General features: G+C 66.1%; 50 protein-coding genes and 1 pseudogene (1 of these 51 running past the window's edge). 38 read left to right on the forward strand and 13 right to left on the reverse strand.

Translation table 11 applies throughout. The annotated features are described in order from the left end of the window. Nucleotides 1-449, forward strand: the 3' portion of a protein-coding gene (locus tag AB0H56_RS17100) for an MFS transporter (RefSeq protein WP_357163648.1). Its footprint begins 1,009 nt before the window's first position; the window shows 449 of its 1,458 coding nt (coding positions 1,010-1,458); its start codon lies beyond the left edge, outside the window; the stop codon is at nucleotides 447-449. Nucleotides 450-472: 23 nt separating this feature from the next. On the opposite strand, the gene AB0H56_RS17105 is transcribed toward AB0H56_RS17100, so the two are convergent. Then, nucleotides 473-889 carry a helix-turn-helix transcriptional regulator gene (locus tag AB0H56_RS17105; protein WP_357163651.1) on the reverse strand — a complete coding sequence of 139 codons (417 nt, stop codon included), beginning with the start codon at nucleotides 887-889 and terminating at the stop codon, nucleotides 473-475. 493 nt (nucleotides 890-1,382) lie between these two features. Further along, on the reverse strand, nucleotides 1,383-2,486 hold the full coding sequence (locus AB0H56_RS17110; protein ID WP_357163654.1) for a hypothetical protein: 1,104 nt from the start codon (nucleotides 2,484-2,486) through the stop codon (nucleotides 1,383-1,385). A 109-nt stretch (nucleotides 2,487-2,595) separates the two neighbouring features. Between AB0H56_RS17110 and AB0H56_RS17115 the strand changes: the two genes are divergently transcribed. Next, complete coding sequence (locus tag AB0H56_RS17115) at nucleotides 2,596-3,459, forward strand: DUF2637 domain-containing protein (RefSeq protein ID WP_357163657.1); 864 nt, start codon at nucleotides 2,596-2,598, stop codon at nucleotides 3,457-3,459. A gap of 502 nt (nucleotides 3,460-3,961) precedes the next feature. Continuing rightward, nucleotides 3,962-4,309 carry a hypothetical protein gene (locus AB0H56_RS17120; protein ID WP_357163660.1) on the forward strand — a complete coding sequence of 116 codons (348 nt, stop codon included), beginning with the start codon at nucleotides 3,962-3,964 and terminating at the stop codon, nucleotides 4,307-4,309. Here the strand turns inward: AB0H56_RS17120 and AB0H56_RS17125 are convergent. Next, nucleotides 4,294-4,824, reverse strand: a complete 531-nt coding sequence (locus tag AB0H56_RS17125) for a hypothetical protein (protein WP_357163663.1) — start codon at nucleotides 4,822-4,824, stop codon at nucleotides 4,294-4,296. The genes AB0H56_RS17120 and AB0H56_RS17125 overlap by 16 nt on opposite strands. 231 nt (nucleotides 4,825-5,055) lie before the next feature. On the opposite strand from AB0H56_RS17125, the gene AB0H56_RS17130 reads away from it, so the two are divergent. The 9 genes from AB0H56_RS17130 (at nucleotide 5,056) to AB0H56_RS17170 (ending at nucleotide 11,636) form a co-directional block, all read left to right on the forward strand. After that, a complete protein-coding gene (locus AB0H56_RS17130) occupies nucleotides 5,056-5,631 on the forward strand; it encodes a hypothetical protein (protein ID WP_357163666.1) in 576 nt (191 codons plus the stop codon). A 326-nt stretch (nucleotides 5,632-5,957) separates the two neighbouring features. Then, a complete protein-coding gene (locus tag AB0H56_RS17135) occupies nucleotides 5,958-6,956 on the forward strand; it encodes a hypothetical protein (protein ID WP_357163668.1) in 999 nt (332 codons plus the stop codon). 38 nt (nucleotides 6,957-6,994) lie between these two features. Next, entirely contained in the window at nucleotides 6,995-7,735 is a 741-nt protein-coding gene (locus AB0H56_RS17140; RefSeq protein ID WP_357163671.1) for a hypothetical protein, read from the forward strand. Nucleotides 7,736-7,825: 90 nt separating this feature from the next. After that, nucleotides 7,826-9,076: a hypothetical protein gene (locus AB0H56_RS17145; RefSeq protein ID WP_357163674.1), complete on the forward strand. Its 1,251-nt coding sequence runs from the start codon at nucleotides 7,826-7,828 to the stop codon at nucleotides 9,074-9,076. Continuing rightward, complete coding sequence (locus AB0H56_RS17150) at nucleotides 9,064-9,834, forward strand: class II glutamine amidotransferase (RefSeq protein WP_357163677.1); 771 nt, start codon at nucleotides 9,064-9,066, stop codon at nucleotides 9,832-9,834. Before AB0H56_RS17145 ends, AB0H56_RS17150 begins: the two co-directional genes overlap by 13 nt. Before the next feature lie 47 nt (nucleotides 9,835-9,881). Next, complete coding sequence (locus AB0H56_RS17155; RefSeq protein WP_357163680.1) at nucleotides 9,882-10,217, forward strand: hypothetical protein; 336 nt, start codon at nucleotides 9,882-9,884, stop codon at nucleotides 10,215-10,217. Continuing rightward, complete coding sequence (locus AB0H56_RS17160) at nucleotides 10,214-10,693, forward strand: hypothetical protein (protein WP_357163683.1); 480 nt, start codon at nucleotides 10,214-10,216, stop codon at nucleotides 10,691-10,693. Before AB0H56_RS17155 ends, AB0H56_RS17160 begins: the two co-directional genes overlap by 4 nt. Beyond that, nucleotides 10,690-11,025, forward strand: coding sequence for a hypothetical protein (locus AB0H56_RS17165; RefSeq protein WP_357163686.1), 336 nt, complete (start codon nucleotides 10,690-10,692; stop codon nucleotides 11,023-11,025). Before AB0H56_RS17160 ends, AB0H56_RS17165 begins: the two co-directional genes overlap by 4 nt. Nucleotides 11,026-11,126: 101 nt before the next feature. Next, complete coding sequence (locus tag AB0H56_RS17170; protein ID WP_357163689.1) at nucleotides 11,127-11,636, forward strand: hypothetical protein; 510 nt, start codon at nucleotides 11,127-11,129, stop codon at nucleotides 11,634-11,636. Nucleotides 11,637-11,968: 332 nt separating this feature from the next. On the opposite strand, the gene AB0H56_RS17175 is transcribed toward AB0H56_RS17170, so the two are convergent. The 3 genes from AB0H56_RS17175 to AB0H56_RS17185 form a co-directional block, all read right to left on the reverse strand. After that, entirely contained in the window at nucleotides 11,969-13,195 is a 1,227-nt protein-coding gene (locus AB0H56_RS17175) for an SMI1/KNR4 family protein (RefSeq protein WP_357163691.1), read from the reverse strand. Between the two features lie 242 nt (nucleotides 13,196-13,437). Then, nucleotides 13,438-13,629 carry a DUF1508 domain-containing protein gene (locus AB0H56_RS17180; protein ID WP_357163694.1) on the reverse strand — a complete coding sequence of 64 codons (192 nt, stop codon included), beginning with the start codon at nucleotides 13,627-13,629 and terminating at the stop codon, nucleotides 13,438-13,440. A 381-nt stretch (nucleotides 13,630-14,010) separates the two neighbouring features. Beyond that, nucleotides 14,011-14,241 (reverse strand): hypothetical protein, encoded by a 231-nt coding sequence (locus tag AB0H56_RS17185; protein WP_357163697.1) that lies wholly within the window; start codon nucleotides 14,239-14,241, stop codon nucleotides 14,011-14,013. A gap of 534 nt (nucleotides 14,242-14,775) precedes the next feature. Between AB0H56_RS17185 and AB0H56_RS17190 the strand changes: the two genes are divergently transcribed. Together AB0H56_RS17190 and AB0H56_RS17195 are read left to right on the forward strand one after the other, a co-directional pair. Then, on the forward strand, nucleotides 14,776-15,885 hold the full coding sequence (locus tag AB0H56_RS17190) for a hypothetical protein (protein ID WP_357163700.1): 1,110 nt from the start codon (nucleotides 14,776-14,778) through the stop codon (nucleotides 15,883-15,885). Then, on the forward strand, nucleotides 15,882-16,289 hold the full coding sequence (locus AB0H56_RS17195; protein WP_357163703.1) for a hypothetical protein: 408 nt from the start codon (nucleotides 15,882-15,884) through the stop codon (nucleotides 16,287-16,289). Before AB0H56_RS17190 ends, AB0H56_RS17195 begins: the two co-directional genes overlap by 4 nt. A gap of 168 nt (nucleotides 16,290-16,457) precedes the next feature. Here the strand turns inward: AB0H56_RS17195 and ligD are convergent, their stop codons facing one another. Then, nucleotides 16,458-17,417 carry a non-homologous end-joining DNA ligase gene (gene ligD / locus AB0H56_RS17200; RefSeq protein ID WP_357163706.1) on the reverse strand — a complete coding sequence of 320 codons (960 nt, stop codon included), beginning with the start codon at nucleotides 17,415-17,417 and terminating at the stop codon, nucleotides 16,458-16,460. Nucleotides 17,418-17,548: 131 nt separating this feature from the next. Here ligD and AB0H56_RS17205 point away from each other — a divergent pair, with 131 nt between their 5' ends. The 8 genes from AB0H56_RS17205 to AB0H56_RS17240 all read left to right on the forward strand — a co-directional run bounded on the left by AB0H56_RS17205 (nucleotide 17,549) and on the right by AB0H56_RS17240 (nucleotide 32,040). Continuing rightward, nucleotides 17,549-17,797 carry a hypothetical protein gene (locus AB0H56_RS17205; protein ID WP_357163708.1) on the forward strand — a complete coding sequence of 83 codons (249 nt, stop codon included), beginning with the start codon at nucleotides 17,549-17,551 and terminating at the stop codon, nucleotides 17,795-17,797. 80 nt (nucleotides 17,798-17,877) lie between these two features. After that, complete coding sequence (locus tag AB0H56_RS17210; RefSeq protein WP_357163711.1) at nucleotides 17,878-19,644, forward strand: ParB N-terminal domain-containing protein; 1,767 nt, start codon at nucleotides 17,878-17,880, stop codon at nucleotides 19,642-19,644. A gap of 136 nt (nucleotides 19,645-19,780) precedes the next feature. Then, nucleotides 19,781-20,890, forward strand: a complete 1,110-nt coding sequence (locus tag AB0H56_RS17215; RefSeq protein WP_357163714.1) for a DUF4192 domain-containing protein — start codon at nucleotides 19,781-19,783, stop codon at nucleotides 20,888-20,890. A 78-nt stretch (nucleotides 20,891-20,968) separates the two neighbouring features. After that, nucleotides 20,969-21,541 (forward strand): single-stranded DNA-binding protein, encoded by a 573-nt coding sequence (locus AB0H56_RS17220; RefSeq protein WP_357163717.1) that lies wholly within the window; start codon nucleotides 20,969-20,971, stop codon nucleotides 21,539-21,541. A 712-nt stretch (nucleotides 21,542-22,253) separates the two neighbouring features. Further along, entirely contained in the window at nucleotides 22,254-23,885 is a 1,632-nt protein-coding gene (locus AB0H56_RS17225; protein ID WP_357163720.1) for a hypothetical protein, read from the forward strand. A 194-nt stretch (nucleotides 23,886-24,079) separates the two neighbouring features. Continuing rightward, entirely contained in the window at nucleotides 24,080-24,343 is a 264-nt protein-coding gene (locus tag AB0H56_RS17230; protein WP_357163723.1) for a hypothetical protein, read from the forward strand. A 328-nt stretch (nucleotides 24,344-24,671) separates the two neighbouring features. Continuing rightward, a complete protein-coding gene (mobF, locus tag AB0H56_RS17235) occupies nucleotides 24,672-30,545 on the forward strand; it encodes a MobF family relaxase (protein ID WP_357163726.1) in 5,874 nt (1,957 codons plus the stop codon). Between the two features lie 301 nt (nucleotides 30,546-30,846). Continuing rightward, nucleotides 30,847-32,040, forward strand: coding sequence for a PIN domain-containing protein (locus AB0H56_RS17240; RefSeq protein WP_357163728.1), 1,194 nt, complete (start codon nucleotides 30,847-30,849; stop codon nucleotides 32,038-32,040). Between the two features lie 44 nt (nucleotides 32,041-32,084). Here the strand turns inward: AB0H56_RS17240 and AB0H56_RS17245 are convergent, their stop codons facing one another. The 4 genes and pseudogenes from AB0H56_RS17245 to AB0H56_RS17260 form a co-directional block, all read right to left on the reverse strand. Then, nucleotides 32,085-32,909, reverse strand: coding sequence for a hypothetical protein (locus tag AB0H56_RS17245; RefSeq protein WP_357163731.1), 825 nt, complete (start codon nucleotides 32,907-32,909; stop codon nucleotides 32,085-32,087). 190 nt (nucleotides 32,910-33,099) lie between these two features. Beyond that, nucleotides 33,100-33,246: pseudogene (locus tag AB0H56_RS17250) on the reverse strand (ribonucleotide-diphosphate reductase subunit beta); the annotation flags it as partial. Nucleotides 33,247-33,426: 180 nt separating this feature from the next. Beyond that, nucleotides 33,427-33,957, reverse strand: a complete 531-nt coding sequence (locus tag AB0H56_RS17255) for a flavoprotein (RefSeq protein WP_357163734.1) — start codon at nucleotides 33,955-33,957, stop codon at nucleotides 33,427-33,429. Between the two features lie 38 nt (nucleotides 33,958-33,995). Beyond that, complete coding sequence (locus tag AB0H56_RS17260) at nucleotides 33,996-35,336, reverse strand: hypothetical protein (protein ID WP_357163737.1); 1,341 nt, start codon at nucleotides 35,334-35,336, stop codon at nucleotides 33,996-33,998. A gap of 248 nt (nucleotides 35,337-35,584) precedes the next feature. Between AB0H56_RS17260 and AB0H56_RS17265 the strand changes: the two genes are divergently transcribed. From AB0H56_RS17265 to AB0H56_RS17340, 16 genes are all read left to right on the forward strand, one after another. Continuing rightward, nucleotides 35,585-35,785 (forward strand): hypothetical protein, encoded by a 201-nt coding sequence (locus AB0H56_RS17265; protein WP_357163740.1) that lies wholly within the window; start codon nucleotides 35,585-35,587, stop codon nucleotides 35,783-35,785. A gap of 86 nt (nucleotides 35,786-35,871) precedes the next feature. Next, the gene (locus AB0H56_RS17270; protein ID WP_357163743.1) at nucleotides 35,872-36,258 is read left to right on the forward strand and encodes a DNA-directed RNA polymerase subunit beta; all 387 of its coding nucleotides are present in this window, start codon (nucleotides 35,872-35,874) and stop codon (nucleotides 36,256-36,258) included. A 65-nt stretch (nucleotides 36,259-36,323) separates the two neighbouring features. Next, nucleotides 36,324-36,473, forward strand: coding sequence for a hypothetical protein (locus AB0H56_RS17275; protein WP_357163746.1), 150 nt, complete (start codon nucleotides 36,324-36,326; stop codon nucleotides 36,471-36,473). A 166-nt stretch (nucleotides 36,474-36,639) separates the two neighbouring features. Further along, on the forward strand, nucleotides 36,640-37,161 hold the full coding sequence (locus AB0H56_RS17280) for a hypothetical protein (protein WP_357163749.1): 522 nt from the start codon (nucleotides 36,640-36,642) through the stop codon (nucleotides 37,159-37,161). 201 nt (nucleotides 37,162-37,362) lie between these two features. Then, the gene (locus tag AB0H56_RS17285; protein ID WP_357163752.1) at nucleotides 37,363-37,971 is read left to right on the forward strand and encodes a DUF5753 domain-containing protein; all 609 of its coding nucleotides are present in this window, start codon (nucleotides 37,363-37,365) and stop codon (nucleotides 37,969-37,971) included. A 56-nt stretch (nucleotides 37,972-38,027) separates the two neighbouring features. Further along, nucleotides 38,028-38,819: an SAM-dependent methyltransferase gene (locus tag AB0H56_RS17290; protein ID WP_357163755.1), complete on the forward strand. Its 792-nt coding sequence runs from the start codon at nucleotides 38,028-38,030 to the stop codon at nucleotides 38,817-38,819. Between the two features lie 33 nt (nucleotides 38,820-38,852). Beyond that, nucleotides 38,853-39,098, forward strand: coding sequence for a hypothetical protein (locus AB0H56_RS17295; RefSeq protein ID WP_357163758.1), 246 nt, complete (start codon nucleotides 38,853-38,855; stop codon nucleotides 39,096-39,098). 13 nt (nucleotides 39,099-39,111) lie between these two features. Beyond that, on the forward strand, nucleotides 39,112-40,125 hold the full coding sequence (locus AB0H56_RS17300; protein ID WP_357163761.1) for an NAD-dependent epimerase/dehydratase family protein: 1,014 nt from the start codon (nucleotides 39,112-39,114) through the stop codon (nucleotides 40,123-40,125). Then, nucleotides 40,122-41,069, forward strand: a complete 948-nt coding sequence (locus AB0H56_RS17305) for a thymidylate synthase (RefSeq protein WP_357163764.1) — start codon at nucleotides 40,122-40,124, stop codon at nucleotides 41,067-41,069. The genes AB0H56_RS17300 and AB0H56_RS17305 overlap by 4 nt, the downstream gene beginning before the upstream one ends. Next, nucleotides 41,066-41,257, forward strand: a complete 192-nt coding sequence (locus AB0H56_RS17310; RefSeq protein WP_357163767.1) for a hypothetical protein — start codon at nucleotides 41,066-41,068, stop codon at nucleotides 41,255-41,257. The genes AB0H56_RS17305 and AB0H56_RS17310 overlap by 4 nt, the downstream gene beginning before the upstream one ends. Nucleotides 41,258-41,325: 68 nt before the next feature. After that, nucleotides 41,326-42,780: a carbamoyltransferase C-terminal domain-containing protein gene (locus tag AB0H56_RS17315; RefSeq protein ID WP_357163770.1), complete on the forward strand. Its 1,455-nt coding sequence runs from the start codon at nucleotides 41,326-41,328 to the stop codon at nucleotides 42,778-42,780. Then, nucleotides 42,777-43,811: a hypothetical protein gene (locus tag AB0H56_RS17320; RefSeq protein ID WP_357163773.1), complete on the forward strand. Its 1,035-nt coding sequence runs from the start codon at nucleotides 42,777-42,779 to the stop codon at nucleotides 43,809-43,811. The genes AB0H56_RS17315 and AB0H56_RS17320 overlap by 4 nt, the downstream gene beginning before the upstream one ends. After that, a complete protein-coding gene (locus tag AB0H56_RS17325; protein ID WP_357163776.1) occupies nucleotides 43,808-44,383 on the forward strand; it encodes a hypothetical protein in 576 nt (191 codons plus the stop codon). The genes AB0H56_RS17320 and AB0H56_RS17325 overlap by 4 nt, the downstream gene beginning before the upstream one ends. 29 nt (nucleotides 44,384-44,412) lie before the next feature. Beyond that, entirely contained in the window at nucleotides 44,413-45,234 is an 822-nt protein-coding gene (locus AB0H56_RS17330) for a class I SAM-dependent methyltransferase (protein WP_357163779.1), read from the forward strand. After that, complete coding sequence (locus AB0H56_RS17335) at nucleotides 45,231-45,947, forward strand: phosphotransferase (protein WP_357163782.1); 717 nt, start codon at nucleotides 45,231-45,233, stop codon at nucleotides 45,945-45,947. The genes AB0H56_RS17330 and AB0H56_RS17335 overlap by 4 nt, the downstream gene beginning before the upstream one ends. A 163-nt stretch (nucleotides 45,948-46,110) precedes the next feature. Next, entirely contained in the window at nucleotides 46,111-47,436 is a 1,326-nt protein-coding gene (locus AB0H56_RS17340) for a hypothetical protein (RefSeq protein ID WP_357163785.1), read from the forward strand. Here AB0H56_RS17340 and AB0H56_RS17345 read toward each other — a convergent pair. After that, on the reverse strand, nucleotides 47,420-48,118 hold the full coding sequence (locus tag AB0H56_RS17345; RefSeq protein ID WP_357163788.1) for a 2'-5' RNA ligase family protein: 699 nt from the start codon (nucleotides 48,116-48,118) through the stop codon (nucleotides 47,420-47,422). The two genes, AB0H56_RS17340 and AB0H56_RS17345, sit on opposite strands and share 17 nt — an antisense overlap. A 197-nt stretch (nucleotides 48,119-48,315) precedes the next feature. After that, a complete protein-coding gene (locus AB0H56_RS17350; RefSeq protein WP_357163790.1) occupies nucleotides 48,316-48,507 on the reverse strand; it encodes a hypothetical protein in 192 nt (63 codons plus the stop codon). Nucleotides 48,508-48,980: the final 473 nt, after the last annotated feature.

Genomic DNA, 48,980 nt, shown 5'->3' on the forward strand with positions numbered 1-48,980 from the left:
AGCTGATCGCCCGCTTCGGCCGCAAACCGGTCCTGCTCACCGGTGTGGTGCTGATGATGCTGGAAGCGATCTGGCTGACCACCACCAACGAGTCGACCAACTACGTCACCGGCGTCCTCGGCCCGTTCATCCTGCTCGGCGCCGGCCTGAGCCTGGCCTTCGTCACGTTGAACCTGACGGTGCTCGGCGGACTCGCCCCGCGGGACATGGGCGCCGCGTCCGGCCTGCTCCAGGCGACCCAGCAGATCGGACTCTCGCTCGGCGTCGCGATTCTGACCACCCTGTATCAGGCGGCGAGCACCGACCGCGCGCGGCAGCACGCCGGCACGCACGACGTCCTCGCGCACGGCCTGTCCAGTGCCGTGACCGCCGCGGTGATCTTCACCGCCGCGGCGCTGCTGGTCAGCCTGTTCGTGATCAAGGTGCCCAAGCAGCCGGCCCCGGCCTGACGGGCGAACCCGCGGCGCGGTCCTCAGGCCGCGCCGCGGTGCCCGACATCGTTGCCGCGCAGGGAGTGTGCGAGCTCGGCGCCGTTGATCCGGTCGCCCAGGCCGGTGAGATGGGCGGCGAGATCCCCGCGCCCCTTGACCTGCAACTTCCGATAGACCCGGGTCAGATGCTGCTCGACCGTACTGACCGTGATGAACAGCTCGGCGGCGATCTCCCGATTGGTGTGACCGCCCGCCGCGAGCATCACCACGCGGCGCTCGGCGACACTGAGCGCGTCGCTCTCGCTCTCGGCCGCACCCGCTTGCGGCGCGAACGGGACCGAGGCGGGCGGCGTCGGCGAGGGGCGCCGGGATCGGGTCCGCGCGCATCGAACTACTTTGAAGGTCAGCCCTGTTGGGGCTAACGTGCGTGTCCGGAGGGGGACTCGACCACTACGCACACCAGCTTTCGCGGAAGACTTCGATCACCGCTGGCTAGCCATGAGCGTTCGTCGCTCATCGGTGAGCAAGGGAATTCGATCCCTTGTTCACCTAATAGGGTTCGTAGTACTCGCGATTGACCTCGATACATCCCAAAACTGCCCGCTACCTGCAGGATTGGCGACAGCTGACATCCCAACCTATCCCGACAATTCCGATCGTTTCCTGCTGAACTCGTGTCGATCCCGTGTCGGACGTCAAGTTTCAGCCGGTTGACTCTCGCCAGCGTTGTCTGGACCGTTCTTGTCTGCCGCTCTGTGTTACCGGTCGGTGTGTTCAACCGGTTTCGTGCGATACCGATCGCCTTCTGGTCGGCCCCGGCCAGCGGCGCGCTCGCCACCGGCGTGCGTCGAGCAGGCCGGTGCGCCCGAACTACAGGACCTTGACGAGGTTCTGCTGGGGAGGCGATGAAGCATGATTCCCCGACCCTGTTGTTCCGGTTGGCAGGAATTCTCACAGCGTGGCGAGGAACTCTCGGCGGATTCGGGAGATCAGGCCGGGGTAGTCCTGACCGAAGGCGAAAGAGGTCCAACGGAACGCTTCAAACGCCTTGGTAGCCGGCTCGATGTCCTCGTCGGCTCCGACGCTGTACATATATGCCCTGGTCGCGTCGAGCTGGGGGATCGAATCACCGTAACCGCCGAAGCGGGCGGTGACCGTGAGCGGGATGGCAGGGTTGTTCTTCACCAGCTCGCCGAGCTGCGATGGGACCGCGAATGGCGCGGGAGGCGCGGTCCCGTTGTCCATGGCGTCGAGTGCGGCGCGAAAGTCGGCGAACTCGGTCAGCCCTGCCCGTTCAAAGGCGCGGCGGGTGCACCACCGGGCGAGCGCCTGTTGTTGTTCCGCGGTGAGGGCAGCGATCTCGTCGACCAGGTCGCGGTCAAGGTCCGCGACGAAAGAACCTGTGTGCAGTCGCCGGGGATCTGCACACAGGTAGTCGGACGGAGGTCGGCCGCCCCATTTGCCGCGTGCGGCGTAGGTGGCGTGGGCTTCAGGGCTGTCGGCTTGGACTTTGATCCAGCCGCTGTCGGGATCGCCGACGTAGACCAGATCGTCGAGACGCGGAACTGTTCTTTCTGCCGCGGCCTCGGTGATGGAGGGCTCGTGGACGCTGTCGGTCTTGCAGAGTCGGGTCAGTCCGCCAACGACCTCACTCGTGGTGGTGAGCTGGACCAGGTATTCCTCACGTGGCTCGGTGACGACGAGGTCGTAGTGGGTGTCGCGGCCGCGAGCGTGGACTCGAACCCGGTACCGCCCTGCGGCGATGGCACCGAACGTGTCGACGAGGTCACCACCGATCGTCATAACCTGCAGTGATGCGTCGGCCTCGATGACAGTCTCTTCCACGGCCTCCCACCCGCCGAGTTCGACTACGGACTCCGCAGCCGGGTCGAGAATTAGGGTGGCAGGGCCACAGGCAATGCCGGTCAATATGGAAACGAATCCGGGGCCGGTCCAGATCAGTGTTCCTTCCGCGGCGACGTCGGTGGGGTCGGCGTCGGTGGTGGAGATCAGGAACTGGTGGTGTTCGACCTGGACGGTCCCGTATTCGGTCATCGTCTACTCCTTGCCGGACGTCTGATACCAACCCCCAGAGCAAGGGGATCAGCCCATGCTGCCTATGTCACCACCATCGGCCCGAAACCAGGCCCCTTCGAGCGAAGACATGCGCACCGACCGTGCGCAGGTCTTCTTCTGGACCGAGCTCTGCATCGCAGCCGGGGTCAGCGTGATCGGCAACGCCACCCAAGCCGTACTGCACACGACAGCCCTGCCCGTGGTCGCCGCGACCGTCGCGGTCATTCCGCCCCTGGCGTTGCTGGCCGCAGTTCACGGCGTTGCGCTGCTCGCACATGCCGACACCGTCTCCCCGGCTGCACGTCGCGCCGCGACCGCGCTGACCGTGGTGATCGCCGGCGGGGCCTTCTGGCTGTCGTTCACCGCGCTACGTGCCCTGGCCATCACCGCGGGCGTGCCCGCCGGCGAAGCGTGGCTGTGGCCGCTCATCGTGGAGGGAAGCATGACGCAAAGTTCACTAGCCCTCCTGGTTCTGGCGCACGCACATCAACCCACCACCGACATCGAGCCGCCCTCTCAGTCGCAAACACGACTACCCACACTCGAACAACACCAGGCTGGCGATGTACCCACGGCACTTGACGCCCCGCGGTCTGATCCAGCCGAACTCATCGAGGAATCCCTCGACGACCGGATCAGCTCAGACATCGACCTGAAGACGCTGGCGACGTCGATCTGCGAACAAGACCCTGGCGGACGTCGCGATCGTGCGACCGTCCTCGCGGTGCTGACACATCGCTACCACGACGATTGGAGCGCCGCACGCATCGCACGCGAACTCGGACGCAGTCGGTCCGCGGTCAGCCGGATCCTGCGAGATGCCGAACGGCTGCATGCAAGAGCTGCCACAGATCGTGCGCACATCTTCAATGACCCATCGGCCGAGCGTGCGCACACCGACAACGACCTACCTGCCGACCGTGCGCACACCGGTCCAACCGTGCGCACGTAGTGCCCGACTGCCTGGCAGGGTGAGCGCACGCTACGTTCGACCGTGCGCACGCCCAATACCTATGACCGGTTGGGGCAGACACTGTTTCGACCTGTGCGCACGGGGGCTGAACATTTGCCGGATGTGGTTCACACCACATCGACAGTGGCTGCGGTCCAGTGTTTGATCGATGCACGGTTCGTTGCCAAGTACCACACTTCTCGTGCTCTTCTCCAGCGAAACCATGTCCTTGGGGGACCTGTGAACTTCGATATGTCCTGTCCGCAGTGCGATCGCGTCGACTGGGTCCAGAACGTGCCCGCTGTCATGTCCGACGGCACCTACGGCGGCTACAGCACCGGTGCGTACGCCGGAGTCGGAATCGCGCCCGGCGGTTTGTTCCCGGTCGCTGGCACATCCACACTCGAGTACAACCACAGCTCCGTGCTCGCGAGAAGCCTGGCCTGGCAGCCGATTCTGCCGTCCGCGAGTCGCCTCTTCGCCGTGGCCGTAGGTTTTGGTCTTGCTCCTCTACGTCTTGTGCATTGACTCGCTGCGGATCCATCCGCCGAGCGGTAGTCCCGGTCAGGTCACCGTGTACCTGATCGGGCTGTTCATCGTTCCGGTTGGGCTGTCCGTGCCGCTCGTCGCGATCCTGATCGCCGCTGTCAAGCGTTCCAACCGAAGCGGCAAGGTTCTGGCAGGGCGTAACAGGGCACGTGGTGTGTGGAGTCACGCCTACTACTGCCACCGATGTGGTGTCGCCTACTGGCCGTATCCGACCGAGCCCGGTGTCCCGCACCGTGTTCCACTCGCTCCGAGCCAATTCCGTTGGCATGTCTGGAACACCGGGGGCTACGCCAAGCTCTGACCTGGCACGTCAATCTTCAGTGAGCCCTGCGGACCAGCGGGACCCACCTCGACGTCACTTCGGGCGACCAGCCCTCCACCTGGCACCCCACTCGGATCATCCTGTCCGCGGGGACCGGCGGCGGGTTTTCCGGCCGCTCGGGCCAGGGCCGTGAGTTGCCGAAGTTGTTTGCTGGTGAGTTCGAGTAGTGCACCGATACTCGCCTCCGTCTCGCCCAGCTCGCGCATCGTCGTCACCGCGCCCGCTTGCTGGCCGCGCCATCGCGTGACTTCCGCGTCGTACTCGCGGTCCAACTGTTCGATCCGCTTGCGGAGCTCGCCGACGCGCTGCTCGTGTATGCCGGTGCGCTGTCGGATCGCTGCTGCCGCGTGGAGATAGGTCTGGACCGCGTCCATCGTCGCGGTCTCACGGCGCCTGGCTGCCTCACGCCGAGCTTTCATCAATTTCTGAGCTTCGTCCAAACGGCGACTCGATTCGGGATCGCGCTTGGACCGTCGTTGTTTGCCAGCAGGCATCTCGATCTCCTGAGAATGGCCCGACCAGCAGCTCTTCCGCCTGCCAGCCTACGCCGCAGACTCGGGCCCTCGCCAGCATCGTGACGGCACATGTCAGCGCTGCACCGTCTTTCACAAACGACGACGGTTCCACTTCCGCGCGCCGCCCCGGCCCTCCGCAATACCTGGCGGTCCGCGCTTTGTGTTCCGCCCCAACCGTTCTCGCCCGCACAGTTTCGAAGAAGGAGACCGATGACCGCCGAGCTCACCAAATTCGAACCGATTCTCCGTGAGATCGCTGGATCGGAGTTCACCACGACCCTCCTCGCGACGCTCAGGCAGCAGGATTGGGCCGAGGACGAGATCGGTCGCGCGCAGCAGGCTCACCCCGACGTCGCTGACGTGTTGCATCACAGCTTTTCGCTGTTGACCGCGACCGAGGAACGCATGGCCACCGAGTTCGTCTATCGGGCACACGCCCGAGAGCTGCTGGAGCGGGTCGCGACCGGTGTGTCGACCAAGCCGGGGACCTCGGTCGAGGTCGTGCTGTCACTGCTGCGCGCGAGCTTGGTGACGCCGTTGAATACCACTGCGTTCGGCCTGTACGCGCGGATGTGGCGTCTCGCCGGACTCCCTGACGTCGACGGTTTGGACGAGGATGTGGGCGAGCACTACGGGGCGATCGACGCCAGCCGGATCGATGAGTTCGAGGCGATCGCCCGGCGCAAGCTCGCCCAGTCTTCCCCTGTGCTGACGCTGGTTACCTGCGAGGGCCGTCATCTCGGCGAACTGGTCGACTGTCGTCTGGCGACTGCACGCGCCGCCTGACCTCTCGGCTGTTCGCCCGGCCACGTTTTCGTCCTGTCTTACACGCCGCATCCCGGTTATCGGGTGCGGCGTTCGTCGTTTTTCGGAAGGGGTTGTTCGCTGTGCCCGATCTCGATCTTCCTGACCCGTGCGGGGTCTGCCGATCCCGCGAACCCGGTATACGCCTGCCGATCGACGCCGGAATCGTCTGCCACGAATGCGCCCAAACCTGCGCGCAGTGCTACCGCTGCGGGACACGCTCGCTCGCCCTCACCGACACCGCCATCGGGCGGCGCCTGTGTTCGGACTGTGCGACCGGACTGCACCCGTGTGTGTCCTGCACGGAAGTGACCTTCACCGGCCTACGGACCGATGCCGGTGGTTTCGTCTGCGGGATCTGCGCGCACCAGTTGTTCGATCAATGCTTCCGGTGCGAGCGGTTCACCCGCCACAGCCGCTACGTCGTCGGCAACCACCGCGCCTGCCCGGCGTGCGCCCAGGAGCTGCACTCGTGCCCGGACTGCGGCACGCTGTTGGCGGGACGTCGCGGGTGTGATCGGTGCGCTGACCGGCACACGTTGTGGAACTACAGCTACCGGCCCGACCCGATCTTCCATGGCACCGGCCGGTTGTTCCTCGGATTGGAACTGGAAGTCGTTGTGCCCGAAGACTGTTTGGGGGTAGCGATAGATACTGCCACCGACGCACTCGGGTCGCTCGGGTATCTCAAGCGTGATTCCTCGATCCGGCCCATGGGTTTCGAGATCGTGTGCCACCCGATGACCTACCAGTACGCCCTGACCGGGTTCCCGTGGCAGGTCCTGCACCAGCTCTCCCGGATGGGATGTCAGACCGGCGCCGGAGTCGGGTTGCACGTGCATGCCTCCCGGGCCGGGTTCACCGGGCCCGCCCACATTTTCCGGTGGATGAAACTGATCTACCGCAACTCCGACCAGGTCTCGCGGTTGGCGCGACGTACCAGCCGCTACGCCCCGTTCGAGCTCGATACCCGCTCTCGGGTCAAGGACCTGGCCAAAGGCGCTCGCCACGCGGTCGGGTTGCCGCGGTACCAGGCGATCAACCCCCACCCGCGCGACACCTTGGAATTGCGGGTATTCGCCAGCACTCTCGACCCCGGCCAGGTGCAGGCGGCGTTGGCGTTCACCGAGTCCTCCATCGCCTACACCTCCGACCTCACCGTCGCCCAGATCCGCGCCGGCGGCTGGGACTGGGAGCAGTTCACCGACTGGCTGACCCACCGCCTCGAATACGCGCCCCTGGTGGCCGAACTGGCTCGTCTGACCGACCTCATCGATGAACAGGAGGACGTGCTGTGTGCCTCTTGACCTTCATCCCCGCCTCCGTCGCCCCGGATCCAGCCGCATTGAGGCATGGCGCCGAGGCGAATCCACACGGGCACGGGTTCGCCGTCATCGCCGGGCCCACGATCGTGACCGGGCACGGCATGAATGCCGAGGAAGTGATCGATCTGTTCGCCCGGGTTCGTGCCCAGCATCCGCGGGGTCCGGCGTTGTTTCATTCCCGCTACGCCACCCACGGCATCCGCACCATCGACAACTGCCACCCCTTCCTCCTCGGCCACGACAAACGAACCGTGTTGGCGCACAACGGTGTCCTACCCAAACGCGTGCACCCGGGCCCGTATGACTGGCGATCCGACACCCGCATCGCCGCCGAGGACTACCTCCCCGGCCAGCCGTTCGGGTCGATCGACACCCACCAGGGGTTTCGTGGACTCGAATCCTGGCTGGCGTCATCCAAGCTGCTCATCCTCACCGTCGACCCGGGCTTCGACCAGCAGGTGTATCTGCTCAACGAGTCGAAAGGCCACTGGGACAACGGGATCTGGTATTCGAACTTGAGTCACCTGCCCTGGTCGCAGCGGTACACCACGTATCGCCGGTCGGTGTGCCGTAGTTGTGAGGCCGTCGACGTGCACCGGGTGAGCCGGTACTGCACCACCTGCGGGTGGTGCTTCGCGTGTGAGAACCGGTTCCCGCACTGCGAATGCCGCCGACCGCGACCCCGCTCGACGCGCCACCGTGCCTCCAGCCGGCCGGTGCCGCTGCCCGCGGCCAAACCGCCGCCCGCCCCGAGTCCCTGACGAGTCGGCCTCGCCCGCAACTCGCCACCGCCTGCCACTGAGCCTGCACCCGTCGGTGCGGGCTTTCGTCGTTTCCAGGGAAGGAATTCCATGCCCACCGCTGTCCTGGTCGACCTCGCCGAATGCGAAACCTGTTCAGCCCACCGCCCTACGGCGGAACTCGTCGAGACCGCCGAGAACGAACACCTCTGCTCCGGCTGTGTCGCCGCCCTCGACCTGTGCGAGAGGTGCGAACTCCCCGCCCGCGACACCGCGCTGACCACCGCGGACGACTACTGGTGCGCTGGTTGCCGAGCCCACCGCACCCTGTGTGCCGACTGCGACCGCTACGCGCCCTACATCGTGGCGGTCCTCTCCGGCGGTGACGTGTGCGAGTCCTGCGCCGAGGCCTACACCGCCTGCGACGACTGCGACGCGCGCACCACCGATTCCTACACCGTCGACGGTTTCCGGGCGGTGTGTGAGGACTGTCGCGAGGACTACACGCGATGCCGCGGGTGCCGCACTCTGATCCGCGGCCGCGAGGACTACTGCGAGGACTGCGCCCAGCCCGACGATTCACGCGTCCACGACTCCGACTACACCCCACGCCCGATCTTCCACGGGCACGGCCCGCTGTTCCTGGGCCTGGAACTCGAACTCCGCACCACCATCCACGGCTACAACGACTCGGTCACGACCGCGAACAACGAACTCGACGGCGTGGGCTATCTCAAACACGACGGGTCGATCAGCTGCGGATTCGAAGTCGTCACCCACCCGATGAGCTTCGACTACGCGATCAACGAGTTCCCCTGGTCTGTGCTCGGCAGGTTGCGGCTGCTCGGTTGCTACACCGATGACGAGGTCGGCATCCACGTCCATGTGTCGCGGGCCGGGTTCGACTCCCCCGCCCACATCTACCGGTGGCTCAAACTCGTCTACCGCAACGAAACCCACGTCACCGCACTGGCGCGGCGCCGCGACTCGCAATGGGCCAGCTTCGACCCCGACATCCGCGACATAGCCAAACACCTCGCGCACGGCGGCCACGGGTGGGGTCGCTATCACGCCATCAACCCGCGACCCGCGCACACCTTCGAGCTACGGGTCTTCGCTAGCTCACTGCAGCGTCAACAGGTGCAAGCCGCGCTCGGCTTCGCCCACGCCACCGTCGAATACACCCGCACCCTGCGCGCCCACGACGTCGTCGCCGGCCACGGCTGGGAATGGGCCACCTTCACCGACTGGGTCGCCGAACACCCGGAATACGCGGCGCTCACTGCAGAACTCGCCGCGCTGACACCGACCGACACGCGTGAGCCCAGCAGCAACCTGGAGGACCTCGCATGTGCATCCTGACCGTCATCAAACCCGGCATCCTCGCCGACTACGAAGCCCTCGCTGCCGGCGCCGTCGCGAACCCGCACGGGCACGGGTGGGCCGTGCACGCAGGGGACCGGCTCATCGTCGGCCACGGCCTAGACCCACAGACCACGATCACCGAATTCGCCCACGCCCGAACATCGTTCCCGGACGGGCCGGCGCTGTTCCATTCCCGCTTCGCCACCCACGGTGACCACACCACCGCCAACTGTCACCCCTTCGCCATCGGGGGCGACAAGCGAAGCGTGCTGGCCCACAACGGGATCCTGCCCGAGCACGTCCACCCCCTCCCAGGTGACGACCGATCCGATACCCGCATCGCGGCCGAGGACTTCCTACCCCGAAGCCCGTTCGGGTCGCTGGATTCCTGGGCCGGACGCGAGCGGTTCGAACGGTGGCTGGGCACCGACAAAGCCGCCATCCTCACCGTCGACCCCGCCTACAAACACCCCGCCTACATCTTCAATGAACACCGCGGGCACTGGCGCGACGGCTCGTGGTACTCAAACCACACCTACGAGCTGGGCCGATACCCGGCCGGCGCCAGCTACGACTACGAGTTCTACGACGGGTTCTGCGACAACTGCGGGGCAGAGTACGACAACCCCGCCGGCCCCCACTGCCCGAGTTGCGGCTTCTGCGAAGCGTGCCTGAATCCCTACCCGCGCTGCCGCTGCGCCTGCCCTGACGAGGCCGACCGCTACGCCGACCTCCTCCAACTCGAAACCGCCTGAGCGCCTTTCGTACTCCGGCTGGAAGCCTTCCTGAGAGGACACCCTCGATGACCTATCCGCTGACCGTTCCCCCCTTGCGCCACAGGGTGCGCGCCGCCCTGAACCAGTTGCGTGGCATCGGCCCTGTCGCCGACCCGGTGACCGGTTCGGTCGCCTCGACCATGGTGGTGGCCGCGCTCCACGAGGCCCGCCACAACAACCTGACCGTCACCGTCCGCACCCGCGGCGGGCACCTGCTGGCCCGGTTGAGCGTGGACACTGTCGGCGCCCGTCATGCCAGCCTGAGCACTGATGCCGGCGAGCAGGTGATCATGCCGCTGCGGTTCATCGAATCCGTCCAACACCTGCGCCCCACCAGCAACGGCGACCGGGGGTTGCTGTGAACGCCACCGTGGTCGGGGCGGCCGAGCCGTCGCGCTGGACCGCGCGCCTGCTCCCGATCCCCCGGCCCGCGCGTGAGGTGTTGGTCATCGGCTGGCACGCCGCATTCGCCGACACGCCCGCCGCGGGGACACCGATCGCGGTGTTCCCCCACACCGAGATCATCGCCGATCACCTGCCGGTGATGGCGTTGGTGCGGATCGAACACGCCACCGCGATCGACACCATCACACCCGACGGCACCCGCGAAACCCGCTGGGGCACCGACCCGTTCGGGATCGCCAAGTCCGAGATCAGCTGGCGGCTGGTCCCCGCCCGCCTCGCCGAGGACCGGTGGGTGATCGCGCCCGGGTGGTGGGCCGCGGGCGGGGAGGAAGCCGTGCTGCCGACCTCGGTCACCGAACACGCCCTCGGCGCACCGACCGTGGTGCCTGTCTACGACCACGACCCCCACACCGGCACACGCTGGACATCGTGATCACCCACGTCGGAGAACTCACCGCCTGGCTGCAAGCCCAGATCCCCGACCTCGACGAAAACCACTACGAGCCGTGGAACACCGGCACCCCGACCACCACCAGCCTGGTCTCGCTGATCCACCTGCGCGTGCAAGCACCCTTCGCCCCCGACCAGGCCGCCACCGTCGTCCTCGTGGCCCACCGTTGCGCGGCCGAGGCCACCAGGCCCAACACTGAACCTCCAGATTCGAGGCCCCCATGTCCGCCGCCCCCGGCTCCCGACCGCCCGCGGCCGAGCGTGTTCCGATCCCCGCGCGCCTGGCGACTGCACCGATCTCGTCAGGACTCGTAGTCCCCCACATCACCCTCGCCCACCGCGACCGCACTCGCCCGGCATGGGGAAACATCGACCCACACCGGCTCGCAGAAGTGTTGCACCACAAACGATGTCAGGTGTGCGGGGAAGGACTCGACGACACCCTGGTGCTGATGATCCGCCCCTCCGACTACCTCCGCGGCGTCGCCGTCGAACCTGGCTTGCACCCGGAGTGCGCCTGGTACAGCCGCCGCGCCTGTGTGATGCTGGCCGGGCACGTCGACCGCTACAACCCCGTCGGCAACGCCCCGCTCAACCGGTGCGACGACCCCCTGTGCCGCTGCCGATACTGGGCTCCCGACGAGAACACCACGCCGGGGCGGGAGGGCAAACCGGCCGAAGCCTGGTACGAGGCCTGGATCCGGCTCCACGACTACGACGTCTTCACCGTCCCCGCCGACGAATCCGGGCCCGCAGCGACCGGTATCGCGCTGCGCGGGTTGCGATTCCTTCGGTTGCGTAAGGTCCGTGACCCGGCACCGAACTCCGGCGATTCCCAGCCGGTGGACTTGCTCGCAGCGCACATCGCCGCCCGCACACTCTGGGAAACCCTCAGCCTCGCCGATGAACCCGAGACGCCCGAGTAGCCAGTGACGCGGCGTACTCGTCGTGCGCCGGACTCGCGGGCCGACCGCTCGCCGGTCCGGGAGATGATCGGCGCTCACCATATCCACATGTTGTGGATACCTCTGTGGACAACCACAACAGGAGCCGTCCTCCACCCTTCGCCGACAGAAGCGGAGCATGACGCCGCCACCGCACGCGATGCTCACGAGCACGCCTCGGTGCAGGGTCTCAAAATTCGCGACATGCGGCAGCGCTGTGACCAGCTGTTCTTCTGGTTGTCTCACACCATGGCCAGCTCTGGTTATCTCCGTTCGATGGCATTTCTTCGCCTGTCCGCATCAGCTGCCCGAGTTCAGGGGTGCGGCGGCGCCGCAGAGAACGTCCAGTGCAGTCCGGTGTGGTCGAGTGTGGGTTGGTACTGGGCGTTGAAGGGGACACCGGTGGCGATGCTGTTGGTGAGGTCGGCGAGCATGGCGCTCAGCGAGGCCCAGGTGGGTGGGTAGCCGTCGGCGGTATCTTTGCCGAATTCGGTGATACAGCCTTGTAGCGGGCCGGGCCGGGTGTCGCAGATGAGCATGGTGCCGTCGCGTTCGGCGATCGGAATGAAATGGGGTATGAACTGCCCGACTTCGGAACTGGCTGGTGCTTGTGCGTTGTCGTTGGATGTTCGACCGTTCCCGAACTCAGGGTCCTCGGCGGCGAGATCGGCCCAGATTTCGCACTGCATGGCATGGACGTCGACCACCTGGTCGAGACCGAGCAGCGTCATGCCTGGCAGCAGGTCGGCGGACCCGCCGCCGTCGTGCAAGGAGAACCATTCACGCAGTTCGGCGGGCCACTCGACACCTGTGCGTTGCTCGGCGTCGTCCGCGGCCTGCGGGCGCGCGGCGGGGTGGACCAAATGCACCCACGCGTCGGGGCTGCTGCCCGCCACGATCGTGTCGTGCAACCGCGCCCACTGCTCTGCCACCGAGGTGGCGGCGGTGGCCGAGGCCGGCGGTCGGATCGTGGGCAATTCGGGCACGGCGGGCGTTGTGGTCAGCGCAAAGTCCGGGTCGGGGTGCCGACCGCGATTGGACAGGCGGCGCTCATACTCATCCACACCGAAGGCGTCGTCGTGCTTGATCCTGGTAAGGGGGATTCGCTCAGTGGTGGGCCACAACTGGATCGCGATCGCCACATCGTTTCGGTCACGGTCCCGGCCGCGAGCACTGACCCTGATCCGGTGCAACCCGCTGGGTAACGGCAGGAGTTGATCGAGTTCGGGTGGCCGGATGGGTGACAACGTGGTCCGGGTCAGCATTGGCGAGGCGCCGAGTTCAATCACCCCTTCCTCGACCGTCTCCCACTCGTCGAGCTCGAGCATGTCCGGCTCGACAGCACTCGACCCGAACCCGAGCCGGATGAATCCGTGCGTCCAGCCCACCCATATCTGGGCGTTCTCGTTGCCTTTGAAATCCCGCGTGATTCCAAGCAACGCCCCCGCTGCCGCAGGATCGGTCATCGGTGGCCGCCCGTACTCGGCGGGCTCGATGTAGAGCGCGGCCTCGCTGAGTTCGATGGTCTGCCACTGCAACACGGTAGTTCCGTTCTCGACGTTACGGTTGGTCGTTTGCGGTCCATGCTGCGGACCACTGGCTCGGCTCCATCCCTTTGTGTAGCCCACGGCTAAAGGGCACATCGTCCGATCCCGGCTTTTCGACGGCGCTGACGTCGTAGCCGTAGCCGTGCTCGGACACTCTCGAAGTTCGACTGTGCCCTGTCCCCCGGCAACGACTGAGCCCTTACCGGCATCCAGTCAGGGCTCAGTGCTTCGGATAGTTACCCCGCGCCCTCGGTGAGGTCGACGATCGTGGCCCCGGCCGCATTGCTCTGCACCGAGGCGATCCCCTTCTTGGCCGCGTCTTTGCTCGCGTAGCTCTGACTCTGGGCGATTACTTCGCCATTGCCCGCCTTGAGCCTCCACCGGACTTTGTCCGCGGCATCGGTGAACAGTTCGAACTTGCCTGCCATGACTCCCTCGTTCCACCTCGAGAACGTGCCTGACAACTCCCGAGGGTAAACCTCCATATGCCACCGACCCGCAAGAACACGCAGCACAACCGCAACCGGCCCCACCGAGGCGAACGGGTTCACAAGCCGCGATACCACAGCGCAGCACCACCGACCGGACACCAGCGGACACCCCCATCGCCGCGGGAACCACGCACCGGCCTGTCGCGTCGATGCTGAGAAGGCGGAGACAGTCGAGGGAGTGGAAGTGGTTGACGATGTGATTGCCGATGTGGTTGCCGAAGTCGACGGTGACCCACGGCGGCGCGCCCCAGGAGACGGTTTCGGGGTCGGTACGTTGCCAGGTGTCGCAGCCGTGGCGGTCGCAGTGCACGGCCATGCTTATGCGGGCCGCCATTCGCTGTCGCTGCGCTGCCACAGGCGCCGGATTTCCCGCATGCGTTTTTTGATGGGCAGCGGGTGGAAGTCCGCGTCGCACCACCAATGCGGGCAACGGGCCTGGTTGACGTTGCGGTCGTAGACCGAAGGCTCTTTGCTGAGCTGCCAGTCAACAAGTTCGTCGATGACGTCCACAATGTCGCAGTCCGGGGTCACATACTCATTCTCGAGCACCCGTCAAACCGGTCTTAAGGGTTGGCCGCGCGGACCCGCGCGCCCGTGGAGAGGCCCTACTTACGGCGCGGCTTCACACCACGCTTGGCCGGTTCGACCCCATTCTCACGCGCCAGCTTCCGCAAATACCCGGACGTGAACGGGGACGATTCCGCCACATCGTTCGGATTCTCACCGTCACGCAATTCGGTTAATGCGGCGTCGAGAACATCCTGTTTCCCCTTTTCGGTTTGGTCATTTAGGCGCAGGTATTTTCGGGTTGCCTTTTCAGCAAGCCCAGTGCTTCCGTCACGGGAGGAATCGTATCCGTCCGCGCTTCTACCAGATCGCACCTCAAACGACAATTCGACACTCTATATCGAATTATGAATTCGATATAGAGTGTCGAAATATCGAGGCGTGGTTGCCGCCCTGAACTGCAGTTGGACAGGACTGCCGTCGCTCCGACACGTAGGTCGGCACACACTTACTGCACCCTAGCCGCCCTTGGAAATCTCGGCGCGCCGCGCACGCAGGCCCGGTACCTTTGTGGTTGTGAACAAGGTCCAGCTCGAGATCCGAGTGAACGAGCTCGTCAACCACGTTGTCGCTGGCGGCAAGATTGAAGACGACCATGTCGAAGCCAAACGTGAGTGGCCCAAAGAGGACAAGGCCGGCCAACTTGGCGGCATGGCGAACAAGGCTGGCGGTCAGCCCATCCTGTGGATCGTGGGGCTGTGCGAGGGTTCCCACCGCGTTGTCGACCTGGGCGACACGGATCCAGCCAGCTGGTGGCAGGGCATGCGCGGCGGTTTCGCATTCGACGTCGCCCCGGCACTCTCCCACTTCGGGTTCATGACCCAACACGGGTGGGTTGTGGCACTTCTATTCGAGACGGACCAGGCACCGTACTTGGTGAAGCTGCCCAAGGTCCCGAAGGATCCGAACAACCCCGCCGTAGGATTTCGATGGGCTACCAACGCTGTGCCGTGGAGGGAGGGAACAAGCGTCCGAGCTGCGACCCGAGCGGAGTTGCTGTCGATCCTCGCCCCGGCCGCAACCGTCCCGAAGCTGGATCTTGTACGCGGGCATGCCGACTTATATGAGCGCAAGGAGGCCACTGTAGGGGGCGACCCCACAGCAAAGGTCGCTGTCAATGTTGAGATGCTGATCGATACCGCGCCGGGTGACCACGTCCTGTTCCCGAATCACCGACACAGCGTCACAGTGGTTGCCCCCGGCGGCCAGCGATTCGACTGTGGCGAGATCACCTTCAGGACGTCTGCGCAATCCGTTCCGCAACAGATTTCGCCCCCAGGGGTGAGGACTGTTTTTCGCCCTCAGATGATCAAAGCGATCAATGAGTACGGAGCGACGGATCAGCCGTATGGGTTGATTGTCCGCGCCCCCGATGTCGTGATGTTGCACGCGGAACTGAGTTTCCAGACCACTGACTGGTTGCCGCTTCTCACCGCGCCATGGATAGACTTGGTTGTCCGGCTTCCAATCGGATCTTCGACGCGAGCCTCAGTGCTGAATACTCGGCTAACCAGCTACGTCAAACTCCGCGCAGGTGCCCCGTCTGGTATGAAGCACACGAACGCTTGGAGTGCTGCCGTACGGGAGAACGAGGTACGTGTCGACACTGGAGAGTCCGAGCAGTGAAGTCGTTGACGTGGACGCCCACTCATCTGGTGTTCGAGCATTTCGATCAGAATCCACGGTGGAAGGCCAAACAGTCACCGGTCAGTGTCCCAATCGGCGACATCGAGCGGGTCGACCTCTTACCGATGGCCACGTCGAGATCGCGGCACTGGTGCCGGATCATCATTCGCGGCAGGCAGACACCGCCTGATCCGATCGACGACCTGTGCTCGTTCACCTACGACGGGCGAAGGGACGCACAGAAGATTGCCGACATGCAGACCCGCATCGCCCGCGGCGTCGTGCAGGCTCCCCTGGGATTCCCTGGGGCTGCTCCGATGACTGCGGAGCAAGCGCTGCGGGTGTCGGCCGAGCTGGGGCGGCGTCCGGGATGGGTCTCGAACCTCCTGTTTCCCCGCGAATAGGTGGCTGCCGTCACCTTGGCCAGGATTTGGTGGGCGACCAAGAACGAGGGACCAGCCGCTTACACTAGCCGGACCAGTACCGCCGTGAGCAGGACCGGAAGCAACCGCGAATTGCCGGCGGAATGCAAGCCCTGACCGGCAATCACCGATCGTCGCTACGTCGTTCTGTCACGGTCTTCCTTCGGGCGTTTCGACGTCATCGAGGTCTTTGTCCAGCCGAAGCCCCCGCCAGGACGGGTGGCGTAGCCGGCCGTCGCCGGTCCATTCGGTGAACGCCACTTCCCCGACCACGTGCGGTTCGAGCCACACCACACCGGCAGGGGGCGATCCGAATCCGGAGAACGGTGGATCAGCGCGTCGCAACGGCGCCAGCCGTTCGTGGAGGTCTGCGAGCATCCCGGCGGTGAACCCGGTTCCTACGCTGCCCGCGTATTCGAGGTTGCCGCGGTCGTCGGGGACCGCGACCAGCAGCGACCCAATCTTCCCGGCCCGTCGGCCCGTCCCAGTTTTCCAGCCGATGACCACCACCTCCTCATGAGTCACGTTCTTGACCTTCGTCCAGGCGGGACTGCGTTGCCCGGACAGATACCAGCTGTCACGCCGTTTACAAACGATTCCCTCGGCCCCGAGCGCCTGCGACGCGGCCAGGGCCTCGGCGCCCGGGCCGGGCAGTAGGCCAGGGATTCGCCAATGCGGTCCGGCCAGCCCGGTGAGTTCGAGCAGTTCGCGCCGTTGGGTGTAGGGCAGCCCGGCCAGGTACCGGTCGCCGATGTGAAGCAGGTCGAAGATCATGAACGTCGCCGGTGAGGTCTGGGCCAGGGTTGCGATGGTGACCGGGTTGCGCTGATGCATCCGCGGGGCCAACGCCCGGAACGAGGACCGGCCCGCGATTTCGACGACGATCTCACCGTCGACGACGAAACCGGGTTCGGCCGGAGCGAGCCCCACCAGTTCGGGCCAGGCCGCGGTGATGTCGTTGCCGTTGCGCGATTCCAACCGCAACCGCTCATCGACGTAGGCCAGTGCCCGGATCCCATCGTGGCTGAGCTCGAACGCCCACCGGTCCTCATCAACCGGCAGCGCCCCCGCGGCGGCCAGCATCGGCCCGTACCTCGGCAACCCACTCACCGGCTCCTCGCCATCACCGCACCCCTTCCAACCACCCGACGCCAGCAAACATCCAGCGTAACCCTGAGCTGGGCAGTCGTCGGGCACCGCGCACACCACACCAAGAACACCGCCACTGACAGGAGCCCCGAATGAGCACAACCTCCCCCACGATCGACGCGCCCGCCGTGGAGTCGATCTCACGGTCCGAGTTCGCCGGACGCGAGCACCTCGGAACCGCCGGACCCGTCACCGTCCTCGTCAACAATCCGGTGATCGAGTCCTGGCGTGAGCAGTTCCGGGGCTGGCGAGGCCGGTACTGGACCTACCGCCCCGATGAGTCCGGGGCGCTGGGGCTGTACCCGCTCAACGTCGCCCGCCGCTCCCGCACCACCCGCTGACCCTCGTTCACTGTCACGGCACGCGCCACCGGCTTCAGCTGGTGGTCTCGCCATTGCCGTCCTCTACGTAAGGAGTTTTCGTGCCCGCCACCACTCTCGAGCCCGACACTTCGGTTGACCTGGAGCAGGAGCCCTCGCCCGGCGTCGACCCATCCATCGCCGTGCTCGCGCCGCTGCCCGCGCCCGCCGAGGCGGTGAGCATGGACCCCGCTGATCTGGTCATCGGCCACAACGTGCGTCCCGAAGACCAGATCGATCTCGAGGCCCACCCGAAAGAGGTCGAGTCGATCCGGCGGTTCGGGGTGCGTGATCCGATCCTGGCCCAGCGCGGCCCCGATGGACACGTCGTGGTCGTCGACGGGCAGGTGCGGGCGTTGATCGCTCGTACTCTCGGCCTCGCGAAAGTGCCGGTCTACATCGAAGCCACCGAACGCCCGATCGACGACCCGCAACGGTTGATCGATCGGGCGTTGGATCAGATCAACCTCAACGACCGGCGCATCGAGCTGACCGATTCCGCGCGCGCCGCCGGAGTCTCCTACATGCTCGACCTCGGCGCCACCGCCACCCGCATCGCCGAGGGCTTGCAAATCGACACCGCGCGGGTTCGCAAGGCCGGGAAGATCGGCCGATCGAGCACTGCCCGGAACCTGTTGGACACCAGTCAATTCAGTCTCGACCAACTCGAGGTGATCGCCGGATACGAACAACTCGGCGACCACGCCGCGGTGGAGAAGTTGTCGTCGGTGCGGTGGAACTTCGACTACGAAGCCGAACTCATCGCCGCCGACCGCCGGCGCCGCCGGGACCGGCTCGCCGCGGCCCTGCCGTATGCCGCGGCCGGGCACCCGGTCCTCGCAGTGGACTCGGTCGCCGTCGACCACGACGCCTATATCCCCGCCGAGGACCTCGTCGATGCTGACGCCGAGCCGGTCAGTTCCGAGATGATCGATGCCGACCCACGACAGTGGGCGGTGGCGATGGATCTGGTCGAGGACGCCGAACTGTTCGACCCGGACACCGAGGAGATCATCGACCCGGACACCGTCGATTTCGACGCCGACGACCCCGACACCGAACCCGCCGAAGGGCTGCGCAGCGTCGCCGGGCTGGTGTACCGGGACGTGTGGATGCCCAGCTTCTTTCTGCCCGCCGACCAGCTCGACACCGCTGGGCTGCACCGCCGAGACCACGACAACAGCGGCGGCCGACCCGATGACGACGATGGTCGCGATCTTGCCCGGGTCGCTGCCGAGCATGCGGCTGCCGAGAGCAACCGCAGACGTGAGGAGCGGCGCCGGGTGATCGAGCTGAACAAGCGCGGCGCCGCCGCGAAGAAGCGGCGACTGGAATTCCTGACCCGTGTCCTCGCGTTGCGGACCCCACCACCGGGCAGCGCCGAGTTCGTCGCGACCTCACTGGCACGCGACACCACCCTGCTCGGCGGAACCCGCGCCCGGACACTGGCATTGACCCTGTTCCACGCTGACACCACCGCGGACCTGACCCAGACCGCGTCGGCCGCGACGGCAGGGCGGGCGCGGGTGATCACGCTCGGGCTCGTGCTCGCCGCCCACGAATCAACCCTCGACAAAGACTGCTGGCGCACTCACTCCTGGCAGGGCAACACCGTCGCCGGCTACCTGCAGTTCCTCGCCGCGGTCGGTGAACACCTCGCCGCTCGCGGGCGCGGCAACGACCAGTCCGAACAGTTCCGCCTCGTCGACGTCGAACTCGCCGCGACCGGCGACCTCGATCCCGACACCATCGACCTCGCCCCCACCTCCGAGGACGATGCCGAAGTGGCCGCGAAAGACACCGAAGTCGAGTTCGCCTCCGCTGCCTGAGGACTCCCGCGTGAGCGCGGTCCGGGTCGAAGGGGACGAACCCGACCGCGCGACCACCGTGCCGCACGACGGTCCCGCAGACTCGCCACGACCAGAATCCGTTCTCGCGCACCGCTACTCCGAAAGGACGCCAGTTGTGAATGCCAGCCACGTCTCCCCCGGCTCCACCACGACCAGCGGTGCCGACGGTTCCGATACACCGGTGCGGGTGGACACCGTCGGCGCGCTCATCGCTGCGCTGCCCGCCATGCTCGGCTTCGTCCCCACCCAGTCGCTGGTCGTGGCGATCGCCACCGCGTCACCACGCAGCGCTCGCCCCGGCTCGTTGGCACTAGGTGAAGTGATCCGCCTCGACCTCGACGCCGCGGCCGATCCGGCACACGCCACCGAGGTCGTCGAGCTCATCGAATCAGCATGCCGGGCTCAGGAATCCACGCAGATCTTCGCGGTCATTATCGACGACCGGCCCGCCGCCGACCAGACCGCCCGCCACGCCCTCGCGACCCTGCACCAGACGACGGTTCGGGTGCGGCGCGCCTGGCTGGTGCCCACCGTCTCTACCGGCGCCACCTTCCACGATCTCCTCGAACCCGGCCACCACGGGCTCGTGGACGACCCACACAGTTCCCCGGTCACCCTCGCACGGCTGCTCGACGGCCACCAGGTCCACCAGTCCCGCACCGACCTGGAAGACCTGATCGCGGTCGACCCGTTCACCTGCGCGCGGATCGCAACGCTGCTCGAATCCGCAACCCGACGCTTTCACGACGAACTCGACGCCGCCACGGCCGCCGGTGAATCCCAGGCCTACCGGCGGGCAGTCGCCGAAACCGTTCTCGCGCACATCGTCGACGCCCACCCCGACCCGTTGGCCCCGCAGGAACTGGCGACGGTCGCGATCGCATTGACCGACACTGTCATCCGCGACGTCATGCTCGGTCTGACCGGCACCCCGTACGGCGCGCCCGCACAGGTGCTGTGGCTGCAACTCGCGCGCGCGACGACCGGCCGGGCCCGCGCGAGCGCGGCGACGTTGTGCGCCGTCGACGCCTACTGCCGCGGCGACGGCGTCTTCGCCGGGATCTGCCTGCAGGCCGCCCACCGCGCGGACCCGACCTCCGCGTTGACTGTCACGCTCCTCAACTCCCTGACCGCCAGTGGGCCGCCTGAGCAGATCAGAAAGCTCGCTGAGCAAGCCCGCACGGTCACGACACAACTCGGTATCGACCTCGACCTGACCGGCTGATACCGCGGCCCGTCAGTACAGCGACCCGATCGAAAACACCACCGATCTCTGCGTTCTCGACGATAGAAAGGACCGACCATGCCCGGCGAGACAACACTGCCGTTGATAGGCAATCTGGCTTCCGACATCGAACTGAATTTCACCCCGGCCGGCGTCGCGGTAGCCAACTTCACCGTCGCTTCCACACCGCGCGTCTTCGACCGCACCACTGGACAGTGGCGCGACGGAGACGCGTTGTTCCTGCGGTGCAATCTGTGGCGAGAGGCGGCCGAGAACGCCGCGGAGTCGCTTACCAAGGGCGCGCGCGTCCTGGTGATGGGGAAGCTCAAACAGCGCAGCTACGAAACCCGCGACGGCGACAAACGCACCGTCTACGAGATCGAAGTCGACGAGATCGGGCCCAGCTTGCGATTCGCCCGCGCCAAAGTCACCCGCGCCCTCGACCGATCGCGAAGCGGCAACCGGAGCAACGGGTTCGGCCAGCCCGACACCACGAACCGCGCCGCCCGCTCGGACAACGCCCCCACCACAGCAGGTAGCAGCGACGGTCAGCGAGCAGACTGGGGCGTCGAACCCGCCGGCGAGCGTGAGCAGTGGGAGACGTCAGTGCTCGCCGGGGTCGGGGCAGGCTTCGGCGAGTCGTCGTTGTGACCACACCGCTATGAGGAAATGGTCGATGCCAAGGCTTCTGAGCAGGACTGAGGGGATTTGCGACTAGCACTGAACTCGTCACGCTAAGTGTGTCTGTGGGCCGGAGCCGCGGTCGTTGTGACGACCCGGGCTTAACGGAAGCACATTCCGCGCCCGCGCACGGGTGGATCGTGCGGGCCGGGGTGAAGGGATGGGGTGGCCCCAGCCCTTCGAGGGCTACCACGCCATCGGATGCCAGGCTACGGGCCCGACGGAAACGAACTCCCCACGCCGCCAGCCGCGCCCACCTGTTGTGGGCCGAGCCCGTACTCGCCGGTGCCGGAGTCTTTCGACAACCACCGTATTGACTCAGCCTGACTTCTGGGCTGGGTGGGGAACGGGGTCGAGGGTGGTGGGTCGGGGCACCGTGCTGGGGTGGGCCCAGCCGCTCGAGGGCTACCAGGCCATCGTGCGCCACGCCCACGGGCCCGCGCCCGGCGGAAACGAACCCCCCGCGCCCGTCCCAGCGTTGACCGGCGGTCCGGTGATGCGCGCGGGGAATTCGCCCCCGCACGCAGGTGGCGCGTTCCCGCCGTCGTGTCGCCCGCTGTCCTGGCGAACAGCCCTCGGCTGGGCCCACCCCAGCCCGGCACCCCTATTTCGCGAAAGGCGTGGCAGTTCCAGCGCACCAGGGTGCCGCACCATCCTCGCCATCCCAGTCAGGAGAACAGCTGTGTCCGTTCACGCATCCACCCTCTCCCCCACGACCGCCCTCACCACGCACAGTTCCGAGCCCGGCCTCGACTGGCACGCACTCGCTGTGTGTCCCTCCGACGGCTCCGGTGCCGAGCCACCATCAGAAGAGGCTGACACCGAAACATCGGTGGCGGTGCCAGATACGCGGTCGTTCCTGGATGCGATCGAAGCGGTCGAGCTCACCTTCGACACCGACCGCAAAGCCGCGATCACCATGTTCCGTCCCGCGCTGGAATTGGCCACCGACGCCGACTGGGACGTCCTGGATTTCATGGTCGAGTGCTTCACCCTCTACCCGCGCGAGTCCGCGCTGCTGCGCCTGCGCGCCCGCTGGTCCTCCGGTGACGAACTCGAACGGGAACGGTTGGTGCGGTTGGTCCCTGATACCGACCCCGGCCTGCACTGCCACGACGACCACGCCTTGGCCCAGCTCATCGAAACCCGCGCCAGAACCAATCGCACCAGCGTGGGCGAGGAGTTCGCGAAGTTTCAGGTCCAGCTCGCCGCGGCGGACATGCCCCGCCAATCCATCCGGACCTGGCGCAACCCGATGCCGCGCCTGAGCATGCCCGCCTCCCGCCGCATCGACGCCGCCCGCCTACGGCCCGAGCAGATCCGGGCCCGCGTCCTCGCGCGCGGCAAGCGCCGCTCCGCCGAACCCGAACCAGTCGAGGTCGCCACCTATGTGCGGGAAGGCTTGTTCGTCGACACCGAAGTCGTCGAACAAGCCCGCCTGCGCCAACGCTGGGCCGAACTGATCGCCCGCGGGGTAACCCTCACCACCGGTGCCCCGCGAGGGTGGACACCGCGCTACCCCGGTGAACGAGCACCACTGCCCGCCGACCTGGCCGAGGCGATGTGGGATCACCAGTACTGCGTGCACGTCGCCGACCAACACGACCACGAACGCGCCCTCGCCGGTGAAACGACCAAGTCCCCCGAATACTCCCACACTTGGGCCGCCGAACGGACCGGGCTGCGCTCCCGCGCCGACCGCCGCGAGGGATTCGCGTTCGCGGGCAACGGTCTCGACGACTTCACCACCGCGATGACCCCCGTCGCCGGATGGCGGTGCGTGTCCTGCTTCGTCGAACGCCCCACCACCGACCAACGCCCCCTCCACATCCGCGACGGGGTTCTGCGCAACGACGACGGACTGTGCGACTACTGCCGCGGCGAAGGACGCACGGGTCTGCCCGCCCTACCTGACGGATTCACCGCCGCCAATCTCGCCATCGCCTACTGCACGTACTTCACCGACCACTACCGTGACGCGGCCTCAGCGCTGATCCTCGAAGTTCGCCGCCGCGCACCCGAATGGCTCGTCTGGATCCTCGACCAGTTCCTGATGGCACACCCCGACCTGCCCGACGTCCCCGCCTTCGACGACGACGGCCACCTCATCACCCACCAACCCGCCACGAGCACTTCCGTCGCTTCGCCGCGCCGACCCACCCGTCCCACGTTGCCGCCCGGACAGCGTCCCGGCCGGTGCGAGGGCTGCACCCGCTACACCCCGGTTCACGACGACGGGTTCTGCACTCAGTGCCGGGTCCACCTCGGCCTGCACATCCCCACACCGCGCGATCGTCAACTCGTCGCGGCCTGACCACCCCACAGCACGTAGTCCGCTGGGGCACCGCCACATCCGGGGTGCCCCAGCCCTGTGCTTCACCTCGAGGAGACCCGCCAGTGTTTCACCGCGCCCGCTACGCCCACGCTCGCCGCCGGTTCCTCCGTCAACAGCGGCGCCGCGCCGCACAGGTGATGATCACCGTCCACCTCGCGACCGATCCTCGCTCGATGATCCACGGTCACCGACCCGGTGACCCGTACCTGTTGGCCGATCGGTTCCTGCTCGACCGTCTCGGCGATGTCGACGACTTCGCCGTCCTCGACCGGGTCTTCGCCGCACTAAACGATCACCCGCACCCCGCCGACGTCGAGCACACGCGCCGCTGGTACCGACACCGCCACCGATCCCTGTCAGTCGGCGACATCGTCACCATCGACCACCGCCGCTACGCCTGCACACCCTGGTCATGGGACGCGCTCCCGGCCGACTGATCGAACGCGCGTCCGGCGGCGAGGTGGGGACCACCCGCACTCCACCCGGTTGATCCCCACCCGACGCCCCCACCTCACCCGCTTCTACGGGCCATCGCGGCACCCAGCCCACCCCTACCCGCCGCCGCACATCGCCGCCCCTCCGCTCTTCCGCACTCCCCCACACCTCCCCTTCGCTTCTCTCCGCCCATTCAGAAAGCAGACATCTGGCATTCAGGGACACAATTCAATAACGCAGTTGTCGATCGTTGTCGAAAGTTGCCCAGAGTAGTCTCACCGAATCAATTGCCGCTTGCGACAGTCGAATTCGCTAATGCTTCATGGAGACATGGTCGCGACCGCACACCGGGTCGCCGCAGGAAACGGCTACCAATACTATTTACGGCAAACCGCCGCCAACGATCGAACCGCACGCGGCCGCGCGTCGCTGTCGCAGTACTACTCCGCGCACGGCGAAGCCCCCGGACGCTGGCACGGCAGCGGACTGAGTTCGCTCGGCATCTCCGTAGGGGCCGAGGTCACCGAGTCGCAGATGAAGGCACTGTTCGGCGAGGGCTTGCACCCCGACGCCGAACAGATCCGAGCCCAGGTCCACCAACACCAGATCTCGCTTGGCGCCAGCGAGCGTGACGCGGCACGCGCCGCGGAAAAAGCAACCAGACTCGGCAACAAATTCCGCACCTACGACCTGCGTTCGGACTATCGGAAGCGATGCGCCGAAGCCTACCGAGCACACAACTCAGCACAGAATCTCTATCCCGGCACGCCGATCGCCGACGATGTACGCGCGCAAATCCGGACTCGTCTGGCCACACAGATGTTCACCGCCGAAAACCACCGACCCCCGTTGAACACGCGGGAATTATCGGGGTGGGTGGCCAAGAACTCGCGAGTGAACCAGACCGCGGTGGCCGCCCTCGAACTCACCTTCTCCCCGGTGAAAAGCGTCGCGGCACTGTGGGCGTTGGCCCCGCCGGACATACGACGCCGGATCGAAGCCGCCCACCAGCGCGCGATCACCGACGCACTGACGTGGTTGGAACGCAACGGCCTCTACACACGGCTGGGGCGCAACGGCGTCCGTCACGTCGAGGTCGAGGGGATGGTCGCGGCGTGTTTCACCCATCGCGACAGCCGCGCCGGTGACCCTGAGCTGCACACGCACGTCCTGCTGGCGAACAAGGTCCGCACCCGTGACGGCAAGTGGCGCACCATCGATTCGCGCCTGTTCTACCAAGCCGTGGTCACAGTCTCCGAGATTCACGACTCCCGCCTCGAGCACTACCTCGAACTCGCAGTGGGCTGGCAGTTCGAAGCCCGCCGCGACCGCGACGTCCAGCGGGTCCCGATCCGCGAAGTCGTCGGTGTCCCCCTTGAACTGATCCACGCCTGGTCGCAGCGCGCCACCGCGATCAACACCCGCCTCGACGAACTCACTGCCGACTTCCAGGCCCGCCACCAGCGCGAACCAACGCCGAAAGAGGTCTATGCTCTCGCCGAACAGGCAACCTTGAATACCCGTCCCGCCAAACACCTTCCCGACTCCCCACCCCAGCAACATGCCCGGTGGGAGGACGAAGCCGCGGATCTGCTCGGCGGCCGTGCCGCGGTCGAGCAGGTCGTGCTGAACACGTTGTCGGTGCAGCCGATACCCCGCCCGACACCCGATGCGGCGTTCATCGCCGCGACCGCGGAGCGGGCGCTGGCCGCGGTATCGGAACGTCGTTCGACGTGGCGCGCGTTCAACCTGCGCGCCGAAGTCGAACGCCAACTCCGCGGCCGAGTGCACCCTGCCGACTGGGACTGGGTCCCCGACCAGGTCGTCGCTGCCGCGCTGTCACCCCAGTCCGCGGTGGCGCGTGGCGATCCCGACCTCACCGAACAACCCTGCCTGCGAGCGATACCGTCCTGGTTGCGGCGCAGCGACGGCACCGCCGTCCACGCACCCCCGAACTCCCAGATCTACACCACCGAACCCACACTCGACGTCGAAGCAGCGCTGATCGAACTGTCGGTCCAGCCCGGCGCCCGCGCCCTGGATCCCGAACTCGTCGACGCCGCGGTCAACCAGTTCAGCGCCGCGCACCCCGACCGGCCCCTCAATGCCGGACAGGTCGGTGTCATTTCCTCCTTCGCCACCTCCGGTCTGCTGGTACATACCGCGAACGCACCCGCCGGGACCGGCAAAACGACCGCGATGCAAGTCCTCACCAGCGCATGGCATTCAGGCGGTGGCACCGTACTGGGTATGGCGCCGACCGCTGCCGCGGCCGCGGTCCTCGGGGACTCGATCGGCACCCGCGCCGAGACCGTCGACAAACTCCTCGACGTCATCGCCCGCCACTCCCCCACCGAAACCACTGCCCACAACGCCCGCGATCAGCCACCGTCACTGCCCCAATGGGTCCTCGACATCGACGACCGGACGCTGGTGATCGTCGACGAGCACGTCAAACTCGGCAACCTCAAACGCCTACGGCTGCTGCAATTTCTGTCCACGCGTCGGGCCACGGTGCGCTGCATCGGCGATGACCGTCAACTGACCGCGATCGAAGCCGGCGGCGCCGACCCCGACATGGCTGTTGCTTCCCCCGAACAGTCGGTGACCCTGTCCCACGTCGTCCGATTCGCGTCCACCGGTGAAGCGACCGCCTCCATCGGTGTCCGAGACGGCGACCCGTTCGCGCTGGGGTGGTATCTGGACAACGACCGCATCCACGCCGGACACACCGGATCGGTCTACGACGACACCTACACCGCGTGGGCCACCGACCACCACGCCGGCCACGACGCGATCATGCTCGCGCCCACCCACCAGATCGTCACCGCGCTCAACGCCCGCGCCCGCGCCGACCGACGCACCCGAACTCCCACCACCGACGACACCGAAGTTCGACTCGCGGACGGTCTGTGCGCCTCGGTCGGTGACACCGTGCGCACCCGACGCAACAACCCGCGCTTGCGTTTCGGCGCCACCGACTGGGTGCGCAACGGCTCCTCGTGGACCGTCACCGCCGTCCACGACGACGGTTCGCTGACCGTGGCCCACCGCAGTGACGGCATCGACAGCGCGGATTCGGTGCGGCTACCCGCCGAGTACGTGCGCGCCCACGTGCATCTCGGGTACGCCGCGACGATCGATTCCGCCCAGGGAATCACCGCCGACACCTGCCATGTCGCGCTGTCCGGGCACGAATCCCGCCAGCAGTTCTATGTCGCGATGACCCGCGGGATCCACGCCAACCACTCCTACCTCGTCACCGCGCTCGACGGCGCCGAGGGCTCGATCTACACCGAACCCGCCGTGCATCCACGCACCGCGGTCGAGGTCCTGCAGCGTGTCCTGGCCCGCGACGCGGCACAGAAATCCGCGCACACCGAACTCCGCGACGCCCTGGACCCGGTGCTGCGGATCGGACGCGCGGTCGACATTTACCTCGACACCCTCGGCCTGGCCGCCGAACAAGCACTCGGCGCCGACCACCTCACCCAACTCGACCGTGCCGCCGAGACTGTGCACCTGGACCTGACCGACAGCCCTGCCTACCCGGTCCTGCGTCAGCACCTGGCCCTGATCGCCCTTACCGGCGCCGATCCGATCGACGCGCTGCGTACCGCAGCAGCTGCCCGGGAACTCGACACCGCAGACGATCCGGCCGCGGTGCTGGACTGGCGACTAGACCCCACCGGCGCCCATTCCGCCGGCACCGGGCCACTGAGCTGGACACCAGGTCTGCCGGCCGGTGTCGCCGACCAGGCGCTCACTGAACCCGTTCAGGCCCGCGAACAGATCGTGGCTGCCCTCGCCACACAGATCCGCGATGGCGTGCGCAGGTGGACTCCGGCCACTGCGCCCGCCTGGGCGCGACCCTTGCTCGGCAGCGACCCGGTGCTGCTCGGGGACCTCGCGGTGTGGCGGGCAGGCCTGCACATTCCCGACACCGACATCCGTCCGACCGGGCCGCCCCGCTACATCGCTCTCGAACGGTCACACCAACAGTGCCTCGACGACCAAGTCGCCGCTGCCGCAGGTGCCCCGGCCGCGGCGCGTAATCGGTGGGCACACGTCGTCGACGACCTCGACCCTCGTATCAACACCGACGCGTTCTGGCCGGTCGTGGCCGACAAGATCGACCTCGCCGCGCGGGCTGGTCTCGACATCACCACCTTGCTCACCCACGCGGCCGCGGAGCGTCCATTGCCGGATGAGATGCCGGCCGCTGCGCTGTGGGCGCGTCTGGAACTGGAACCTTCGGCTCTCGACGTCACCGGCACCGACCTGCTCCGGCCCGACTGGCTGCCCGACCTGCAAGCCGTCCTCGGCGCCGAGATGGCCGATCAGGTCACCACAGAAGCTGCATGGCCTCGTGTCGTCGCCGCGGTCGAAGGCGCCACCCGCACCTGGTCCACGCGCGATCTCCTCATCACCGCGTACGAACTGCTCCAAGGCGCACAACCCGACGACGCTCCGCCACTGCGCGCCGACCAGCTAGCAGCAGCATTGGCCTGGCGCATCGATGTCTTGCAAAACCACACCCCGACACCACAACCCGCCGCGCCCCCACCTGTCACGCCGGCGACCGACAACATCGCTCCGACCGCCTCGGTCGCCGCCGAGGCCCCGATCACGAAGCCAGATGCCGTCAGCACCAACACCCACACCACAGCCAGCTACGACCTCGCCGCCGTCCTCGAAGACATAGCCCATCTGTTCTCTGCCGGGCGAATCACCGCCGCTATTGCTGGGTACCGCGCGTTCAGCAGTGAACTCTCCGACGACGAACGAGCAATACTCACCGCGGTCTCAGAAACCCTCTACCGATACAGCTTCCCCATCGCTGTGGCCCGACTCCACTGGGCCGCAGCACAATTCCCGCAGCATCGCGACCTGATCCAGGCCTGCACACCGGCGACAGACCCTCACACCTACCGCCCCGAACCCGAACCCGAACCGGCGCGTAGCCATTCAAGCCCCGTCTACAACCATCGCGAACACGTCGATCCAACCATCACACCGACACTGTTCGACGCAGTACAGGCCGCGGGCAACGACGCCTTCGATTCCTATCACGACGCCTCAGAGCCCTCCGATGGCCTCGAACCGGACCACCAGAACCGGCCTGGACCTCGGTCCACCGGTTCCGCAATCGACTACGACCTTGCCGCTATGCCCGCAGTCGTTGGCCTACCATGTGTCGACTGCGGGATCGAACGCCCCCGCAACGCGACCATTCCTGTGCCACCCCGGCATTCCGATGACGGCCTGTGCCACTCGTGTCGTGACACGGATCGCCCGGCAATCCCCGAACACGAACCCGCCGACCACCTCACGGCCCGCTGCGCCCACATCACCAACACTCATCCCGCCGCTGCCGCGTTGGCGATGCTACGTCGGGACTGGCGGACCCTTGATAGGAGGGGCCGTACCCTCATCGAGCAGTGGTTGGCCGACCATCCCGTCGCCGCACAGTCAGTGCCCATGCTCGATCCGGTCCAACGTCTGTCCGACCGCGACCTCGCCGATACGATCAACGGCCTGGCCCTGCGCCTGAGCAACCTCGCTACTGAGGCGGATTTCTTCGCGCCGGTCCGCCGGACCCCTGTCGAAATCGAGCCCGATTCCGCGGTCGCCGAGCATCAGCTCGCCGCCGACAGCGCCCGCGACCTCGCACTACTGCGTGCCCGGGAACTCGACACCTCGATCCGTCGACTCCACAACATCGAAAGCCAGCTCGAAACGGCGCGAGAAGAACTCGACGCGCTGCCGATCCTTCGGCGCCGACAACGAACCGCCCTCCAGACACACATCAACACTTTGGTACGCAACCATCGAGACCACCGGGAACTACACGAACGAACCCGCGCGGCTGCCCGCACCGCCAACCGGCACGCCAACGAACTCGCAGCTCAAGCCGAGCGCACCCCCGACGATCAACGCCGCGTCGACGCACAAGGCCACGCGGCCGCCGAGGAAGCAATCGTCCGCGACACTACCGTCGAGGCCCTGCGCCAGACCCTCGAATCCGAGCTCACCGTCCACCGCGCAGAACACACCAGGCGAGAGAATCTGACCGGTCCCCAACGACGGCGCGAAGAGCGCGCACGACGGAAATACGACGCCACCAACGACGAATTCGGCATCGACGAACAATCCGGGACCGATGTCAACAGATCCGACCGTCGACCGGATTTCGGGCTCTAGACCCCCACATACGTCCCCTAGGCACGCGTACGCTGCGCCGGTCGCGGCTGTGCACCAGCGGCTTTCGTGCACCGAGCGAGGCCTGCGCAAGCTCTCGAGATTGTCAGCCCCTACCGCTACCGTTGATAGGCCAGCTGCATCACCGGTCTCGGGGAGGATCGCATGTACACAGCTGCGGGCATCGGACAGTTGGATCGGTGAGCCCGTAGCCGGATTGAGTCCGGTCGATCGCACCGTGCGCCGCGCCATCGCTGTAGTGTGCGATCGTGTTCTGAACGCGGATGAAGGGCAGGGGTTCTAGGTGTCGGTGCAGCGGCCCTTGTTGGTGATCGATACGAATATGGTTTTCACCGATCGTGCGCTGCGGTCACCGCATTGGAGGGCGTTGGCTCTGGCTGTCGCGGCGGATGAGGTTGAGGTGGTGTTCCCCGAAGTCGTTGTGCGAGAGACCGCTCGGCACATGTCCGACGATGCCAAGACATCTCGCAAAGAGTTGGAGCGAGCCGTCAAACTGATCGAGGAGAACCTGGCCGCAGCGGTCCTGATGGATGAGTGGCCGGTCTTGTCGCACCTCCCGGAGATCCGGAAGTTGCGGGCCACCGAGGAACTCAGTCAAGATCGCGCGCGCGAGCGGTTCCGTGACCAGTTGGCCGACAAGGGGTTTGGCGTCGCACCGGTCCCCTCACCACCGCATGACCTGATCGTGGAATGGTCGTTGCGGTCGCACCCCCCGTTCGACAGCACCGACAAGGGCTATCGCGATGCGTTGATCTGGTGGACGTTTATCGAGGCAGCGATAGCCGATCCGCACCGGTGCGCCCTATTCGTGAGCAACGACAACGATTGCCTCAAGAAGAACGAGGCGAATCCCAAGCCGGAGTTGGACAATCAGCTCTCCGAACTCGGCTTGACGGCAGTACGTTTCGCACGAAACATAGATGATGCTCTCACCATCGCCCAGCAAGCCCGCGCTGAGGCCGCGGCCGAAGCAATGGCACCGAGTCGGGTGCGGGAACTGCTGCATCAACCGATGACGGACGCGCTTCTCAATCTCGTCGGTTCGGCGATGGAGACCACGACGCGAGATGGCGGTTTCGAGGAACTGGTCGAAGAGGCGGGCCTGATCGCTGGGCTCGAATCACCGACGGTGTCCTCGATCGAGGTTCCCGAGCTGCTGTTCCAGTACATCCGAGACGGCTACAGCGGCAGTGCGTTGATCGGGTCCGGTCGTACGGTAGTGCTCGAACTCGGCTATGAGGGCTTCTTGTACAAGGCCGATTTCTACGCGCTGCACGATGACGAACTCGATCAGGTAAGCATGCTGGATCCTGACTGGAACAGCCACACGATGGAGGTGGGCGGCTACCTCAGTGTGGTCGCCGAGTTCACCTTCTCCATCGAGCCTTTGGAACAGCGAGTACTCGCGGTGGAGATCACTCGACTGCGCGCGGCTACCGACCAGGATGGACCAGTCGCCCTGTCGTCACACGGGTAGCGCGGAGACTTTCCTGACGATCACCCCAGCCGGTGCACGTGGATCTACCTGACAAATGCCGTCACCCTGAATTCGACATACCCATACGGCTTTGCGTCACCGCCAATCACACCCTCGGCGTTTCCGCGCACTCCCGGCAAGGGTTTGTCCCCACGAATGACCGCGTCAGCGATCTTCATGGACGAAGCGCCGTGTATGTGCAGAGTTGCACTTCCCGGAATATAGGAGAGCGTTGTCGGTTTTGTTGAAAGTATCTTGCATCCGTTCCACACCTTGACTACATTATCTCCGGTGAGATAGACATTCAGGGCAGGGCTAGCCGACGGTTCAGAGCTAATCAGCAAGTCCATGTGCGCACCCGTGATGGCCTGATCAGCGCGGATACTGGAGTTATCTATCCATACATAGACAGAGATATCGATGTCGTCTCGAATTGCCACCTCATCCGAGTACATCCTCTTCTGATCGTCCGTAATACGGCACTTTACATAGTCGCGTTCGTCGCCCATTGCGGGATTGTCAATGATACTATTAAAAACTGCTGTTGGGGAGGTTTCCTTGGTGCTGTACATTTCCCGCATTGGCCCCCACCCGTAGGTTTGGGCGTTGGTAGCGGGCGCTGCATTCGGCGTGGACATCAGCGACGTGCTCGGCGAATCCGGTTTCGACCCGATTTTGAAGTCGATTGTGTCGCGGAATAGCGCTAGGACGGCCGCGATAGCACTGATCAACCCCGCGACACCGATGACGGCAGGGTTCTTCCACCACGGAGTCGGTGGCGTCGAGGGCGCCGGCGTGGCGGCGGGTGATGAGGATGCGGGCGACGAGGGCGGAGGCGTCGCGGAGGGGTTCGGCGTCGGGTTCGACATACACCTGATTCTTGACGACTTTCGCCGTGAGCATCACCCCTTGAGCGCATCCGATCGACCGAAGTCGCTGTGGTGCAGCGAAAGTCCCTTGCCGCCAGGAACCTGTACAGCCGGGCCGTCGAGGGCACGGGCGCCGATTGTCGCCAGGACGCGCCAGTCCTCCGCTCCCGGTGACCTGATTCGGGCGCCGTCAGAATGCCCAATCCGAGTCCTGCGTTTCGACGGCTTTGCCGATGACGTAGTTCGAGCCAGAGCCGGAGAAGAAGTCGTGGTTTTCGTCGACGTTGGGCGACAAGGCAGCGAGGATGGCAGGGTTGACGTCGCAGTCATCCTTGGGTGAAGAATCCCCCTCCTCGCGAGTGACGCCACCACCGTGCACCATGACCACTGCTTGCCGGGAGGGAGCGTCGGCGGTGACGAGAGTAGCGGCCAGATACAAGCCGTCGAAGGTGCGGACGCGGGTGATAGTGCTCGTCGGAACCACCGTCTCACTCAACCAGACGGAGCGGCGGCGAGGCTAGGGCCGACCCGCAGCGAGCAATGGTTCTCGTAGCACGCTCAGAGCCGACGACCAGGGAAGCGGGCCGGTGTCGGCGTCCTCGGTAATACGGATGAATCGCACGCCCCACTCCGCAAGACGTTCTCGCGCGAGGCGGACAGCCGGGAAGTTCATCTGTTCCTGCTTTGCATGTGGGATCGCCACCACGGGCAGCCCCGCGCCTACTGCCTCCACCAGCAGCGCAAGCGGGAGTGTGTCACCGATCCCGGATGCCCATTTGGCCAGCGAGTTCGTGGTCAACGGCGCGGCGATGATCGCGTCGGCAGGGGGCAGCAGGTCGTCGGTTCCCGGCTGTTTGAACTGCGAGCGCACCGGGTGGCCGGTCTGCGTTTCCAACGCTTCGACGTCGAGAAAGCGGGCACCGTTGGGCGAGGCGACCACACAGACATCCCAGCCGTCTGCCTGTGCGAGGTCGACCAGTTCGCCGACAGTGTCAGCTGGTGACGCACCGGTCACGATCGCATACAGAACCCGAGTTCGATCAGTCATGAGTCCCATCATGGCAGCGCGATCAGGCTCTGTCCGGGTTAGACCACCGCTACGCCTACACGCTGGGCCAGGCTACCCAGATCGCCTGCGGTGAGGCTGCGCTTGGCTTCCAGCATCATCTGCGCAACAGCATCCTGCACAGTGTCGACGTTCCGAACATGTTCTGGTGCAATGCTTTCCGCTCGCAGGAACGCGTCGAGAGCGTTCTCGTGAGCACGACGCGAGGCTGCTGCACGCCCGACCTCGACCCAGTACTGAGCGGCCCGGCCCGGGGTCGGCAAGGTTTGCGGTTTCAGCTTCCTTGCCAGGTCGAGCACAGTATCTGGCTCATGTGCTTCCATGGCGACCGACATCGTCCACAGCGCTACGTTCGACGAGCCGAAGGTGGTGTTGGCGATGACGGTCGAGTGGTCAGCCGTGATGGAGCGGTCGAGCCGCACGGCGTACTCGGCGGCGTGTTCGAGGTGATCGCGAGGGTCGCCACCGGTGGCCGCTGTCGCCAACGAAGCCTGCAGGTGCAGCATTCCGACTGTCTGCACCTCGTTGGCGGTTTGTGCTTGCGCCCCAGCGAGCGCCGCAGTGGTTTCCGCGCGATCCAGCGCAGCTTTCGCCGAGGTCGGTCGGGCCAGGAGAACCTGGCTACTGACAAACGCTGCCGCCGCGATCCCCGGTCGACTCTCGATCGTGCGAGCAGCGTCTTCGGCGGCGCGCGCGGCCGTCCATGCCTCCGCGAGGTGTCCTCGGGCGCGCATCACCACCGAGGTGTCGAATGCGACCTGGGTCAAGACGTCCCAAGCGATGCGTTGATCACGGTCGTTGCCGTCCCGTGTGTACCGGTAGAGGTCGGTGATCAGCGGTCCCACTAGCAGCGCGAGAGTGGTGTACTCGCCGGCCATGTTGAGTCGTGTGACTGCCCGGCTGGCTGTCATGAGCGCTGCGATCGGACGAAGCGAGCCGTTGTCGGTGACGTTGCCTGCGGTCCAGAAGGCAGTTTCGATATCGGTCACCAAGCCGGAGAAGTCGTCGGCCTCGGCCAGTTGTCCGTCGAACCCAGCCGATCCTCGATCGGGTGAGCTCGCCGCGGGCACCATGGTTTGCTCACCATCGGGACCGCTGTCGGTAGGTTCACCGTCGGCGATCGGGACTCGCTGTTTGTGGGCGGGTTTTGGGTGTCGCGCTCGCCAGGCCGATTCGCCCTCAGCGAGGATTTGCTCGAACCGCGCCCGGTCCTCGGCCGTCGTACGTTGAGCGTAGGTGGTGTCGAGGATCTCCTGCTTTTCTGAGCGGGGTTTGACCGCGCTCAGCCCTGACCGCCAGTTGTTGACGGTGGTCGTTTCGACGCCGAGCATCGCGGCGAACTGACGGATCGGCTGTCGCATCGCCTCTTGCAGCGCGGCAGCTTCGAAGCCGGTCCATTCCCGCCCTCGTATCATCCGGCCCCCAACTTTCCAGCTCCTGAACTGGGAAATGCCTACGGTACGCCTACGCTACGCCACCGCTGTGCGGTTCCTTCCGATACCGCTGACGGGCCACGATTTTCACCAGGAACCCGTTTCCGGGGAAGCCGAGGCGCAGCCGCCCGACACGTTTCCCCTCGAAGTTGGAAGCGTTATCAGGGAGGCCGCGCATGACAGACCGCATCGAGCTGAACTCGCACCCGTCGAGGCATGACCTCCTCGAAAAAGGCAATTCGGCCAGCGCCCTCGCCGATGTCGAGGTCCCTCAGCGCTTCGATCGCTCGCCGGCGACCCTCGCGCGGCAACTCGAGGCCATGGAGGCAGCCGGATGGGTGACCATCGTTGCCGAACCGTCCGGAGAGTTCAAATGACACAAACCAGCACACCGGTCCACCCGTACTGCGAGACACCCCGCACACGTTGCGAGTTCTACCGCAGCATCTGCTCGCTTCCCACCGTGATCGACCCGGCCACGGGCCGGATCACGATGCGAGCCGGGCTGGTCGGCGCGGTGATGATGCCAACCGGACTCGCCCAGCGAGTCAAGACCAGCCTCGACTTTCGCGGTGTCGCACCGCTGTCGATCATCGGTCACCCACGCGCCGACATGTGGACCTACCTCGTGCGGGCCGATATCCGGCCGATCGGCGACCCGGCCGAAGTCGCGCGGTTGTGGAAAGCGAGGGTGGTGGTCATCCGCGACGGCGACATCGCCCTGCCGTCCCCAGTGCCCGACCCCTTGATGGTCCGCAACTGGATATCACCGGCCACCAGCGCATTCCGGCCCTCAGGGGCGGTGGTGATCGCGACCACGCTCTCGATCCTGAGACCGGCCCAACGATGAACAGCGGCGAGCGGTCTCCGTGCCCGGACGAACCCGACATCCACCTCACCGTCCGAATTTCCAGCGTGCGAATGGATTTCGTCGCCTGTCTGACCGCAGCGCTGGTGTTCGTCTGCGACGTGGCCGCCCGCCGCCCCGGAACCGTGGCCGTCTACCCCGGCCACAGCGCCGGACTGCCCCGCCTGCCCAACGAGCGGCTCTACCTGCTGCCCTGACCGCGCCCGGCGCTCTTCCGACCATCCGAATGGCCTTGGCACGACGCCCCGGCGAACCCACACCACCACCCGTCGCCGGGTCCTGGCCCCGTGCGAAGGCGGCTCCGGAGTCGTTCCCAGCGACTCCGGGGCCACCCCCGAACCTCTCCACTCGAAGGACCCGACCGTGTACGCCCAGTTCGACATACCCACAGCACCCCGCTCGCGGCGACGCCGATGGATCGCCGCCGCCACGCTGGCGGCTCTCGCTGGCCTGGCCGTCGTCGCGGCACTGACAGCACCCGACAGCGCAGCAGGACCACGCGAACTCCCCTGCGCGGCAACCACCTCTCCCTCGGGATTGGTCACCGGGTCTGGCCCAGGTGACGCATCGAGTGGTCCCGCCGCGATTCTCGGGTTCAACTACGCCTACTACGTGCACCGCTCCGCCGACCGGGCCCGCCAGTTCCTGACCGCCGAGGCCGCCGTCAAGCCCGGCGACTGGTTGCAGGCCGGAATCGATGCCGTGCCCGCCGACACCCGCCACTGCGTGACCATCTCACCCCTGGACACCATCGGCGACACGGACCTGTGGGCGGTGACCGTGACCGAGTACCACCCCCACGGCGAACCCTTCGCGCCCCGACAGATCATCACCACCCGCACCGTCGACGGGCAGACCCGGATCAGCCCCATCGCCCGAGCCTGACCCACTCTCAAACCACCTGAATACCTCGGACTCACCGCGCCTGGACTCTCGGCCGGTGGTGCCCGAGGGTGGGGAACCGCCCCCGGAGGCCCGTCGTGATCCCCGCACCTCCCGGGGGCGCTCCCCCCAACCACAGACCACGCCCAGCGGGCTCCCCCGCCGGATTCCTCAACACCTCGCAGTGAACGGAAGGTTCGAACCATGTCCTACTCCAGCTGGTACACCGTCGCCGAGGACGGCCTGGAAACGTTGCAGCGCAGCCTGATCGACATCGAGGCCGACACCAAAGACCAGCGCACCTACAGCCCCGACATCATCCCCGGCCTGGTACAGACCCGCGACTACGCCCGCGCGATCCTGACCAAGTGCGCAGCCGTGCTCGGGCTGCCCGACGACAGCGCGGCGACCGCGGGCGTGCGGTTGCAGCGCCAAGCCGTGCTCGACGCACCCGGGCACCGCTTCCACATGCTCATCGGTGAGGCCGCGCTGCGGCGCACCGTCGGCAGTCATGCGGTGATGGCCGCCCAGATCCGCCAGCTCGGCGACATCCTCACCAGCCGCGACAACGTCGAGATCGGCATCATCCCCCTCGACGCCGAATTCATCGGCCAGGCCGACAACTTCGTCATCCACGACGAAACCGGTGTCGCGATCGAGACCGTGACCGGGTCGGTCGAGACCAGCGGCGCCGACGAGATCGCCCTCGCGCTGCGCACCTTCGACCTGCTCGCCGGCCAGGCCCGCTACGGCGAGCACGCCCGCGCCCTGCTCGACCGCGCTTTGGCCGAGCACGTCGGCCCCGGCATCTGAACCATCTGACCCGCTGCCGGACCCGGCAGCCCCTCTTACCACTGGAGTTGTTCGACATGGCGGATCACGAGGTCGCGCTGCGACACGACATACCCAGCAGTGCGCGTGTCGGCAACATGCTGCTCGGCGGCAAGGACAACTACGAAATCGACCGCATCGTCGCAGCCAACGTAAGCAAAAGGTTCGCCGTCGCGCTACGCGAGGGGCGACGGTTCCTGCTGCGTGCCGTGGAATACCTCAGCCGCGAACACGCCGTGCACCAGTATGTCGAACTCGGGTGCGGCATCGCGCTGCCTCCCGACGTCGGTGATGCCGCCACACACCGCGGCGAGTCCGCTCGCGTCCTCTACCTCGACCACGATGTCTTGGTCGCCGCCCACGCCCACGCCCTACTCGCACACAGCCCGAACCGACGCTTCGCCCTGGCCGACATCACCGACACCTGCGCCGTCCTCGACCAGATCGCTGGGTTTCTCGACCTCGGGCAACCACTCGCGATCTGCCTGTCCGGCACCGCCGAACTGCTGCCCGACGCCCCGGCGATGCTGACGGAACTGACCTCCGCGTTGCCACCTGGCTGCTGGATCATCTTCAGCCACCTCACCGATGACGTGTTCGGCGAGGACATCCGCGATTCGGCGGCCCAGCTCGCGTGCCACGCCATCCCTTACCGGCCACGAGACCACGCGACCGTGGCCGACATGCTCGCCCCGTACCGGCTGCTGCCGCCTGGCCTCGTCGCACCCCATCGGTGGCGGCCCGAATTCGACAGCCGCGTGAGTCAGGGATTTCACCCCGTCGAGTGGGAGCTGAGCGCCTATGCCGCCGTGGGGCATCTCCCGGGATGAAGGAGTCGAACAATGACGCAACGATTCTCGCGAATGGACCGCAGCGGATTCTCCCGGGCTCAAGTAGCGGCGATCGACGCACTCGCCACCGGCCCGAAAACCGCCCGCCAGATCGCAGCGGGACGCGTCGTGGGGCCAGTCACAGTCACACTGCGCTGGCTCGTCACCAACGCCTACGCCACCGCCGCCACCGAGGCACACACTCCGCACTCGGAAGCGGTCTACACCCTGTCCGACCAGGGATTCGCCGCGCATCAGCGCATTAGAAATCGCAATTGAAATCGAGGCACGCATGACAACCGCATCGTCCAACCTGGGTCCAGTCGTCGTCACCGGCGCGGCCGGATTCATCGGCTCACACTTGACCGACGCGCTGCTCGCTCGGGGACACGAGGTGATCGCGATTGACCGTCGGTCGGTAGACGAACCCGTCGCCGCCCGCAATCTTGCCGACGCGCTCACCAATCCCCGCCTTCGTCTGCACCTGGCTGATCTATCCACCGACGACCTTGATGAGCTGATCTCCGGTGCGCACATGGTGTACCACCTGGCTGCGGTACCAGGCGTTCGGGATTCGTGGACTGAGCGGTTTCCCGACTATGCCGCGTCGAATGTCGTTGCTACCCAACGCTTGCTGTCGGCATGTGAGCGCGCTCAGATTTCCCGGCTGGTGCTGGCCTCGTCGTCGAGTATCTACGGGCAGACCGCTGGTCCGAGTGCCGAAACCGACCCGACGTATCCGATGTCGCCGTACGGGGCGACCAAGCTCGCCGCCGAGCACCTGTGCTTGGCGCACGCGGCGCGACCCGACACCAGCACGAGCGTGATCGCATTGCGCTACTTCACTGTCTACGGTCCTCGGCAACGCGACGATATGGCGATCTCTCGGGTGTTGGCGGCCGTGCTGTCGGGAGTTCCGGTCGCGCTTTATGGCGACGGACACCAGTCGCGAGAATTCACCTACGTCGATGACATCGTCGCAGCGACCCTCGCCGCAGCGGACATGCCGAAAGCCGTTGACGCCGAGGTCATCAACGTTGGTGGTGGTTCCAGCGTGCCGATGCTCGAACTGATCTCGATCATCGGCCAGATCACCGGCCGCAAGGTGCCCCTCGCGATGGAGGCACCCCGGGCCGGTGATGTCGAGGCGACTCGCGCCGACCTCACGCTGGCGCGCATGCTCCTCAACTACACACCGCGCGTCGAGCTGAGCGAGGGAATCGCCCGGCATCTGGACTGGATGGTCAAACAGAGTTCCCCGCACCCGAAGCCCACGCCCACCGTTGAAGAGGTGGTGTCGCGATGATCGTGCTCACCGCGGACAACGCCAACACGCTGTTCACCTCCGCTTGCCGTGCGCTCACCGACTTCGGCGAGCCGGTCAGCCCTCGCGGCATGGCCACCACCGAAATCCTCGGCGCGCACCTGCGGCTGACCCAGCCCCGACGACGATTCGTTGACGTGCCCCCGCTGCGACTGCTCAACCCGGCCTTCGCCGTGGCCGAGGCCGTGTGGATTCTGTCCGGTTCCGACGACGACTGGATCTTCCAGTACAACCGGGCGTTGACCCGCTACGCCGACAACGGGATTCTGCAAGGCGCGTACGGGCCACGCATGCGCCGGTGGAACGGCATCGACCAGCTCGACCGCGTCCGGCAGTTGCTCCAACGCGACCCCGACACCCGCCAAGCCGTCATCCAGCTCTACGACCCGCAACGCGACACTCGCGGTCACCGCGATGTCCCCTGCACCTTGGGCTACCGGTTCTATCTTCGGCGAGGCCGCCTGCACATGCACACCACCATGCGCAGCCAAGACATCTGGCTCGGCTTTCCCTACGACATCTTCACCAACACGTTGATCCAGGAGCTCCTGGCGGGATGGCTCGGTGCCGAGCTGGGCGAGTACCACCACCACATCGATTCGCTGCACCTGTACACCGAACACGTAAGCGCCGCCGAACAACTCGCCCACGATCCCGAACCCTCCCCGGTCATGCCCGAGGTCGCTCTCCCCTGGAACGTCGCCGACCAAGTCCTGCGCAACACGGTCACCGAACCTCCCACCCACGAACTGACCGGGATCTGGTCGGGATTCGCACAGATGCTGGCCAGCTACCGGGCGTGGGGCACCGGCGACCGCCACCACGCCCGAACCCTGCTCGCCGACACCGACGGCGACCTCGTGCGCGCCCTGGAGCGCTGGTACGACCACCTCGCCCCCGCGAAGCAAGGAGCCCCCGCGTCATGACTTCCCTCCCCCGTGCGGTCCTCGGATTCTGCTCCTGGACCCATGATTCCGCCGCCGCGCTGATCCTCGACGGCGAACTCATCGGGTTCGCCGAAGAAGAACGCCTCAACAACACCAAACACACCAAGGACTACCCACCCACGCAGTCGACTGGCTGCTCAGCGACAGCGACCTCGTCCCCGAACTGATCGATACCGTCGCCTACAACTTCCGCGCCCCGGGCTACCTTGCCGCCACTCGGCAGGCCGGCGAGCACATGCTCGACCCGAGAACTCGGGGCAGGGCGCTTCCGCGCGCGGTGAGCTTCGCCCGGGTAGCGGCCCGAACACGTTCCCGCACAAGGCAATTAGGGCGAAGCTTCCCGCATGCTTCGACAACGTCGATTCTGCACCACCGCGCACACGGGCTATACGCGTTCGCATCCTCGGGCTACGACGACGCGGCCGTGTTGGTAGTCGACTCTCTCGGCGAGGTGCAGACCACGACCATCGCGCACGCCCGCCGCACTCCCGGCGGCGGGTGCCGCTACGACTTCATCGACGCGATCGATGATCCGGCCTCCCTCGGCTACGCCTACGGCGCGGTCACCGAACACCTCGGCTGGCGGCGCGGTGACGAGGAAGGCACCGTCATGGCTTTGGCCGCCCTCGGTGACCCCGACCGATTCCGCGAGCTGATGAACGAAGCGATCCCGATCACCGACACCGGATTCACCCTCAACCCCCGTCTGTTCCCCCTGCGGGTCCTCTCGCGCCGCTTCGCGCGGGTCAGCGCCGAGTTCATCGCCCGCACCTGCCCCCCTCGAGGCGACGGGCCGATCGAGCAGGTTCACCGCGACCTCGCCGCGGCACTGCAAGAGCGCACCGAACAGGTCATGGTGCACCTGGCAGTGCGGGCACGCTGGCTGACCGGCGCACGGTTGCTATGCGTCTCGGGCGGTGTCGCGGCAAACTGCGTCGCGATCGGCAAGATCGTGGAATCCGGACTGTTCGATGAAGTGCACGTGCCACCGGCCCCCGGCGACTCCGGCACGGCCATCGGCGCTGCCATCGGTGCGTATCTGGACCGCACCGGGACGCTGGCCACCGGCATCCAGGACCGCTGCTACCTCGGCCCAGCCTTCGCCGACGTTGTGCTGCCGAAGAATCCCCGCCCAGGATTGACCGCGACCAAACCCACCCATCCGGCCCAATTCCTGGCCGGGGCGCTCGCCGCCGGTGCCGTCGTCGGAGTGTTCCGTGGGCCGCTCGAGGCGGGGCCCCGTGCCCTGGGCAACCGCTCGATCCTGGCCTCGCCCGCTAACCCCGAGGTCGTCAAGCAACTCAACGACACGGTGAAGTTCCGTGAACCGTTCCGGCCGTTCGCACCCGTCACGCTCACCGCCACCGCGTCGGAATACTTCACGCTGCCCCAGCCCACCCCGTTCATGTCAGTCGCGTCCCAGGTGACCGATCGGGCGCGCGAGCAGATCCCGGCGATCGTGCACGCCAACGGCACCGCCCGCGTCCAGACCCTCACCGAAGGCCAGAACCCGTTCCTGGCCGAGGTCATCACCGAGTACGCCAAGATCACCGGCGTCCCGGTCCTGATCAACACCTCGCTCAACATCAAAGGCAAACCTATCTGCGGCACCCCAGAGATGGCGCTGGACTGCCTGCTCTCCAGCGGCCTGGACGCGGTGATGCTCGAAGACTGGTGGGTGAGCAAATGAGAATCGGCTACAGCTTCTGGGGCTTCCTCGAGCCCGGGATCACCGACACCCCAGACGGGGGCCGCAGCCACCGCCGGACTCTGATCGACGGCCTGCGCGCACTCGGTCACGAGATCGTGTTCCTCCAGGCCGACCGCGACCGATACGAGGCCGGAACCGACCTCACCCACACCTACACCTGGGACGGCGGGCTTCCCGAGATCGACGCGTTGTTCCTGGAATGGCGCTGGCCGATCCCCGGCCGCAACACCACACCGTGCGGCACCCGAGGCCACACCTGCGACCTGCACCGCCAACACCAACTGCTCGAGCACTACACCCTGCGATACGGGCTACCCACAATCGTGTGGGACAAGGACCTGCAGCTCCCGGCCGGACATCCGCTTCGGCACACACCCCAGGTGACGGTGTGCGAGGCGGCGCTGCACCCCACCGACGGCGCGACCAGCCTGCTGTTCCCTGTCGCCGACGCCGCGCTCGACACCGCCGATCCCGATGCGCTCGCGCGACGGGCTCGACCGTTGAGCCTGGTCTACGTCGGCAACCAATACGACCGCGACGACATCTTCGACACCTACTTCGCCACCCCGGCGAGTGGACGCCGCGACTGCCTCGTGGCGGGCAAGTGGGCCGACACCCGACGATGGCCACACGTGAGGTTCATCGGCCGAGTCCCATTCGCCCAGGTCGCCCAGATCCACGGGGACGCGCTGGCCACGGTGTTGCTGCTGCCCGACCGCTACGCCGCAGTCGGGCAGATGACCCAGCGCCTGCCCGAAGCTGTCCTCGCCGGATGCCTGCCGCTCACTCCGGCCTACATCCGCAGCGCACCCCAGTTCACGCCCGACCGTCTGCACATCACCAGCGGAGCCGACATCACCGCCGAACTGGCCGCCCTGCGACGCATCGCCGGAACCCCGGCACATGCCGACCTACTGGCGCAGTGCCTGGCCAAGCTGGACATCTTCCGGCTCTCCCGCCAGCTCGACACCCTCGATCGAGTCCTTTCCCGGATCGGAGTGCGCTCATGAACGACCGGCCTCCCGAACCAGCCGAGTCGGAGCAGGTATCGTCGCCGGGCGTGGACCAGCGAATCGTGATCATCGGTTGCGGCGGCAGCGGCAAGACTCACCTCGCCAACCAGCTCGCCGCCCTCTACGAGCTTCCACTGACCCACCTCGACGCCGTCTACTACGACGCCAATTGGAACCCGCTCCCCACCGACGAGTTCCAAGCCATCCAACAACGCCTCGTCGCCGCACCGCGTTGGCTGATCGAAGGCAACTACGCGGGCACTCTGCCGATCCGACTCGCCGCGGCCGACACCGTCATCTTCCTGGACCTGCCCGCGATCACCTGCATCACCGGCGTTCTGCAACGACGCTGGCGCTACCGGGGCGGTCAACACCGCGACGGCGTATACGACCGCATCACCTGGGGATTCCTGCGCTACATCTGGGGCTACCGCGCCCAGATGCGCCCCCGCGTCCGCGAGCTAATCGCCGAACACGGCGACCACGTCGAGCTGGTCACGCTCACCAGCCGCCGCCAAGCCAACCGCTACCTCGCCCGCCTGCGCGCGCAATCTTCCACCACCAGCTGACACCGAAACTGTTCGGAGGCGAACCGTCCATGACCTCCACCCCCTTCACCGATCCCGACACCGTCGCGGGTCTCTACGCCGACGCCGGGCGCACCCAGCAACGCACCAACGCGCTACTCACCGCCAAGACCCGCGGCGAGAACGCGACCACCACCATCGTCGACCTCGCCACACGCTACGCACCAAAACACCCGACCATATGCGAGATCGGTTGTGGCAGAGGAACAGTCACCCTCGCCCTCGCCGAAGCACTCGCACCCACCCATCACACCGTTGTCGACATCTCCCCGGCATTCCTGACCACCGTGAACGAACGCGCAACCGCCGCCGGATTCACCGTGGAAACGGTGCACGGCGACTTCCACCACCTCCCACTGACCGATACAACCTTCGACGTGGTCGTGGCCGCGTTCTGCCTCTACCACTCCACACGGCCCGCCGATGTCGTTGCCGAGATCGCCCGCTGCCTCACACCAGGCGGCCGGGCGGTCCTGGCGACCAAATCAGGCGACAGCTATCACGAGATCGACCAACTCATGGTCGAGACCGGCCTCGACCCCTCGGCGTCTCGCCGGCCGAGTCTGTACGAAACCTTCAACAGCACCAACGCCGCCGACATCGTCTCCACCGGAATCGAACTCACCGACGTCATCCACCGCGAACACACCTTCCGGTTCACCGACTTCGACCACCTCGCCGCCTACGCCATCACCGTCCCCAAATACCAACTCCCCCAGCGCCTGGCGACGAACCCGCGCAAACTCGCCGCGGAGCTTCGGCGTCGCACTCGTGATCGAGCAGTGACGGCCACCTCAACCGTCACCTACCTGACCGGAAGCCGCCGGAAATGAGCGCGGCGGCGTACGTCAAGAACTACCCAACACCACAACTGGCGGAAATAGCTCGCGCACACCATGAATGGCTGCTTCGGCTCGAGGCACCGGTCCGCGTTCCGCAGTTGCGCGAAGTCACTGGTACACGAATGGCTCTCGAACGTCTGGAGGGACACCATCCGCGCCCCGATGATCTACCTGTGGTCGCCGCCGCCCTGGGCGCACTCCACACGGTCGCCAACATCCGATACCTGCACGCGGGACGGCTCGACCGACCATTCGAGGCCACACCGACGCTGACTATCGGCGATTTCACCTCGCCCCGTGTATCCGTCCTCCCCCAGGACTTCGAGATCAATGGTCTACCTTGTGCGCTCTACAAAGACAGCAACATCCGCAACTTCATCCTCACCGACGATCACGTCGGCATCATCGACTTCGATGACTTGACCCTGGCACCGTTCGGCTACGACCTCGCCAAACTCGTCGTCAGCACCGCAATGACCCACGGGCACTTGTCGCACGCTCTCATCGAAAACGCGCTCGACCGCTACAACAGCGAGACAACCCGTATCCCCAACGCCCACTGCGACCTGGGCCGACTCCAGCTCTACGCCGACATCCACCACCACCTCACCAGCCGCTACCTCGGCCGCCACGGCTACGCACACCAGTGGCCAGCGGTCCACCCCTGGCCACGAGGATCAACCACCCAGCGAGAGCTGCCGTAGCCACATTGGCGGCGTCTCGCGGGCAGATTTCGCACCGACGTGTTCGCCTCTCGAAATCCACTGCGGCCGAGCCTGGTTGCGGCCAGGAACTGCCCGGCATCAGGGTAGTGTGGGCAGACTATCCAGGTTTCCCCGATCGGGGACGGTGCTGAGGCGGGGCACAATGGTGCAAGCACGGGAGTGGACCGGATTCGAAGCGGTCGCCTTACAGGAAGCGATGCGACTTTCGGTGCGGCAGTTCGCCGAAAAGCTCGGCATCGACACCACCACGATCAACAACTGGCGCACCGGGCTCGGCACGGTCAGGCTGCGGAACAAGACACAGCAAATCCTCGACACCACGTTGCGCATGCACGCCGACCAGCATGATCGCGACCGTTTCGAAGCGATCGTCGCAGCTGGCGAAACAGCATGGCGAGCCTCGCGCAACCGCCGCTCGACACCCACCACCGAGCCCGTCGTCTCGACAGCGCCCACACGCCTCCAGGACTTCGAAAACGCCACCGAGATCGTTCAGCGGATGCGCAAGCTCCACGACAACACGGTTGAGGAGCCCGTTCTCACCGCGCTGGAAATCGCGCTCCGCGACATCCTCGACCGGTACGAACTCGAGGGACCGATTCGGCTCGTTCCCGAAGCCCTCGCCCTGCGGCGCGAAGTGGACAGCCTCACCGAAGCCTGCCGCCAGCCCCACCATTTGGCCCGTCTGTACCGGCTCGCGGGCCAATTCTCGGGTGCGCTGGCGTATATGGCGGTCAATCTCGGACGATTCAGGCATTCCGAGATCTACATTCAAGAAACGCTCGCACTCGCCCAATTCGCACGCGACCCCGAACTGATGGCCTGGATTCGGGGAACGGAAAGCTTCTCCTACTACTATCAGGGCAAGTACCAACGGGCTGCCGACGCAGCACGAGAAGGTATTCGCACGGCGGCAGGAAATCAGCAAGCCATCAGACTCTATTCGAACGGTCTCGCACGGGCGCTGGGAAAGCTCGGCGACTCCGAAGGGGTGAAACGCGCCGTCGAGCAGGCAGTCGAACTCGGTGACGTCAATCATGCTCCGTCCGGACTCACCGCGGCGTTGTCGTTCGAGCCATATGGTGCGGCGCGGGTGATGGCCAATGCCGCCACCGCGCACCTGTCCGCAGGTGACTTCCGCGACACACTCGACTACGGACAACTCGTCTCCGAGTTGGTCGACACCTCGGATTCGGTATGGAGCCAGGCCCTGGTCCGGCTCGATGTCGCAACCGCCCTCGCGACTCAATCGAACCGAGACATAGAACAGGCGATGCATCTGGGCGTCCAGGCCCTCACCACATCCCGAGACCAGCCGATCCGCTCGGTCTGGCAGCGCGCCAACGACCTCGCCGAAACCGTGTCATCAGTCGATACGCCAGCGGTCGCCGACTACATGGGCGAATTGCGTTCATGGTCCACAGCCAACGTGGCCTCCGTACAGGACAAGCTCACATCAGGAAAATAGTGGCCTTCTCTTCCCACTCGTACGCGGATTCCGTACGCCACAGTCGCACCAGCTTGACGTCCTTGACACTCGTTGTCACCGGGGCCAGCTCCCGAAGATCAGTAATCCTGTCGAGGATCGGGGCTACCGGTTGCCGGGCCGCGCTGTAGGCGATCCCGACGTGCGGTCGCATGTTCTCGACCGACTTGACCGGGCCGAGACCAGGCTCGGATTCTTGCGCAGCACCGAGACGTTCCACCAGGTCGAGAACAGGCGACCACGGCGAGACAGAGAACCGAATCGCACCCGCCGAGCCCGCCAGAGGTCCAACCGCGAGTTCGAACCGGCTCACCGACTGCAACGCTATGCCGGCCTTCTCGACAACTCGCTCCAGCCCGGCACCCTCGACCGCATCGACGCCTCCCACCTTCAGCAGCGTCATATGCAGGGTTTCGACCGCGACCGGGCGCAGCGGGAACGATCCGAGCGCGTCCTGACACGCTCTAGCGGTAGACGCCAGAGAATCGTCGTGCCCGAATGTCAGGTACCAATAGAAACTCGACGCGCCGGGCGGCCACGGCTTTACCTCCCAATGGTTTTCCATCCGCGATAGGGAGGAGAACGCCGCCCAATCGTTGCGCCGGATCTCACCAGCGTCATCGAGGGAATCGGGGCGGCCGGGCGGAAATGGCTTGCTCTTCAAGGCTCTCCGTTGGGTACCTGGAGCACGGGCACGGTCAGTGTATCCGAGGACACGCACCTCTCCGCGGACGCCACATCGCCAAGCGTTGCCACCGCCATCAGTCGGCCAACCCAACCGCGTCGCGGCGAATCGCCAGCCCTCGCCCGCGTCCATGACGCCAACCAAGTCCCTCGTCGCCAGTCGAGATGCAGCGGAACTCATTGGCACAACGAACGCTGTTGCAGAGCAACGCCAATCACGTCGTCGGTATGTGGCGAATGGGCGGCGGCGATCGTAGCCCGGATGTCAATCAGCCCGACGTTCGGCGGAACATCAATGACGCTCGCACCGCCCCACCGCACCCACAGCGCGATGTTTCCGGCGTCTGCCTCGGCGACCAACTTGTCCAACGACCACCGCTTGTTTGGCGCGGTCGATCTCGATCGCCACCGCCGACCTGCGCCACCGGCGGGTGCACAGCAGATCGAGCCGCCCCCGCATGGGTCCGTTGACCGACATCCGCTCGACCAGGGCAGGAGCCTCAAGCTCGACCTGCCACCGCCTGCGCACTGCCCACTCTGAAATGGAATCGGTGAGCAGCTTCGTCGTCTGCTTCGAGGTCAGTCCACTTGCATCCACCAACGCCAGCCATCCCGCCAATGACTGTCGTAACCGTTCAGCTTCGTTCGCCCGCGACCACACGGGCGGCACCCTACCCGCACCTCACGACACCAGCGCACAACATCTCATGTGCGCCCATGCCCACTGTTGCCGAGTAAGAACTGGCATGAACCGCCCCGGTGAGTCCGGAGACCTATCGGTGTGACAGCCCAACGGTGTGCTGGGCTGAGTGTTGAGCGTAGTGCGCGGCCTCCATCTCCAC

The sequence above is a fragment of the Nocardia sp. NPDC050717 genome (assembly GCF_040654275.1).
Lineage (GTDB): Bacteria > Actinomycetota > Actinomycetes > Mycobacteriales > Mycobacteriaceae > Nocardia.

Coding starts and splice junctions, on each gene's coding strand:
- AB0H56_RS17110 (WP_357163654.1), bottom strand. CDS start 2,486: ATGACCGAATACGGGACCGTCCAGGTCGAACACCACCAGTTCCTGATC.
- AB0H56_RS17115 (WP_357163657.1), top strand. CDS start 2,596: ATGCGCACCGACCGTGCGCAGGTCTTCTTCTGGACCGAGCTCTGCATC.
- AB0H56_RS17125 (WP_357163663.1), bottom strand. CDS start 4,824: ATGCCTGCTGGCAAACAACGACGGTCCAAGCGCGATCCCGAATCGAGT.
- AB0H56_RS17130 (WP_357163666.1), top strand. CDS start 5,056: ATGACCGCCGAGCTCACCAAATTCGAACCGATTCTCCGTGAGATCGCT.
- AB0H56_RS17145 (WP_357163674.1), top strand. CDS start 7,826: ATGCCCACCGCTGTCCTGGTCGACCTCGCCGAATGCGAAACCTGTTCA.
- AB0H56_RS17150 (WP_357163677.1), top strand. CDS start 9,064: ATGTGCATCCTGACCGTCATCAAACCCGGCATCCTCGCCGACTACGAA.
- AB0H56_RS17155 (WP_357163680.1), top strand. CDS start 9,882: ATGACCTATCCGCTGACCGTTCCCCCCTTGCGCCACAGGGTGCGCGCC.
- AB0H56_RS17180 (WP_357163694.1), bottom strand. CDS start 13,629: ATGGCAGGCAAGTTCGAACTGTTCACCGATGCCGCGGACAAAGTCCGG.
- AB0H56_RS17205 (WP_357163708.1), top strand. CDS start 17,549: ATGAGCACAACCTCCCCCACGATCGACGCGCCCGCCGTGGAGTCGATC.
- AB0H56_RS17220 (WP_357163717.1), top strand. CDS start 20,969: ATGCCCGGCGAGACAACACTGCCGTTGATAGGCAATCTGGCTTCCGAC.
- AB0H56_RS17230 (WP_357163723.1), top strand. CDS start 24,080: ATGATCCACGGTCACCGACCCGGTGACCCGTACCTGTTGGCCGATCGG.
- mobF (WP_357163726.1), top strand. CDS start 24,672: ATGGTCGCGACCGCACACCGGGTCGCCGCAGGAAACGGCTACCAATAC.
- AB0H56_RS17245 (WP_357163731.1), bottom strand. CDS start 32,909: ATGTCGAACCCGACGCCGAACCCCTCCGCGACGCCTCCGCCCTCGTCG.
- AB0H56_RS17255 (WP_357163734.1), bottom strand. CDS start 33,957: ATGACTGATCGAACTCGGGTTCTGTATGCGATCGTGACCGGTGCGTCA.
- AB0H56_RS17260 (WP_357163737.1), bottom strand. CDS start 35,336: ATGCGACAGCCGATCCGTCAGTTCGCCGCGATGCTCGGCGTCGAAACG.
- AB0H56_RS17265 (WP_357163740.1), top strand. CDS start 35,585: ATGACAGACCGCATCGAGCTGAACTCGCACCCGTCGAGGCATGACCTC.
- AB0H56_RS17285 (WP_357163752.1), top strand. CDS start 37,363: ATGTCCTACTCCAGCTGGTACACCGTCGCCGAGGACGGCCTGGAAACG.
- AB0H56_RS17290 (WP_357163755.1), top strand. CDS start 38,028: ATGGCGGATCACGAGGTCGCGCTGCGACACGACATACCCAGCAGTGCG.
- AB0H56_RS17295 (WP_357163758.1), top strand. CDS start 38,853: ATGGACCGCAGCGGATTCTCCCGGGCTCAAGTAGCGGCGATCGACGCA.
- AB0H56_RS17300 (WP_357163761.1), top strand. CDS start 39,112: ATGACAACCGCATCGTCCAACCTGGGTCCAGTCGTCGTCACCGGCGCG.
- AB0H56_RS17305 (WP_357163764.1), top strand. CDS start 40,122: ATGATCGTGCTCACCGCGGACAACGCCAACACGCTGTTCACCTCCGCT.
- AB0H56_RS17310 (WP_357163767.1), top strand. CDS start 41,066: ATGACTTCCCTCCCCCGTGCGGTCCTCGGATTCTGCTCCTGGACCCAT.
- AB0H56_RS17315 (WP_357163770.1), top strand. CDS start 41,326: ATGCTCGACCCGAGAACTCGGGGCAGGGCGCTTCCGCGCGCGGTGAGC.
- AB0H56_RS17320 (WP_357163773.1), top strand. CDS start 42,777: ATGAGAATCGGCTACAGCTTCTGGGGCTTCCTCGAGCCCGGGATCACC.
- AB0H56_RS17325 (WP_357163776.1), top strand. CDS start 43,808: ATGAACGACCGGCCTCCCGAACCAGCCGAGTCGGAGCAGGTATCGTCG.
- AB0H56_RS17330 (WP_357163779.1), top strand. CDS start 44,413: ATGACCTCCACCCCCTTCACCGATCCCGACACCGTCGCGGGTCTCTAC.
- AB0H56_RS17335 (WP_357163782.1), top strand. CDS start 45,231: ATGAGCGCGGCGGCGTACGTCAAGAACTACCCAACACCACAACTGGCG.
- AB0H56_RS17340 (WP_357163785.1), top strand. CDS start 46,111: ATGGTGCAAGCACGGGAGTGGACCGGATTCGAAGCGGTCGCCTTACAG.